The 57,098-nt window shown below is 62.6% G+C and carries 50 protein-coding genes and 1 pseudogene (2 of these 51 cut by a window edge); 22 read left to right on the top strand and 29 right to left on the bottom strand.

The genetic code is table 11. The annotated features are described in order from the left end of the window. The 5 genes from accC to BM110_RS28800 form a co-directional block, all read right to left on the bottom strand. Positions 1–655: the 5' end (the start) of an acetyl-CoA carboxylase biotin carboxylase subunit gene (gene accC, locus BM110_RS28780; protein WP_093514651.1), read on the bottom strand. 707 nt of this gene lie to the left of the window's left edge; the window shows 655 of its 1,362 coding nt (coding positions 1–655); its start codon is at positions 653–655; its stop codon lies beyond the left edge, outside the window. Between the two features lie 17 nt (positions 656–672). Then, positions 673–1,137, bottom strand: coding sequence for an acetyl-CoA carboxylase biotin carboxyl carrier protein (accB, locus tag BM110_RS28785; protein ID WP_010213489.1), 465 nt, complete (start codon positions 1,135–1,137; stop codon positions 673–675). A 24-nt stretch (positions 1,138–1,161) separates the two neighbouring features. Continuing rightward, positions 1,162–1,617, bottom strand: a complete 456-nt coding sequence (gene aroQ / locus BM110_RS28790; protein WP_010213488.1) for a type II 3-dehydroquinate dehydratase — start codon at positions 1,615–1,617, stop codon at positions 1,162–1,164. A 295-nt stretch (positions 1,618–1,912) separates the two neighbouring features. Next, positions 1,913–3,874, bottom strand: coding sequence for a methyl-accepting chemotaxis protein (locus BM110_RS28795; RefSeq protein ID WP_093514652.1), 1,962 nt, complete (start codon positions 3,872–3,874; stop codon positions 1,913–1,915). A gap of 53 nt (positions 3,875–3,927) precedes the next feature. After that, positions 3,928–5,598, bottom strand: coding sequence for a response regulator (locus BM110_RS28800; RefSeq protein ID WP_093514653.1), 1,671 nt, complete (start codon positions 5,596–5,598; stop codon positions 3,928–3,930). 388 nt (positions 5,599–5,986) lie between these two features. Here BM110_RS28800 and BM110_RS28805 point away from each other — a divergent pair, with 388 nt between their 5' ends. From BM110_RS28805 to speA, 4 genes are all read left to right on the top strand, one after another. After that, positions 5,987–6,964, top strand: a complete 978-nt coding sequence (locus tag BM110_RS28805; RefSeq protein WP_371322043.1) for a DUF2333 family protein — start codon at positions 5,987–5,989, stop codon at positions 6,962–6,964. A 2-nt stretch (positions 6,965–6,966) separates the two neighbouring features. Then, the gene (locus BM110_RS28810) at positions 6,967–7,503 is read left to right on the top strand and encodes an NUDIX hydrolase (protein WP_092249960.1); all 537 of its coding nucleotides are present in this window, start codon (positions 6,967–6,969) and stop codon (positions 7,501–7,503) included. Between the two features lie 173 nt (positions 7,504–7,676). Further along, positions 7,677–8,048 (top strand): translation initiation factor Sui1, encoded by a 372-nt coding sequence (locus BM110_RS28815; protein WP_017849660.1) that lies wholly within the window; start codon positions 7,677–7,679, stop codon positions 8,046–8,048. Positions 8,049–8,191: 143 nt separating this feature from the next. Beyond that, on the top strand, positions 8,192–10,105 hold the full coding sequence (gene speA / locus BM110_RS28820) for an arginine decarboxylase (protein ID WP_093514654.1): 1,914 nt from the start codon (positions 8,192–8,194) through the stop codon (positions 10,103–10,105). Positions 10,106–10,312: 207 nt separating this feature from the next. Here speA and BM110_RS28825 read toward each other — a convergent pair. Then, positions 10,313–11,681 (bottom strand): annotated as a pseudogene (locus BM110_RS28825) (MATE family efflux transporter). A 237-nt stretch (positions 11,682–11,918) separates the two neighbouring features. Here BM110_RS28825 and BM110_RS28830 point away from each other — a divergent pair. Beyond that, positions 11,919–16,817, top strand: coding sequence for an alpha-2-macroglobulin family protein (locus tag BM110_RS28830; protein WP_093514655.1), 4,899 nt, complete (start codon positions 11,919–11,921; stop codon positions 16,815–16,817). 129 nt (positions 16,818–16,946) lie between these two features. Here BM110_RS28830 and BM110_RS28835 read toward each other — a convergent pair whose 3' ends face one another. Further along, complete coding sequence (locus BM110_RS28835; RefSeq protein ID WP_071491590.1) at positions 16,947–17,240, bottom strand: hypothetical protein; 294 nt, start codon at positions 17,238–17,240, stop codon at positions 16,947–16,949. Between the two features lie 90 nt (positions 17,241–17,330). Here BM110_RS28835 and pbpC point away from each other — a divergent pair, with 90 nt between their 5' ends. From pbpC to BM110_RS28865, 6 genes are all read left to right on the top strand, one after another. Further along, positions 17,331–19,661 carry a peptidoglycan glycosyltransferase PbpC gene (gene pbpC / locus BM110_RS28840; protein WP_092249969.1) on the top strand — a complete coding sequence of 777 codons (2,331 nt, stop codon included), beginning with the start codon at positions 17,331–17,333 and terminating at the stop codon, positions 19,659–19,661. Between the two features lie 83 nt (positions 19,662–19,744). Continuing rightward, a complete protein-coding gene (locus BM110_RS28845; protein WP_093514656.1) occupies positions 19,745–20,053 on the top strand; it encodes a MazG-like family protein in 309 nt (102 codons plus the stop codon). Continuing rightward, positions 20,046–20,795 carry a methyltransferase gene (locus BM110_RS28850; RefSeq protein WP_071491589.1) on the top strand — a complete coding sequence of 250 codons (750 nt, stop codon included), beginning with the start codon at positions 20,046–20,048 and terminating at the stop codon, positions 20,793–20,795. Before BM110_RS28845 ends, BM110_RS28850 begins: the two co-directional genes overlap by 8 nt. Before the next feature lie 24 nt (positions 20,796–20,819). After that, the gene (locus tag BM110_RS28855; RefSeq protein WP_092249975.1) at positions 20,820–21,422 is read left to right on the top strand and encodes a DUF4136 domain-containing protein; all 603 of its coding nucleotides are present in this window, start codon (positions 20,820–20,822) and stop codon (positions 21,420–21,422) included. A 45-nt stretch (positions 21,423–21,467) separates the two neighbouring features. Then, positions 21,468–22,025, top strand: coding sequence for a DUF4136 domain-containing protein (locus BM110_RS28860; RefSeq protein WP_071491587.1), 558 nt, complete (start codon positions 21,468–21,470; stop codon positions 22,023–22,025). Between the two features lie 187 nt (positions 22,026–22,212). After that, positions 22,213–24,159 (top strand): pilus assembly protein TadG-related protein, encoded by a 1,947-nt coding sequence (locus tag BM110_RS28865; RefSeq protein ID WP_093514657.1) that lies wholly within the window; start codon positions 22,213–22,215, stop codon positions 24,157–24,159. Here the strand turns inward: BM110_RS28865 and BM110_RS28870 are convergent. Further along, positions 24,156–26,882: a PAS domain-containing protein gene (locus tag BM110_RS28870; RefSeq protein ID WP_092249981.1), complete on the bottom strand. Its 2,727-nt coding sequence runs from the start codon at positions 26,880–26,882 to the stop codon at positions 24,156–24,158. The genes BM110_RS28865 and BM110_RS28870 overlap by 4 nt on opposite strands. Beyond that, positions 26,879–27,328, bottom strand: coding sequence for a TadE/TadG family type IV pilus assembly protein (locus tag BM110_RS28875; RefSeq protein ID WP_092249984.1), 450 nt, complete (start codon positions 27,326–27,328; stop codon positions 26,879–26,881). The genes BM110_RS28870 and BM110_RS28875 overlap by 4 nt, the downstream gene beginning before the upstream one ends. A gap of 72 nt (positions 27,329–27,400) precedes the next feature. On the opposite strand from BM110_RS28875, the gene BM110_RS28880 reads away from it, so the two are divergent. Then, the gene (locus BM110_RS28880) at positions 27,401–27,850 is read left to right on the top strand and encodes a prepilin peptidase (protein WP_093514658.1); all 450 of its coding nucleotides are present in this window, start codon (positions 27,401–27,403) and stop codon (positions 27,848–27,850) included. A gap of 125 nt (positions 27,851–27,975) precedes the next feature. Beyond that, on the top strand, positions 27,976–28,764 hold the full coding sequence (locus BM110_RS28885) for a response regulator transcription factor (protein ID WP_093514659.1): 789 nt from the start codon (positions 27,976–27,978) through the stop codon (positions 28,762–28,764). Positions 28,765–28,767: 3 nt separating this feature from the next. Here BM110_RS28885 and BM110_RS28890 read toward each other — a convergent pair whose 3' ends face one another. From BM110_RS28890 to cpaB, 8 genes are read right to left on the bottom strand one after another with little or no spacing between them, the layout of a single operon-like run. Next, entirely contained in the window at positions 28,768–29,037 is a 270-nt protein-coding gene (locus BM110_RS28890; protein ID WP_092249993.1) for a DUF3613 domain-containing protein, read from the bottom strand. A 10-nt stretch (positions 29,038–29,047) separates the two neighbouring features. Then, positions 29,048–29,758, bottom strand: coding sequence for a tetratricopeptide repeat protein (locus tag BM110_RS28895; protein ID WP_092249996.1), 711 nt, complete (start codon positions 29,756–29,758; stop codon positions 29,048–29,050). A 10-nt stretch (positions 29,759–29,768) separates the two neighbouring features. Then, positions 29,769–30,656, bottom strand: a complete 888-nt coding sequence (locus tag BM110_RS28900; protein WP_093514660.1) for a type II secretion system F family protein — start codon at positions 30,654–30,656, stop codon at positions 29,769–29,771. A gap of 1 nt (position 30,657) precedes the next feature. Continuing rightward, entirely contained in the window at positions 30,658–31,539 is an 882-nt protein-coding gene (locus BM110_RS28905) for a type II secretion system F family protein (RefSeq protein ID WP_093514661.1), read from the bottom strand. Positions 31,540–31,549: 10 nt separating this feature from the next. Continuing rightward, positions 31,550–32,821: a TadA family conjugal transfer-associated ATPase gene (locus BM110_RS28910; RefSeq protein ID WP_092250005.1), complete on the bottom strand. Its 1,272-nt coding sequence runs from the start codon at positions 32,819–32,821 to the stop codon at positions 31,550–31,552. Next, complete coding sequence (locus BM110_RS28915; RefSeq protein WP_071491576.1) at positions 32,818–34,011, bottom strand: CpaE/TadZ family protein; 1,194 nt, start codon at positions 34,009–34,011, stop codon at positions 32,818–32,820. The genes BM110_RS28910 and BM110_RS28915 overlap by 4 nt, the downstream gene beginning before the upstream one ends. Next, on the bottom strand, positions 34,008–35,225 hold the full coding sequence (locus BM110_RS28920) for a type II and III secretion system protein family protein (protein ID WP_093514662.1): 1,218 nt from the start codon (positions 35,223–35,225) through the stop codon (positions 34,008–34,010). Before BM110_RS28920 ends, BM110_RS28915 begins: the two co-directional genes overlap by 4 nt. 19 nt (positions 35,226–35,244) lie before the next feature. Next, positions 35,245–36,186: a Flp pilus assembly protein CpaB gene (cpaB, locus tag BM110_RS28925; RefSeq protein WP_093514663.1), complete on the bottom strand. Its 942-nt coding sequence runs from the start codon at positions 36,184–36,186 to the stop codon at positions 35,245–35,247. A 331-nt stretch (positions 36,187–36,517) separates the two neighbouring features. Here cpaB and BM110_RS28930 point away from each other — a divergent pair, with 331 nt between their 5' ends. After that, a complete protein-coding gene (locus BM110_RS28930; protein ID WP_058423609.1) occupies positions 36,518–36,709 on the top strand; it encodes a Flp family type IVb pilin in 192 nt (63 codons plus the stop codon). Between the two features lie 58 nt (positions 36,710–36,767). Beyond that, the gene (locus BM110_RS28935) at positions 36,768–37,172 is read left to right on the top strand and encodes a response regulator (protein ID WP_071491573.1); all 405 of its coding nucleotides are present in this window, start codon (positions 36,768–36,770) and stop codon (positions 37,170–37,172) included. Between the two features lie 19 nt (positions 37,173–37,191). Here BM110_RS28935 and BM110_RS28940 read toward each other — a convergent pair whose 3' ends face one another. From BM110_RS28940 to BM110_RS28955, 4 genes are all read right to left on the bottom strand, one after another. Then, positions 37,192–38,874 (bottom strand): ShlB/FhaC/HecB family hemolysin secretion/activation protein, encoded by a 1,683-nt coding sequence (locus tag BM110_RS28940; protein ID WP_093514664.1) that lies wholly within the window; start codon positions 38,872–38,874, stop codon positions 37,192–37,194. 175 nt (positions 38,875–39,049) lie between these two features. Further along, on the bottom strand, positions 39,050–40,588 hold the full coding sequence (locus tag BM110_RS28945; RefSeq protein WP_175538875.1) for a collagen-like triple helix repeat-containing protein: 1,539 nt from the start codon (positions 40,586–40,588) through the stop codon (positions 39,050–39,052). Between the two features lie 301 nt (positions 40,589–40,889). Beyond that, the gene (locus tag BM110_RS28950) at positions 40,890–41,738 is read right to left on the bottom strand and encodes a MaoC family dehydratase (protein ID WP_092250016.1); all 849 of its coding nucleotides are present in this window, start codon (positions 41,736–41,738) and stop codon (positions 40,890–40,892) included. A gap of 2 nt (positions 41,739–41,740) precedes the next feature. Then, a complete protein-coding gene (locus tag BM110_RS28955; RefSeq protein ID WP_093514665.1) occupies positions 41,741–43,084 on the bottom strand; it encodes a 3-oxoacyl-ACP reductase in 1,344 nt (447 codons plus the stop codon). Between the two features lie 105 nt (positions 43,085–43,189). On the opposite strand from BM110_RS28955, the gene BM110_RS28960 reads away from it, so the two are divergent. Next, positions 43,190–44,467 (top strand): acetyl-CoA C-acetyltransferase, encoded by a 1,278-nt coding sequence (locus tag BM110_RS28960; protein WP_093514666.1) that lies wholly within the window; start codon positions 43,190–43,192, stop codon positions 44,465–44,467. Between the two features lie 124 nt (positions 44,468–44,591). Next, entirely contained in the window at positions 44,592–45,491 is a 900-nt protein-coding gene (locus tag BM110_RS28965; protein ID WP_014716761.1) for a PA4780 family RIO1-like protein kinase, read from the top strand. 133 nt (positions 45,492–45,624) lie between these two features. Here BM110_RS28965 and cueR read toward each other — a convergent pair whose 3' ends face one another. The 3 genes from cueR to BM110_RS28980 all read right to left on the bottom strand — a co-directional run bounded on the left by cueR (position 45,625) and on the right by BM110_RS28980 (position 48,671). Beyond that, a complete protein-coding gene (gene cueR / locus BM110_RS28970) occupies positions 45,625–46,026 on the bottom strand; it encodes a Cu(I)-responsive transcriptional regulator (protein ID WP_092250025.1) in 402 nt (133 codons plus the stop codon). Beyond that, the gene (locus BM110_RS28975) at positions 46,023–48,224 is read right to left on the bottom strand and encodes a heavy metal translocating P-type ATPase (protein WP_093514667.1); all 2,202 of its coding nucleotides are present in this window, start codon (positions 48,222–48,224) and stop codon (positions 46,023–46,025) included. The genes cueR and BM110_RS28975 overlap by 4 nt, the downstream gene beginning before the upstream one ends. A gap of 66 nt (positions 48,225–48,290) precedes the next feature. Beyond that, positions 48,291–48,671 carry a hypothetical protein gene (locus BM110_RS28980; protein WP_071491565.1) on the bottom strand — a complete coding sequence of 127 codons (381 nt, stop codon included), beginning with the start codon at positions 48,669–48,671 and terminating at the stop codon, positions 48,291–48,293. Between the two features lie 147 nt (positions 48,672–48,818). Here BM110_RS28980 and BM110_RS28985 point away from each other — a divergent pair, with 147 nt between their 5' ends. Together BM110_RS28985 and BM110_RS28990 are read left to right on the top strand one after the other, a co-directional pair. Beyond that, complete coding sequence (locus tag BM110_RS28985; RefSeq protein ID WP_092250031.1) at positions 48,819–49,016, top strand: heavy-metal-associated domain-containing protein; 198 nt, start codon at positions 48,819–48,821, stop codon at positions 49,014–49,016. A gap of 85 nt (positions 49,017–49,101) precedes the next feature. Further along, positions 49,102–50,295 carry a Bcr/CflA family multidrug efflux MFS transporter gene (locus tag BM110_RS28990; protein ID WP_058423620.1) on the top strand — a complete coding sequence of 398 codons (1,194 nt, stop codon included), beginning with the start codon at positions 49,102–49,104 and terminating at the stop codon, positions 50,293–50,295. An 8-nt stretch (positions 50,296–50,303) separates the two neighbouring features. On the opposite strand, the gene BM110_RS28995 is transcribed toward BM110_RS28990, so the two are convergent. The 3 genes from BM110_RS28995 to BM110_RS29005 all read right to left on the bottom strand — a co-directional run bounded on the left by BM110_RS28995 (position 50,304) and on the right by BM110_RS29005 (position 51,965). Further along, positions 50,304–50,486, bottom strand: coding sequence for a hypothetical protein (locus BM110_RS28995; RefSeq protein ID WP_071491563.1), 183 nt, complete (start codon positions 50,484–50,486; stop codon positions 50,304–50,306). Between the two features lie 146 nt (positions 50,487–50,632). Next, complete coding sequence (locus BM110_RS29000; protein WP_092250037.1) at positions 50,633–51,646, bottom strand: zinc-binding alcohol dehydrogenase family protein; 1,014 nt, start codon at positions 51,644–51,646, stop codon at positions 50,633–50,635. 25 nt (positions 51,647–51,671) lie between these two features. Further along, entirely contained in the window at positions 51,672–51,965 is a 294-nt protein-coding gene (locus BM110_RS29005) for a putative quinol monooxygenase (protein WP_092250040.1), read from the bottom strand. 118 nt (positions 51,966–52,083) lie between these two features. Between BM110_RS29005 and BM110_RS29010 the strand changes: the two genes are divergently transcribed. Together BM110_RS29010 and BM110_RS29015 are read left to right on the top strand one after the other, a co-directional pair. After that, positions 52,084–53,010, top strand: coding sequence for a LysR family transcriptional regulator (locus BM110_RS29010; RefSeq protein ID WP_071491560.1), 927 nt, complete (start codon positions 52,084–52,086; stop codon positions 53,008–53,010). A gap of 137 nt (positions 53,011–53,147) precedes the next feature. Further along, on the top strand, positions 53,148–53,837 hold the full coding sequence (locus BM110_RS29015; protein WP_092250044.1) for an ArsR/SmtB family transcription factor: 690 nt from the start codon (positions 53,148–53,150) through the stop codon (positions 53,835–53,837). A 50-nt stretch (positions 53,838–53,887) separates the two neighbouring features. Here BM110_RS29015 and BM110_RS29020 read toward each other — a convergent pair whose 3' ends face one another. Further along, the gene (locus tag BM110_RS29020) at positions 53,888–54,841 is read right to left on the bottom strand and encodes an adenosine deaminase (RefSeq protein WP_092250047.1); all 954 of its coding nucleotides are present in this window, start codon (positions 54,839–54,841) and stop codon (positions 53,888–53,890) included. 194 nt (positions 54,842–55,035) lie between these two features. On the opposite strand from BM110_RS29020, the gene BM110_RS29025 reads away from it, so the two are divergent. After that, the gene (locus BM110_RS29025; RefSeq protein WP_093514668.1) at positions 55,036–56,127 is read left to right on the top strand and encodes a calcium:cation antiporter; all 1,092 of its coding nucleotides are present in this window, start codon (positions 55,036–55,038) and stop codon (positions 56,125–56,127) included. Here the strand turns inward: BM110_RS29025 and BM110_RS29030 are convergent, their stop codons facing one another. Then, on the bottom strand, positions 56,128–57,098 hold the 3' portion of the coding sequence (locus BM110_RS29030; protein WP_093514669.1) for an 8-oxoguanine deaminase. Its footprint extends 385 nt past the window's final position; only the last 971 of its 1,356 coding nucleotides appear in the window; its start codon lies beyond the right edge, outside the window; its stop codon occupies positions 56,128–56,130.

A 57,098-nucleotide genomic window follows, 5' to 3' on the forward strand; every position in this document is an offset into this window, starting at 1 on the left:
GCACTTCCACGTGACGTGGGTTGGTCAGGTACTTCTCCAGGTAGACCATCGGGTTGCCGAACCAGGCGCCCGCTTCGGAGCGAGTCTGCTTGGCAGCTTCGATCAGGTCTTCTTCCTTATGCACCACGCGCATGCCGCGACCACCACCGCCACCGGCGGCCTTGATGATCACCGGGTAGCCGACTTCGCGACCAATGCGCAGCGCGGTTTCCTCGTCTTCCGGCAGCGGGCCGTCGGAGCCTGGAACGGTTGGCACGCCGGCCGCGATCATGGCGTCCTTGGCCGACACCTTGTCACCCATCAGGCGAATGGTTTCGGCTTTCGGGCCGATGAAGGCAAACCCGGACTTTTCCACCTGTTCGGCGAAATCGGCGTTTTCCGCGAGGAAGCCGTAGCCAGGGTGGATGCCATCAGCGCCGGTCACTTCCGCGGCCGCGATGATGTTCGAGACTTTCAAGTACGAGTTCGTGGCCAGTGGCGGGCCGATGCAGATGCTTTCGTCCGCCAGTTTCACGTGCATCAATTCGGTATCGGCCGTCGAGTAAACAGCGACGGTCTTGATGCCCTCTTCCTTACAGGCGCGCAGGATACGCAGCGCGATCTCGCCGCGGTTGGCGATCAGGACTTTTTGCAGTTTCTTCGCAGGTTTCAACATCGAAGGCGCTCCGCGGTTCAAACGATGGTGAACAGCGGCTGGTCGTACTCAACCGGCTGACCGTTTTCTACCAGGATGGATTCGATGACGCCGGCTTTTTCAGCGGTGATGTGGTTCATCATCTTCATCGCTTCAACGATGCAGATGGTGTCGCCCACTTTCACGGTAGCGCCGACTTCAACGAAGGCTGGCGAAGTCGGTGCCGGGGTGCGGTAGAACGTACCGACCATTGGCGACTTGACCACGAAGCCGTTCAGCGCCGGAGCGGCTGGGGCGGCAGGTGCAGCGGCGGCAGCAGGCGCGGCGGCCGGAGCAGCAGCGGCCGGAGCCGGCGCTTGCATCTGTGGTGCATAGAACTGCTGGGCCGGGGTCTTGCTGTGGCGGCTGATCCGTACGGACTCTTCGCCTTCCTTGATTTCCAGCTCGTCGATACCGGATTCTTCCAGCAGTTCGATCAGTTTCTTAACTTTACGGATATCCATGAATCATCAACTCCCAAGGGTCGGTCAGGGGCGCTTGGCCGGTTGTTCAAGTTGTTCCAGGGCGGCCTCCAGGGCCAGTCGGTAACCGCTGGCGCCAAGGCCGCAGATCACACCTACCGCTACATCGGAGAAGTAGGAGTGATGGCGGAAAGCTTCGCGTTTGTGCACGTTCGACAAATGCACTTCGATGAATGGGATGCTCACCGCCAGCAGCGCGTCACGTAATGCAACACTTGTATGCGTAAAAGCGGCGGGATTGATCAGGATGAAATCCACGCCTTCGCCGCGCGCGGCATGGATGCGATCAATCAATTCGTACTCGGCATTGCTTTGCAGGTAGAGCAGATGGTGGCCGGCTTCACGCGCCCTGCGTTCGAGATCAAGGTTGATCTGGTCCAGGGTGACTGCCCCGTAGACGCCCGGTTCACGGGTGCCGAGCAGGTTCAGGTTGGGTCCGTGAAGAACCAGTAAGGTCGCCATCGGCTGTTCCTTGTTATTGATGGGGGTACGGCAGAACCCGGCGACTATGCCGCAAAGCCTTTGTGACTGTCCAGTTCTATGCAGTAGGCGGCACGATTAGCGAGGATAGCGCGAAATTTGTGACTGTGGCCGGTGATCCGGTCATGGGTAATACGCTACTGAATGCCATGAAGGTCAAATGTGGGAGGGGGCTTGCCCCGATAGCGCTGGGTCAGTTACAGACACTGAGGCTGACACACTGCAATCGGGGGCAAGCCCCCTCCCACATTTGATCTCTATAAGGTTGAAGATCGTGTCAGACGCGGAAGGCTTGAACGGCAGTGTTGAGCTGCCCACCTAGCACCAGCAAGTGCTCACCCTGGCTGCGGCCCTGGCCGATTCGCAGCAAGTTGTCCTCACCCAACTGATGAATCCGCTCACTGTTGTCGCGAATCTCGCTGACGGCACCACTCTGCTGCGCGGTCACATCGGCGATGCGCACGGCGGTGTCGGAAATGGTCTGGATCGCCTCGACAATCTCATCCAGCGCACCGTCCGCCGCCTGGGCTTGCTGGGCGGTGGCTTCGGCGTGTTCGACCTGGGCCCGCATGCCTTGCACCGATTGGTGGGCGGCGCTCTGCAGCCCGGCGATCAAGGTCTGGATTTCTGCGGTGGCGCCAGCGGTGCGTTGGGCCAGCGAGCGCACCTCGTCGGCCACCACGGCAAAACCGCGTCCGGCCTCACCGGCACGGGCGGCCTCGATGGCAGCGTTGAGGGCCAGCAGGTTGGTCTGGTCGGCAATCGAGCGGATCACCGTGAGCACGCCGCCGATGGTGGCGGATTCCTCAGCCAGTTTTTCGATCATCTGCGCGTTTTGCTGCACTTCGCCCACCAGGGCACGCAGCCCGGTGAGGCTCAGGCCGATCACGCGCTGGCCTTGTTCCACGGCCTGGCCGGCACTGCGACTGGCACCGGCAGCCTGGCTGGCATCACCGGCGACTTGCTGGATCGTCGCCTCCAGTTCACCCAATGAATCTCGGATTTGCGCAGTATCCCCGGCCTGGCGTTCGGCGCCGTCGTGCAGGCCGCTGCTCAGTTCGGCGAGGGTACGGCTGCTGCTGGCAACTTCTTCGGCGTTGCCGCGAATGGTGCCGACCAAGTCCACCAGGTAGGTGCGCAGGCGGTTCAGAGACGCTTCGATATCGTGCAGTTCGCGATTGGTCTTGCCCAGGGCAATCGGCTGGCTGAAGTCACCCTCGGCCCAAGTCGACAGGGCCGGCGCCAGATTGGTCAGCACCCGCGCCAGCTTGCGTTGCAAGGTGTCGATCAGCAGCGCGATCAACAGGATCAGGCCAATCATCAGCCCTTGCATCAGGCGCACTTCACCCTGGATTTGGCCATGTTGCGCGCGCACCACCGGTTCCAGTGCGGCGATGGCTTGCTGAACGGAGTTGATTTTCTGGTGGGTCTTGGCGGCCAGTTCGGTGCGTTGCTGGATCTGGTCGCGGGTGCGCTTGAGTTCGGCGGGGTAGCGGGTGAGCAGGCTATTGAGTTCACGCTTGAGGTCGACGCCGGTGTCCTGGGCTTCGGTTTTTTCGCTGTTCTGCAGCCCCATCAGCGCGGAAAAGTCATCGGCGTTGGATTCGGCGCTGGCCTTGACACCGAGCAACGGCAGTTGCTCCAACAGGTCGGCCTGGCTGCGGATAGCGCCGACTTCGCGTTCCACATCGTCGGCCAGTTCCGCACGCCCGCTGCTCACCAGTTTGTCGCGGGCCAGGGATAACTTGCCCAGGTGCTGGGAGGCGGCCAGCAACGGCGGCAGATAGCGCGCGGCTTCGGGAGAGTTCACGCCGATGGCGTACTGGCTCAGTTGCTCCAGGTTCGCGCCCAATTCACGTTCGGCCTGTAGCAGCAAGGCTTGCGGGTCGCCTGCCAGCTTACCGGCCGCCAGCAATTCGGTCTTGCTGAACGCATCCAGGTCCACCAGGCTCGGGCGCAGGTTCTGCGCAAGGTCCGCAGGCAACTCGTCCAGATGCTGCAACAGGCTTTCCAGGCTCTGGCCCGCGCTGCTCAAGCGCAGGGCGTCGCCGCTGGCCAGGTAATCGTCGATATTGCGTGCGGCTTCATTCTGGAACGTCTGCGACAGGCCCAGGTAGCGCTCCATCAGCAAATAGGGTCGCTCCAGCGCCCGTTGCGACCACCACAACGTCGCCCCCAGCGCCAGGCACACGGCCACCAGAAGAAGGGTATTGAGATTGGTCAGCAGCTTCAGGCGCATGCGGGGTTTCAACCGACAGCAAAAGATAAGTGCCTGAAGTTATTGCGTTTCCATTACAGCGTTATGACGGATTCAGTGGATTCCGGTGAAAAGATGGCACTTTGCTTTGATGCGCGCGCGGGTTGTACGCGATTGCGTCCGGCGTCCTTGGCGCGGTACAGCGCCTCGTCGGCCTGGGCGGCCATCATCAGGCTGTCGGAGCCGTCGCACAGCTCCACCACCCCGGCGCTGAAGGTGCACCACAAATCCTGGGGTTGGGCCGGGTAATGGATTTCGGCAAAGCGCCCACGGATTTCATCCAGTACTTTGCAGGCGGCTTCCAAATCGGTGTCAGGCATCACAATGGCGAATTCTTCACCGCCGTAGCGCCCTATGTAGTCGGTCTTGCGCAGGCGCTGCTTGAGAAACAGCGCCAGACTCTTGATCACGCGGTCGCCCATGGGGTGGCCGTGGCTGTCGTTGACCCGCTTGAAGTGGTCGATGTCGAGCATGGCGAAGCTCAGCGGCTTGTTCTCGCGGCGTGCGCGGAAGCTGCAGTCTTCGAGCAGTTGCAGGATATGGGTGTGGTTGTACAGGCCGGTCAGGCTGTCGCGCACCATCCGCGCCTTGAGGTTGCGCGCCCGCGCCGCACGGTTGCGCACGGTGGTGATCAGGTGGCGCGGCTTGATCGGCTTGGTGAGGAAGTCATCGCCGCCTTCGCTCATGGCGTCCAGTTGCTTGTCCAGGTCGTCTTCGGCCGACAGGTAAATGATCGGCACGCTGACGTAACGGTCGTTATGGCGGATGACCTTGGCCAGTTCGGTGCCGGTACAGGCGGGCATATACATGTCGAGGATGATCAGGTCGGGCTGGAAGTCCGCCAGCTCGGCCATTGCCTGGATCGGCTCGATCAAGGTGCGGGTGACGATACCGGCGCTGTTGAGCAGCCGTTCGGTGTGCAGCGCCTGGGCCCGCGAGTCGTCGATGATCAGCACTTTATACGGCTCGTACTGGGCGACGCAGGTCAGCACTTCGATCTTTTCCAGCAAGCTGGAGGCTTCCAGCGTACCGGTCAGGAATTCCTGGCCTCCGGCGCGCACGGCGGCCAGGCGGGTCGGGGTGTCGGTTTCGTGCAGGCTGAAAAACAGCAGTGGCAGCTTCTGCTCCAGGCCTTCCTGGGCTTCGGCGGCGAGCTTGAGGCCAAGGCCGGCACCGCAGAAGTCCACGTCCATCACAATCGCCGACGGCAGGCGCTCGGCCATCGACGCGCGAAACGCCGCCATACTGTCCAACGACTGGGCGCTCATGCCAAAGAACTCCAACTGCTTGGCCAGGCGCTCGGCACGGTCGTGATCAGCCAGCATCACGTAGATCGGCTTGCGCATCGGCGGCAGGAAGGTTTGCTCAAGCTGGTCGCCCTGGCGCAGCCCGGTGCGGGACAGGCGTTGCATCAGGCGGTTGAGTTCGGTGATCAGTTGGCTGCTCAGGCGCCCGCGGTTTTCGTCCACGGCCTTGAGGGATTCGCCGATGTGCTGCGCCAACTGGCTGTGTTCCGGCTGTTCGAAGCGTTCGGCAAAGCGCAGCAGGCGCAGATTGGCCTCGCTGAGTTCGGAAAGGTCGGTGCCGGACCACTCGCTGCGTTGCAGGCGCTGCCAGATCTCAAGAATTTGACGTGCCTGATGAATTACCCGCTGGGCAAAATGCTGCTTGAGGCGCTCACGGCTGGGGTCTTCTGGCTCGGTCATATCCTGACTACTAGTGAGGGTGCATGCTGAGGTCGACTGATGGCTCTATGCTAGCACCTCTTTCCCGTCGGATGAGTGTCATACGTCAATAAACTGTGCGTGCGGAGTATTCAGTTGCTGACCCGCTGGTCGCGCGGCGGAAAAAGCGTGCATTCTTTATAGTCGAACAGCCTCTGTGCGCCAGTTTGGCGAAAAGCCCCGCACGGGCGGGCACGATGGGGTAGGGTTGTGGTCGGAGTGTTTGAACGCACGCCATCAATTCAAGTGCATGAACTCAAGTGATTGAAAGGATATCGCCATGCTGGACTGGAAAAACCGTGCAGGCAGCGCCAAAGGCCCCGCCCCTGAGCCCAAGTCGGCCAACCGCAGCTATTTTCGTACCCTGCTGATGAGCCGTGCCGTGCTCAGTGTGCTCGGCCTGTACCTGTTGGTCACAGGCGCCTTGGGCTGGTACTGGAGCGAAGAGCCGGCGCTGTTCCCGGTCCAGCAGAACGCGCAGATTGCCGCCGAAAAAGACGGCAAGCAGATGGTGGTGGGCTTTACCACCGTCGAAACCCTCAAGACGGTGGTTGGCACCTTGCTGAACAAGCCGGGTGGCTACATTTCCAACGACCGCTTCCCGCCAGGCCTGTGGATGGACAACATGCCGAGCTGGGAATACGGCGTGCTGGTGCAGGTGCGCGACTTGACCCGCGCCCTGCGTAAGGATTTCGCCCGCTCGCAGTCGCAGTCGGCCGAAGACGCCGACTTGGCCAAGGCCGAGCCGCGCTTCAACTTCGATAACAAGAGCTGGGTGCTGCCATCCAGCGAGTCCGAATACCAGGAAGGCATCAACTCCCTGAGCCGCTATGAAGCGCGCCTGTCCGACCCGAACCAGAAAGGCGCGTTGTTCTATGCGCGGGCCGACAACCTGAACAACTGGCTGGGCGATGTCGCCACCCGCCTGGGCTCGCTGTCGCAACGCCTGTCGGCCAGTGTGGGCCGCGTGAAGCTGAACACTGCGCTGAAAACCGAAGCGCTGGCGCCGGGTGAAGTGCCGCAGGTCGATGAAGAAGTGGTGGAAACTCCATGGATGCAGATCGACAACGTGTTCTACGAAGCCCGTGGCCAGGCCTGGGCCTTGTCCCACCTGTTGCGCGCCATCGAAGTGGACTTTGCCGACGTACTGGCCAAGAAAAACGCCACCGTCAGCGTGCGCCAGATCATTCGTGAGCTGGAAGCCTCGCAGGAACCGGTGTGGAGTCCTATGATTCTTAATGGCAGTGGCTTCGGCGTGCTGGCGAACCATTCGCTGGTGATGGCCAATTACATTTCCCGGGCAAACGCTGCAGTGATCGACTTGCGTCAGCTCCTCAACCAGGGTTGATGATGGACGCTACTCAAAAGGAGGCCGCCCACCGTGCGGCTTCCGACGCTGAACTGATCTGCTGGGTCGATGAGCATGACAACCTGCTCGGCGACCTTGTCAGGTCCGACCTGCGCCAGCGCGGCCTGATCGGCCGTTGCACCTTTATCTTTCTTTTCAATAGCGCCGGTGAGTTGTGTGTGCATCGGCGCACCTTGAGCAAAGCGCTGTATCCCGGTTACTGGGACACGGCGGCAGGCGGGATGGTGGCGGCGGGTGAGTCCTATGCCGTGTCGGCAGCCCGTGAGCTGGAAGAAGAGCTTGGGGTCAGTGGGGTGGCGTTGGTCGAACATGACCACTTCTACTTCGAAGATGGCGATAGCCGGCTCTGGTGCAAATCCTACTCAGCCGTGTGGGACGGGCCGCTGCGCCTGCAGCCGGAAGAGGTCATGGAAGCGCGCTTTTTACCTATCGACACCGTCCTGCAGGAGGCTGAGCAAAAGCCGTACTGCCCGGACGCCCAGGAAGGCTTGCGCCGCTATCTGGCCTCACGTCGCTAAAGTTGCATAAATTGGCGCCATTTGGCTCTTAGCAAGTCGGCTTTTTGTGGTTACACTGCGCGACTTTTCACCCGAACCGCCTTGGCGGTTCGGTAGCGCTGCCCCTGCCTGAGTGGGGCTTCGCGGTCGGTCAGTCTGATCGATCAGTCTTCATCCTCCCAAGAGGATTGCCGGTGGCCAAAAAAGCCGCATCCTTCGCCGCCCTTGGTGGCCTGGTATTTTCCACCGACGCAGGTCGACACTGCCCGGACTGTCGTCAGCCCGTGGACGCTTGCACCTGCAAACAGACCCTGATTCCCGAAGGCGACGGCATTGCCCGCGTGCGACGCGAGAGCAAAGGCCGTGGCGGCAAGACGGTGACCACCATCACCGGCGTGCCGCTGGCCGAAGACGCGCTGAAGGAGCTCGCCACCACGCTGAAAAAGCGCTGTGGCACCGGTGGCGCGTTGAAAGACGGCGTTATCGAGATCCAGGGCGATCACGTCGAGTTGCTGTTGGCCGAGCTGATCAAGCTCGGGTACAAGGCCAAGAAGTCCGGCGGCTGAAAGCCTCTTCCCGACCTGTGTCTAAACTCTGTCCTGCGCGCGGGGTCCTACCTTGCACGCAGGCAAATCGTCATTTTCATTCTTTAGACTGCGCCAGCCTCAACCAGAGGCGGCGCTTTCGCCTTCATTTATAGGGGACTTCGATGTCCGTACGACGCACACGCAAAGACGATGGCAGCCAATGGACAGTTGCGGACAGCCGCAGCGTTTACGGGATCCGCCATTGGGGGGCCGGGTATTTCGCGATCAATGAAGCCGGTCGCGTTGAAGTTCGTCCGAACGGCCCGAACAGCACGCCCGTCGACCTGTACGAGCAAGTCGACGAGCTGCGCAAGAGCGGCCTGTCGTTGCCGTTGCTGGTGCGCTTCCCCGACATCCTGCAAGACCGTGTACGCCAACTGACCGGCGCTTTCGATTCGAACATCGAACGCCTGGAATACCAGAGCAAGTACACCGCGCTGTACCCGATCAAGGTGAACCAGCAGGAAGCGGTGATCGAGAACATCATCGCCACCCAGAACGTGTCCATCGGCCTGGAAGCCGGCTCCAAGCCCGAGCTGCTGGCCGTGCTGGCCCTGGCGCCGAAGGGCGGCACCATCGTCTGCAACGGTTACAAGGACCGCGAATTCATCCGCCTCGCGCTGATGGGCCAGAAGCTCGGCCACAACGTGTTCATCGTGATCGAGAAAGAATCCGAAGTTGAGCTGGTGATCGAAGAAGCCGCCGGCCTCAAGGTCAAGCCACAGGTTGGCCTGCGTGTGCGTTTGTCTTCCCTGGCGTCGAGCAAGTGGGCGGACACCGGTGGCGAGAAATCCAAATTCGGTCTGTCGGCGGCGCAACTGCTGTCCGTGGTCGAGCGCTTCCGTGCGGCCGGCCTGGACCAGGGCATCCGCCTGTTGCACTTCCATATGGGCTCGCAGATCGCCAACCTGGCCGACTACCAGCACGGTTTCAAGGAAGCCATCCGTTACTACGGCGAGCTGCGCAACCTCGGCCTGCCGGTGGACCACATCGACGTGGGCGGCGGCCTGGGCGTGGACTACGACGGCACGCACTCGCGTAACGCCAGTTCGATCAACTACGACATGGATGACTACGCCGGCGTGGTCGTGGGCATGCTCAAGGAATTCTGCGACGCGCAGAGCCTGCCGCACCCGAATATTTTCTCCGAAAGCGGCCGTTCCCTGACCGCCCACCACGCCATGCTGGTGGTGCAGGTCACTGACGTCGAGAAACACAACGACGAAATCCCGACCATCGAAAACAAGGAAGCCCTGCCGGAAACCGTGCAATGGCTGGTGGACCTGCTCGGTCCGACCGACATCGAGATGGTCACCGAAACCTACTGGCGCGCCACCCACTACATGAGCGACGTGGCCACGCAGTACGCCGACGGCAAGCTGACCCTGGCCGAAAAAGCCCTGGCCGAGCAGTGCTACTTCGCCGTGTGCCGCCGCCTGCACAACTCGCTCAAGGCCCGCCAGCGCTCGCACCGCCAGGTGCTGGATGAGCTCAACGACAAATTGGCCGACAAGTACATCTGCAACTTCTCGGTGTTCCAGAGCCTGCCGGACACCTGGGCCATCGGCCAGGTATTGCCGATCCTGCCGCTGCACCGCCTTGACGAAGAGCCGCTGCGTCGCGCCGTACTGCAAGACCTGACCTGCGACTCCGACGGCAAGATCAAGCAGTACGTCGATGAGCAGAGCATCGAGACCAGCCTGCCGGTTCATGGCTTGAACGAAGGTGAGGACTACTTGCTGGGGATCTTCCTGGTAGGCGCTTACCAGGAAATTCTCGGCGACATGCACAACCTGTTCGGTGACACCGATTCGGTGAACATCTACCAGCGTGAAGACGGTTCGGTGTACAGCGCCGGTATCGAGACCCACGACACCATCGAAGACATGCTGCGCTATGTGCACTTGTCGCCGGAGGAGTTGATGACGCACTACCGTGACAAGTGTGCGAGCGCGAAGATCAGCGCCAGTGAGCGCACGCAGTTCCTGGATGCACTTCGGTTAGGGCTGACGCGGTCGTCGTATCTTTCGTCGTAAGCTATGAGAGGGTAGGAGCGAGCACATTCGCTCCTACCCTGCTGTGGGGCCTGAGCGCCGAGTACGGGTCTTCATTTGAGCTATGTCACCTCGCCGGATAGGGCAGGTCAATCTACCCTGACGCATTGAGCGTACACACAGTTGCCTGGGTTATATCCAGATCAATAGCTTGTCCCGGCGCCAGATTGCGTATCTGAGTTCCTTGCGTTACGGCCAATATGACCGCGGTGCCAAACGAGGGCCGAACCATCCATTCGCCCGATTGATTCGCCTGGCGATGACCCAAAGCAACAGACTGCGCGCCGACATGAACACCAGGAAGGTAATCCACAGCCCGTGGTTGCCCAGGCCCTGCAATGCCCAGGCAACCGGTAGCACTGAAACCACGGTCAACAGCATCCCATTGCGCATTTCCCGCGCCCGTGTCGCACCAATAAACAAGCCGTCGAGCAAATAGCTCCACACCGCAATCAAGGGCAATACGGCCAGGTAGGGCAGGTAGATATCTGCCGTTTCGCGCACGCTGGGGATATCGGTTTGCATGGCGATAAACAGGTGGCCGCAGACCGTGAACAGCAGGGCAAAGCCGACGCTGGCAATCAGCGACCAACCGCCAGCGACGACCAGTGAACGTCGCATGGCCTGGCGGTCGTGGGCGCCGATGGCGTGGCCGCACAAGGCTTCCACCGCATGGGCCAAGCCGTCCAGCGCATGGGCTGTCAACAACAGGCCGTTGAGCAGCAGTGCATTGGCCGCCACGGTGGAATCGCCCAGGCGTGCACCTTGCACCGTGATCATGAAAAACACCGATTGCAGCGCAAGGCTGCGGATGAAGATGTCGCGGTTCACCGCCAGCAGCGGGCGCCAGCTTTCCCACTGTTTCAGCGCCGCCCAGGCGATATGGCCGGGGTAGGCGCGCAGGGCTTTTTGCGTCATCGCCAGGCCCAGCAAGGCGCCGGTCCATTCGGCAATCACGGACGCCCGCGCCGAACCGACCACCCCCCAATCCAGGCCCAGCACAAACCACAGGTTCAGCGCGATGTTGACCAGGTTGGTGGTCAGCAGGATCGCCAAGGGCGCGCGTGCGTTCTGCGTGCCGAGGAACCAGCCGACCAGTGCGTAGCTGGCAAGGGCGGCAGGCAGGCCGAACAGGCGCGTGTGGAAAAAGTCCTGGGTCAGTTGATTGAGTTCGGGGGAGGGTTGCATCCATTCCAATGCCAGATGGCTGAACGGAATGCCCACGCTGCCCAGCAGCATGGCCAACCCCAACGCCAGTAGCAGGCCCTGCAGGAGGATTTGTCGCAGCGCGGCCCCATCATTGCGCCCGGAAGCCTGTGCGGCAAAACCGGTTGAGCCCATGCGCAGGAAACCCATGGCCCAGGCCAGAAAGGTATACAGACTGGCGCCGACCGCCACGGCCCCCAGTTGATGGGCGTGGGGCAGGTGGCCGATGACCATGCTGTCGACCAGGGCCACGAGAGGCACCGAGATATTCGACAGGATCATCGGCGCGGCCAGGGGCCCAGACGCGGCGGTGGGTAGGGCGGTGGCGCCAGTCGGTGAGTAGGGTGGGCATGGGGGCTCCTTGGGGGAGCGGCATTGTAACGGGCCCTTAATCTCACTGCAGAACCAATGTGGGAGGGGCTTGCCCCCTCCCACATTTGGATCTCCAGTGTTTGTAAGATTTGGCTCGGCATTACGTTTCCTCAAGAACCAAACCACCCTCCGTCGGTCAATGTGACCAGCACCACATCGGCCCCCTGCGGGCTGATATATAGTTCACCCCTCGGACCCCTCTCACAACGAGTGCCCCATGCTTAACAAAGGACTGTTCCTTGCTTGTGCGCTGGCCCTGCTGAGCGCCTGCGATTCCTCCGATAAACCGGCTGCCCCGACCGCTCCAGCAGCGGCGACGGTTGCACCCAAACCGGCCAAGGCGGCGGTGGACGTGGCGGCGCTGAAGCAGCGTTATGCCGGCCGTGAGTTGAGTGTGGTGGATGTGTCCGAAGTGCAGCTCGATGGGGCCAGCACCCTGTCCGTGAGCTTTTCCATTCCGCTGGATCCCGATCAGAAGTTCGCCGACAAACTCCACCTGGTGGACAGCAAGTCCGGCAAGGTCGATGGCGCCTGGGAAATCTCCGACAACCTCATGGAATTGCGCCTGCGTCACCTGGAGCCACAGCGCAAACTGGTGCTCACGGTGGATGCCGGGGTGAAGGCGGTCAACGGCAATACACTCGCCGCCGAGTACAGCGCCCGCCTGGAAACCCGCGACCTGCAAGCCACCGTCGGCTTCGCCAGCCGTGGCACCTTGCTGCCGACGCGTCTGGCTGAAGGGTTGCCGGTGATCGCGCTGAACGTCGACAAGATCGACGTCGAATTCTTCCGCATCAAGCCCGAATCCCTGCCGACTTTTCTCGCGCAGTGGGGGCGCAACACCAGCCTGCAGAGCTATGAGTCCCGCGAACTGCTGCCACTGGCCGACCTGGTCTACGGCGGCCGTTTCGACCTGAACCCGGCGCGCAACACCCGCGAAACCCTGTTGCTGCCGATCGCCGGCCTCAAGCAACTGCAGCAGCCGGGCGTGTACCTGGCGGTGATGCGCGCCTCCGGCACCTACAACTATTCCCAACCGGCCACGTTGTTTACCTTGAGCGATATCGGCCTGTCGGTGCACCGCTATGCCAATCGCCTGGATGTGTTCACCCAGGCGTTGGATGGCGGCAAGGCGCTGGACGGTGTAGACCTCGAGGTGCTCGACGCCGAGGGGCGTGTGGTCGGCCAGGGCAAGACCGAGAAGGGCGGCCACGCCGAGTTGCCGTTGCCGAAAAAGGCCCAGGTGTTGCTGGCCAAGCAGGGCGAGCAGACCAGCATGCTGCGCCTGGACAGTGCCGCATTGGACCTGGCCGAGTTCGATATCGGCGGGCAACCGTCCCACCCCTTGCAGTTTTTCGTCTTTGGCCCGCGTGACCTGTATCGCCCCGGCGAAACCGTGCTGCTCAACGCCCTGCTGCGCGACAAGGATGGCAATGCCGTCAAACCGCAACCGGTCAGCGTCGAAGTGCGTCGCCCGGATGAGCAGGTGAGCCGCAAATTCGTGTGGGATGCCGACGCCTCCGGTCTCTATCAATATCAACTGCAATTGGCTGGCGAAGCGCCAACCGGGCGCTGGCAGCTGGTGTTCGACCTGGGCGACGGCAAGCCGCAGCTGTATGAATTTCTCGTCGAAGACTTCCTGCCCGAGCGCCTGGCGCTGGAACTCAAGGGCAGCGATACCGCATTGAGCCCGGCGGATAACCCGGTGATTCAAGTCACCGGGCGCTATCTCTACGGTGCGCCGGCATCGGGCAACCGGGTCAGCGGGCAGGTTTATGTGCGGCCGTTGCGCGAAGCGGTCAAGTCGCTGCCGGGCTATCAGTTCGGCTCTGTCACCGAAGAAGAGCTGAGCCAGGATTTCGAACTGGACGAAAGCGTGCTCGATGCCAAGGGCCAGGAAGCGTTGACCCTGGAAAGCAAGTGGGCCGAGGCCAAGTCGCCGCTGCAACTGATCGTGCAAGCCAGCCTGCACGAGTCGGGCGGGCGGCCGATCACTCGGCGCCTGGTACAGCCGATCTGGCCGGCCGAGCAACTGCCGGGCCTGCGCGGCTTGTTTGACGGCAAGGAAACCAATGGCGATGGCCCGGCGGAATTCGAAGTGCTGCTGGCCAACCAGGACGGGCAGAAGCTCGCCGCGCAGAACCTCAAGGTGCGCCTGGTGCGCGAGCGCCGTGACTACTACTGGAACTACTCCGAGAACGACGGCTGGAGCTACCACTTCAACGAGAAATTCCTCAACCTCGACGAGCAGACCCTGAACATCAAGGCCGGCGATACGGCCAAGGTCAGCTTCCAGGTGGAGTGGGGCCCGTACCGCGTCGAAGTGGAAGACCCGCAGACCGGCCTGGTCAGCAGCTTGCGCTTCTGGGCCGGCTACCAGGCCCAGGACAACACCGAAGGCGGCGCCGTACGCCCCGACCAGGTCAAGCTGGCGCTGGACAAACCGGCCTATGGCGACGGCGATACCGCCAACGTCACCGTCACTCCGCCCGCTGCCGGCAAAGGCTACCTGCTGGTGGAGTCCGCCGAAGGGCCGCTGTGGTGGCAGGAAATCGATGTGCCGGCCGAGGGCAAAAGCTTTGCCGTGAAGCTTGACCCGAAGTGGTCGCGCCATGACCTGTACGTCAGTGCTCTGGTGATTCGCCCTGGCGAGCGCAAAGCCAACATCACGCCCAAACGTGCCGTGGGCCTGCTGCACCTGCCGTTGGATCGCACCCAGCGTAAACTCGGCGTGACCCTGGCCGCGCCGGAAAAAATGCGTCCCAAACAGCCGCTGACGGTGAAAGTCGCTGCAAAAAACGCCGATGGCAGCGTGCCGAAACAGGTGCACGTGCTGGTGGCAGCGGTGGACGTGGGCATCTTGAACATTACCGAATACCCGACGCCGGACCCTTACTCCAGCCTGTTCGGTCGCAAGGCTTATGGCGTGGACCAGTTCGACATCTACGGCCAGTTGATCGAAGCCGGGCAGGGGCGCTTGGCCAGCCTGGCATTCGGTGGTGACGCCGCGCTGGCCAAGGGCGGCAAGCGCCCGGACACCAGCGTGACCATCGTCGCGCTGCAAAGTGCGCCAGTGACCCTGAACGAGCAGGGTGAGGGCGAAGTCAGCGTCAATATCCCGGACTTCAACGGCGAACTGCGCCTGATGGCCCAGGCCTGGAGCGACGACCGCTACGGCATGGCCGAAGCCAAGACGGTGATCGCCGCGCCTTTGATTGCCGAGCTGTCGGCGCCGCGTTTCCTGGCCGGTGGTGACCAGACCACCTTGGCGCTGGACCTGTCCAACCTGTCGGGCAAGGCCCAGAAGCTGGATGTGCAACTGAGCGCCGAAGGGCAGTTGGAGTTGGTCAACGCTGGCGCGCAGACCGTCGAGTTGAAACAAGGCCAGCGCACCACCCTGCGCATCCCGGTGAAGGCCTGGGGTGGTTTGGGGCAGGGCAAGGTCAAGGTCACTGTGAACGGGCTGGACTTGCCGGGTGAAAACCTGCCACCGTTCACTCGCGAATGGACATTGGGCGTGCGCCCGGCGTACCCGGCACTGCTCAAGCATTACCGCGCGGTGCTCAAGGATCAGCCGTGGAGCCTGCCGGCGGGCACGCTCGATCAGTTCGATTCATCGGGGCGCCAGGCACTGTTGAGCCTGTCGAGCCGGCCGCCGCTGAACCTGGGTGCTCAGATCAGCGCACTCAAGGCCTACCCCTATGGTTGCCTGGAACAGACCGCGAGCGGCCTGTACCCGTCGCTGTATGCCGACGATGCGCTGCTCAAGCGCCTGTCGATCAAGGGTGAGTCGGACAGTGAGCGTAAACGCAAGATCGAGTTGGGCATCGAGCGCCTGCTGGGCATGCAGCGCTACAACGGCAGCTTCGGGTTGTGGGGCGCCGATGGCGAAGAAGAATACTGGCTGACGGCCTACGTCACCGACTTCCTGCTGCGTGCCCGCGACCAGGGTTTTGCCGTGCCGCCTGAAGCGTTGAAGAAAGCCAGCGAGCGCCTGTTGCGCTACGTGCAGGAACGCAATCTGATCGACGTCGACTACAGCGATAACGCCGACCATACGCGCTTTGCCGTACAGGCCTACGCTGGCATGGTGCTGGCGCGCAGTCAGCAGGCGCCGTTGGGGGCGCTGCGCAGTATCTTCGATCGACGCAGCGATGCGCGCTCCGGTTTGCCGCTGGTGCAGTTGGCTATCGCGCTGCAGAAGATGGGCGACCAGCCGCGTGCGGACCAGGCCTTGCTCGCTGGGCTGGCGGCGCAGCGTAACGCCAACGAGTGGCTGGCCGACTACGGCAGCCCATTGCGCGACCAGGCAATGATCCTGGCCCTGCTGGAAGAGAACGACCTGGCCAAGGGCAAGCGTGAGGAGCGTTTGTTTACGCTGTCGGATCAACTGGCGGCCAGCCCGTATCTGTCGACCCAGGAGCGCAACTCGCTGTTCCTGGCGGGGCGCCTCGGGTTTGCCAGGCCGGATGCGAACTGGCAGGTGTCGCTCACTGGCAGTGGCGGCGTGCAGGAGTTGAACAATCAGCAATCGACGCTGGAGCTGGAAGGCAAGCTGCTGTCCAGCGATCTGACCTTGAGCAATCAGGGCGAGACGCCGGTGTACCAGCAATTGACGATCTCGGGTTATCCACAGGTGCCCCCGGCTGCCGGCGGCGACAACCTGAGCATCCGCCGCGAATACCTGGGCATGAACGGCCAGCCGCTGAACCTGCGCAACCTCAACAGCGGTGAGCTGGTCCTGGTGCACCTGGCGGTCAGCGCCAAGCAGCGTGTGCCGGATGCCCTGGTGGTAGATTTGCTGCCGGCCGGCCTGGAACTGGAAAACCAGAACCTGGCGCAAAGCGCCGCCAGCCTGGAAAACGCCAGCAGCCAGGTGAAGGAATGGCGTGAGTCGATGCAGAACGCCTCGCTCAAGCATCAGGAGTTCCGTGACGACCGCTATGTGGCAGCGATCAACCTGGACGGTTCCGGTACCACGCACCTGCTGTACCTGGCGCGGGCGGTGACGCCGGGGACTTATCGTGTGCCGCCGCCGCAGGTGGAGTCGATGTACCGGCCGAACTGGCAGGCGGTGGGGGAGACGCCGACCGATCTGGTGATCAAGGGGCGTTAATGTAAAACGGGGCCTCAATGTGGGAGGGGGCTTGCCCCCGATGGCGGTGGATCAGTCAGCTTATCTGTAGCTGACCCACCGCTATCGGGGGCAAGCCCCCTCCCACAGGTGATTTGCGGTGTTTTGGGGTCAGTGGACGACCCAGCTCAGAAGCCACAGGCCCAGCAGCAACCAGATAATCCCCATGATGATCGACGCCCGCATGAAGGCGCGCACCGCCGAGTACAGCAGCATCAGGCCGATGATCAGGGTGAGGATGCTGATGATCGAGGTATCCATGCCCAAGGTGCGGGACAGGCCATCGATGAAGTTGCCACCGGCATGGGTCAGCGCACCAAACAGGCCGCTGAGCCCGTCGACGATAAAACGGATGACCGAACCGAGCGCCTGGCCCAACCATTCGAAAAAGCTTTCTACCTGCATGTGTGTGTCCTGATGAGAAGGTGGGCGTATCTGTGCCTTTGGTTGTTATTGCAACAGGCTAGTTCCCTACCAGCATAGAGGTTTGCCCGTTTGAGTTTGCGTTTAGTTGCCCGCTGGACCCTGGCCAGCCTTTTGTTGGTGATCGCCCTGCTCTGGCTGGCCGACCGCATCTGGCCGTTGCCCTTGCCCAAGGATGACCTGGCGCGGGTGGTGCTGGCCGAGGATGGCACGCCGTTGTGGCGGTTTGCCGATGCCAACGGTGTGTGGCGCTACCCCGTGCAGACCCGCGAGGTGTCGCCGTATTACCTGGATGCGCTGCTCACCTATGAGGACCGTTGGTTCTACCAGCACCCCGGCGTGAATCCGCTGGCGCTGGTGCGGGCGACCTGGCAGAACCTGACCGGCGCGCGGGTGGTGTCTGGCGGCAGCACCTTGTCGATGCAGGTGGCGCGCTTGCTGGATCCGCATTCGCGCACTTTCCACGGCAAATTGCGTCAGTTGTGGCGCACGGCACAGCTGGAATGGCACCTGTCCAAGGAAGAAATCCTCAACCTCTACCTGAATCGCGCCCCGTTTGGCGGTACGTTGCAGGGCGTGGCCGCCGCCAGTTGGGCGTACTTGGGCAAGTCGCCGTCACAGCTGACCCACGCCGAAGCCGCCTTGCTCGCCGTGCTGCCCCAGGCGCCCAGCCGCTTGCGTCCGGACCGCCACCCCCAACGCGCCCAGGACGCCCGCGACAAAGTGCTGCGCCGCCTCGCCGAATTCCAGGTGTGGCCGCAAGCCGCCGTCGATGAGGCCCTGGAAGAACCGCTGTTGCTCGCGCCGCGCCTGGAACCGAGCCTGGCGCCCTTGCTCGCACGGCGCCTGAACCGCCCCGACAGCCCGTCGCTGATCCGCACCACCCTGGACGCTACCCTGCAACGTCGCCTCGAAGATTTGCTGTTGGGCTGGCGCGCGCGTTTGCCGGAGCACACCTCCGCCGCGATCCTGGTGGTGGAGGAGGAAACCATGGCCGTGCGGGCCTACCTCGGTTCGGTGGATATCAACGACGCCAAGCGCTTCGGCCATGTGGACATGATCAGTGCCCTGCGTTCGCCGGGCTCCACGTTAAAGCCGTTTTTGTACGGCATGGCGTTGGACGATGGGCTGATCCACTCCGAATCCCTGCTGCAGGACGTGCCCCGACGGTATGGCGATTACCGGCCGGGCAACTTCTCCATGGGCTTCACCGGTGCAGTGCCGGCCAGTACGGCGCTGTCCAGCTCGCTCAACCTCCCGGCGGTACAGTTGCTGGAAGCCTATGGGCCGAAGCGGTTCGCCGCCGAAATGCGCATCGGCGGCGTGCCGCTGGCATTGCCGGCATTGGCCGAGCCGAACCTGGCGCTGATCCTGGGGGGGGCGGGCAGCCGCCTGGAAGACCTGGTGAGTGGTTACAGCGCCTTCGCCCGGGACGGCAAAAGCGCCACCCTTCGCTTGCAGCCGGACGATACGCTCAGGGAACGGCCATTATTGTCGCCAGGGGCCGCCTGGATTGTGCGGCGCATCCTCAGCGGCCAGGCGCGACCCGACCGCGACCCGCGTGCCGAGTTGGTGCAGCGCCCGGTGCTGGCCTGGAAGACCGGCACCAGCTACGGCTTTCGCGATGCCTGGGCGATCGGTGTGGGGCCGCGTTACCTGATCGGCGTGTGGATCGGCCGCCCGGATGGTACGCCGGTGCCGGGCCAGTTCGGCCTGGCTTCGGCCGCACCGCTGATGTTGCAGGTGCACGATGTGCTGACCAACCGCGACAGCCAGCGCGGTATCACTGCACCGGTCAAGCCGGTGCCGGCGAATGTCGGTGTGGCCGCGATCTGTTGGCCGCTGGGCCAGCCGATGAACCGCAGCGATCCCAACTGCCGCCGCCAGCGCTTTGCCTGGACCCTGGACAACACCACGCCACCCACTTTGCAGGCGTTGGACCAACCGTTGAGCGTGGGTTTGATGGAAAGTGTGTGGGTCAATGCCAAGGGCTTGCGGGTGGACGCCCGTTGCCCCGGTGCCGAGCCCAGGAGCATCGCCCTGTGGCCCGCGCCCCTGGAGCCTTGGCTGCCCAGGGCCGAACGCCGCGAAGCGCGCATTCCCGCGGCCGACCCCGATTGCCCGCCACCGGCGCTGGCCGCCTCTTCACCTTTATCCATCGTTGGCGTGCGTGAAGGTGACCAACTGCGCCTGCCCGCCGCCAGCCAACAGGCGCTGCGCCTCAAACTCTCTGCGTTGGGCGGCAGCGGCCGGCGTTGGTGGTTCCTTAACGGCGCGCCCCTGGGCGACAGTGCCAACCAGGACTTTATCAATGCCAGTTTTGAGCAACTGGGGCGCTATCAACTCAGTGTCCTCGACGAAGCCGGGCAGACCGCGCGCGTCGAGTTCAGCGTCGTTGATTAGATCGCTATCGAGGGCAAGCCCAAAGGTTCACTTGCCTTGAAGGCCATTCCCCCCGAAGCTATCCACCTTCAGGAGCCTGCCACATGAACCTCGAACACCTCACCGAACGCCTGCACCGCATCCGCGATACCAACGACTGGAAGCAGTTCCACAGCCCCAAAAACCTGGCCATGGCCGCCAGCGTGGAAATGGCCGAGCTGGTGGAGATCTTCCAATGGCTGACCGAAGACCAGTCGCGCCAGCTGCCGGCCGACAAACTCGCCCATGCCGGGCAGGAAGTCGGCGATATCGTGCTGTACCTGCTGTTGCTGTGCAGTGAGCTGGGCCTGGACATGAACGAAGTGGTGCACGCCAAACTGGCCGACAGCGAACGGCGGTTTGCCCATGAGTGACCGTCATTTCGACCAGTTGGCCACGCGCTTCGCCGAGAAAATCTACGGCGGTGCCAAAGGCGCGATCCGCCTGGCGGTGCTCCAGGCCGACCTCACCGAAGCCCTGCCAAGGCGCCCGCTGCGTGTGCTGGATATTGGCGCGGGCCTGGGCCATATGTCGTTGTGGCTGGCTGAGCAAGGGCATCAGGTGACCCTGGCCGAACCCGCCGAACCGATGCTCGAAGGCGCCCGCCAACGTTTCGCCGAGGCGGGGCAGACCGCGACGTTTATCCATGCGCCCTGGCAAGACCTGCTCGGCCAGCTCACCGAACCCTACGACCTGGTGCTGTGCCATGCCGTGCTGGAATGGCTGGCCGAACCCCATGCAATCCTGCCGGTACTGCACCAACTCGCGGCGCCGGGTGGGTGGCTATCCCTGGCGTTCTACAACCGTGATGCGCTGATCTATCGCAACCTGCTCAAAGGCCACTTCCGCAAAATGCGCAAGAATGACATGGCCGGCGAAAAGCAGAGCCTCACGCCGCAACAGCCGCTGGACCCACGAGAATTGGCGGCGCAACTCGAAGGCCTTTGGCAGGTCGAAAGCCAAAGTGGCGTGCGGGTGTTCCACGACTATATGCCGGTGGAATTCCAGGCCCGTGCGGATTTGCAGGACCTTGTAGAGATGGAACTCGCTCACCGTCGTCACCCAAGCTTTGCCGGACTTGGGCGTTATTTGCACTGGATCTGCCGTCCGGTTTAAGCGGCCCAGCCTGCGGAGGTCGAAATGCGTCGTCTCTGTTTGATCCTGTTGTCCCTGGGGTTGGGCGCCTGTTCAAGCCCCAATCCTTATGTTGCCGCGTCGGCGCCGATCCCACCGGCGCCGCCCCAGGCCGCCCACACCTTTGATGCCAGTGCCTACCCGGCGCCGGTGCGCGATTACGGTGCCTACCGCAATTGGGCCTGGCGCAACGGCCAGCTTCCGGCGGGCACGGCCTGGGCCGATTCGGCACAGATCGCCGAAGCGGTCAGCGGCGCCCTCGACCAGCGCGGCCTGCGCCCCTTGCATGACAACCGCCCGGCGGACCTTTTCGTCAGCGCCGACGTGCGCCTGGAGAAGCGTCTCAAGCAAGTCCAGGATGACTACGGCTACGGTTATGGCGGCTATAACCGCTACGGCAACGGTTATGGCATGTACAACTCGGTGCCGATCGTGCGCACCTATGAAGTCCAGGTCGTGGTGGTGCGCGTCAACCTGTTCGATGCCCGCACCGGTCAGCCGGTGTGGAGCGCCAGCGCAGAGACGGGCAGCCAGGGAAGCCTCAGTGAACGGGCGGATGCCTTGCGCCAGGCGGTGCAGAAGGCAATGACGGCGTATCCTCCCAGTTAACCGCTATTCTCATCTTTGGCGCGGGTCGCTCTTTGGAGAACAACCATGTTTCGTCGTATCGCTACGCTCGCTTTTGTTGTGCTGCTAGGCGGTTGCCAGACCAGCCAGGTCAACCACGACTTTGACGCCAGCCGGGACTTCGGTGCCTACCGAAGTTGGGCCTGGAAAGACCCGGCCCTGCAATACCGCCCGGATGACCCGCGCATCAAGAGCGACCTCACTGAACAACGCATCCGCCAGGCCGTGGGTGAACAACTCGACCAGCGCGGCCTGCGCCCTGCGGCGCCGGGCACCAGGGCTGACCTGAACGTGCAGGCCTACCTGATCGTCGAAGACCGCCAGCAGCAGGTCACCACCAACTACGGCGGCGCCTGGGGCGGCCCGTGGAATGGCTATTGGGGCGCGCCGATGTACAACGAAACGCGGAACATCACCTACAAAGTGGCGACCATCCAGATCGACCTGCTCGATGGCAAGGACGGCAAACTGGTCTGGCGCGGCAGCGACGAACAGATGATGGCCAGCTCGCCCAACCCTCAGGACCGTGACAAAGCCATCCGCACCACCGTCACCCGCGTCCTCTCCAGCTACCCCCCTCACTAACCTCGGCAGGCGCGGGCTCGCTGTGGCAGGCGGGCTTGTGGAGAGCAGGCTTGCCGTGGCGAGCAGGCTTGCCCTGCGTTGGGCTGCGAAGCGGCCCCTCAACCCCCCAAAACCGATTTATGGCAACGGGCCAGCCCTTGTCTACACTCAAAACCATCTACGGAGAGTAAGCGCTAAGGAGTGCCTGATGTCTCCCCGACTTGGTTACAGGCAGCGTGGTGCGATTGGCCTGATGGCGGCAGCTACCCTGGCCCTGGCCATGGTCTTCATGCTGCTGGCGGTAGACAGCGGCCGTCTCTATCTGGAAAAGCGCAAGCTGCAGTCCGTCGCCGACAGCGCCGCGCTGGAAGCCGCCAGCCGTGGCGGCCTGTGCACACCCGCCACCACCGCCAATGACTACGCCGTGCAGAACGCCACACGCAACGGTTTCAGCGTGGTCGCTGGCGACAGCAGCCGTGGCCTGGCCGTCACCTGCGGCACCTTGACCACCAATGCCGGCAATGTCCGTGTATTCACTGCCGACGCTACCAAGAACGATGCCGTGCGCGTGGTCGCCACGCGCAGCGTAATCACCAGCATCGCCAGTGGGCTGTGGGGCATGTTCAGTGGCGCGCCGGTCTCCACCCAGATGACGCTGAGTGCCACCGCCGTGGCCGCCTATGCACCGCCGGTGGCGCAACTGACGATTCGCAGCAGCCTGGCCTCAGTGAACTCCGGCAACTCCCCGCTATTGAACATGGTCATCGGCAATCTGCTGGGCGGCAGCCTGTCCCTGACCGCTGCGGGCTGGAATGGCTTGCTGACGACGAACGTGAACCTGCTCGGTTACCTGGACCAGTTGGCGGTTCAATTGAACGTCAAGGCGGGGGACTACGACGCGTTGCTGAGCACCGCCGTATCCGCCAGCCAGTTGCTCGACGCAGCGGTGAAGGTCCTGCAAAAAAACGGCGCGGTCGCCACGGCGGTGATCAACGATGTCATTTCAGTGAAAGCCATTGCCCCGAATACCCAGCTTTTGAAGGTGGGCGATCTGTTGAAGGTCGCTACCGGTACACCAGCGGCTGCCTTGAATACCAGTGTGCAGCTGTTTCAGTTGCTGGAGACCGTGGCGCAGCTATCCAGTAGCAAAAGTGCGGTCGGTGCGGCAGCGCAGGTGAATATTCCTCTGGTTGGCACCGTCTCGGTCCAGACCAAAGTCATCGAGCCGCCGCAACTGTCTGCGTTTGGCAATCCGGCCAAGGCCAAGGCTGGGCTTTTGAATAATCCGCCGACGGACCAGATTTTTGTACAAACTGCCCAGGTACGCACTTTGATCACCATCGATGCGCCGATCATCAAGGTGGTCTCGGGGGTTTCATCGATACTGACCGGGCTGGCGACGCCTGTGTCGAAGGTGGTCGGCGGTTTGCTGAACCTGAACCTGCTCGATGTGGTGGCCGGTGTCGTGTGCATAGTCGGGTGCAATGTGGCTGATGTGGATATCACCACGACTTTATCCATCTATATCGAGGCGGCCAGCGCGGAGAGCCACGTGACAGACTTCAGTTGCGCCACACCGGCCACCAAGTCGTTGACGGTGCAGGCCACCACGTCACTCGCCACCCTGGGCGTCGGCTATGTTGATCCGGTGTCGGCGTTTTCATCGTCTGCGCCTGTCAATGTGCAGCCGGTGCGGCTGATCGACTTTGGCCAACGCTTTTGCCTGCTGACCCTGGTGTGCGGGCCTCGCACGGCCGGCGTTGGCGGTGGCTTGAACCTGAGGGCGTTGTCCACCGTGGGGGCGCAAACCAATACGGTGTTGTTTTCGCCGGTGAATGACGTCAATGCGGCGACGATCTACAAAAGCCCACCCGGCACCGCCAATATCGTTAACAGCCTGGGCGCTACCTTGAACGGCCTGCAGGTCACCTATGTCCCACCTACGGGGAGCACGCCCGCTACGCCGAACAGTACAGTCACCGGTGCACTGGCGACCATCGTCAGCTCGGTGGTCAGCCTGGTCCAGAACGTCCTGGCGCCGATCCTCGACCCTATCGTCAATACGTTGCTCGCAGCGCTGGGCGTCAACCTCGGCAACGCCGAAGTCGGCGCCAACCTCAGTTGCCACATGGGCCGCGCCTATCTGGTGATCTAGCTGATCGGCAGCTCCACACAAAACTTCGCGCCGTGCTCGCCATTGGCGACGCTCAAGCGTCCGCCCATGTTTTCCACAATGCCGTAGCTCACCGACAACCCGAGCCCCGTGCCCACGCCGATCGGCTTGGTGGTAAAGAACGGCTCGAAAATCCGCTCCAGCAACCGTGGGTCAATCCCGCCGCCGTTGTCTTCCACCCAGATCCGCACATGGCGGCTGTCCTGTTCGCAATGCACTGCGATCCAGGGACGAAATTCGGGGTGTTTTCCCCGTTTGCTCAACAGCGCGTCACGGGCATTGACCATCAGGTTGATCAACACCTGTTCAAGCTGATCGACATAGCCTTTGACCTGGACCTGGACGTCCGCCGGGGTGATCCGCAGCTCAACGCCCTTGCCGCGCAGGCTCTCGCCGAGCAGTGACAGCGTGCCTTCCACGGCCTGTGACGGGTCGAAGGGTTGCTGTTCGATTTCCGAGCGGCGGCCGAACACCCGCATATGGTCCACCACCCGCGTGGCGCGCTGCACCTGGGTGTCGATGCGTTGGAGTTTTTCGGTGAGGTAGTCGATCTGCGCATCGCCGTTGCCCAGGCGCTTGAGCACATTGACGACGGCCATGCGCATCACGTTCAGCGGCTGGTTGATTTCATGGGCCAGACCGGTGGCCATTTCGCCCAGGGTGGCCATCTTGGCGCTTTGCGTCAGTTGCTGCTGGGAGCGGCGCACTTCGGTGTTGTCACGGCCCACCGCCTGCACCTCCACCAGCGTACCCTGTTCATCGAACACGCCACGGTCCGACCAGACCCACCAGGCGTGTTCGCGCCCCGGCAATTCCAGGCTGATTTCGGCGGTGCTGACCGGGAATTCCGCGCTCAATTGGCCGATACGCTGTACAAACGCCTGGCGCTGTTCCTGCGACATCCAGTGGCCCAGGTTCAGCCCTGGCAGCTCTGCGGGCGGGCATTCCAGGTAATTGGCCAGCGGTGTGTTGCCGAAGGTCAGGGTCAGGTCGGGGCGATAGCGGCAGATCATCGCCGGGGAGTCTTCGACCAGGATGCGATAGCGTTCTTCGCTCTGCTTGATCTGTTCGGCGGCCAGGGTCGCCTCGGTGACATCCAGCCACAGGCCGACAGCTTCCACCGGCAGGCCCAAGTCATCGCGCAGCAACTTGGCCTCGTCCAGCAGCCAGTGGTAGTGGCCCTGTTTGTCGCGCAGGCGGTAGCGACTGCGTACGCTGCCTTCGCGCAGCAACTGGCGGCTGCGCTCGAAGTACCGGTCGCGGTCTTCGGGGTGGATCAAGGACGCCAGGCTGTCGTGGTTGCACTCGGCCAAGGTCCAGCCCAGCAGCGGTAGCAGGCTGTCGCTGAAAAAAGCCGGATGCAGGGCGCCGTCGACATAGCGCTGCACATAGATCACGGCCGGTGAGCTGGCGATCAGGTTGTCCAGGCGTGCATGGGCGGCGGCGGCTTGCAGTTGCTGGTTCTTGATGTCGCTGATGTCGAGCATGAAACCGATCCAGCGGCGGCTGTCACCCACGCCAAGCACCTGGCCCTGCACGCGATACCAGAGCGGGTGGTGCTCGGCGTCGGTGCGTTGCAGGCGCACGCTGGTCAGCAAGGGTTTGCCCAGGGCCAGCAGGTCGTGCAGACGGCTGTCGAGGGCCTGGCGATCGGCGGGGTGAATCAATTCCAGCCATTGGCTCAAAGGTTGTAGGGTCGGACCGTCTTCCAGGCTGAGGCTGTGCAGCAACTGCGGGGCCAGCTGGATTTCGTGGGTGGCCGGCAGCAGCTCCCACCAGCCGGTGCCGAGCAGGCCCTGCAACGCCTCCATGCGGTCGAGCTGCTGGTGATAGCGCTGCTCGCGCAGCCGGCTCAGCAGGGGGGCGGCGAGGGCGGCGGTGAGATTCAGCCAGTCGCGGTCGTTGGTGTGCTGCTGGCCGTTGTATGGGCCACAGAGCAACCAGGCGGCGACGCCCTGACTGTCACGGTAAGGCACCAGAAAACCGTCGGCATCGCCGAAAATACTGTGCAGACGCGGGTTATCGCTGCGCTCCCGGGCCAGGCTCAACGGTACGTTGCCATTGACGCTGTCCAGGCTGATGCCCAGGTGTTGGCCGGCCTGCCACAAGGCGGGGGCGTCGTGGGCGGCGTACTGGCTGTAGATCCGCCAACCCCGGTCTTCGTCATCGAGCAGGGCCAGGGCAACGCAGGGGATGTGCCAGCGCTGGGCCAGGCTGCGCAGGTGCTCGTTGAACACCTCGGGCAGGCGGGTCAGGCTGCACACCCGCAACTGCTCGCTCATGTGGCAGGCGAGTTGATGGTTCTGTTCGCGGTGCTGGGCCAGTTGCCGGCCGGCCAGTAAATCACCCACGTCCTGCAGGCGCAGGCTCCATTCATCACCGTCGGGTTCGATCCAGCCGCGAGTGTGCAGCACCTGGCCGGTTGCGCCCTGGAAGTCCAGGTCCAGGTTCTGGTGTTGCCAGTCGGCAGGGCTGCCTTCGATATCCAGGGCACTGTCGGCGCACAGCAGCTCACGCAGTGGCGGCCGACGTTCGCCGATGGCGTGGGTCGCCAGCTGTGAGCGCAGGGTGCCGCGGATACCCAGCACGTGGCCTTGAGCATCCAATTGCACCTGCAGGCCTGGCATGGGCATGCCCGGCATATCGAGGGGCGGCGCGCTGACGCGGCCGAGCAGGCGGCCGAAGAGTTTGTCCCCCGACGTCAAAACTGCAGACTCGAACTGGCGGACAGGTTGGCCGGCAGGCTCGGGACGGTGCCGATCCCCGGCAGCACCAGCGCCGGGAACACGGAATAGAGGTTGGTAGTCGGGTAGTTGATTGCCACGGTCAGCGTGGTCGTGGCGCCGTTATAGGAGCTGCTGATGTAACTGGGGGAGAACTGGAAACTGCTCGGGATCCATTTCAACTGCTCTATCACAGTGGTTTTGGCACGGTCGGTCACCTGCGTGCCGTAAGCGGTGCCGGCGGCTATCGGGTCCACCGACAGGGCCTGGCGCACGGCCTCCGCCGCCGCCTGGTTGAACGACTGCATCAACAGCAACGGCAGGCTATAGCTGATCAACCCGTAGAACACGGCAAAAAAGATCGTGAAGACCAGGGCGAACTCAATCGCCGCCGCACCTTTTTGCTTTCCAGGCAGGCCTGTTTTCATGACTGCGTCTACCCTGACGGCTACTACTTGATATCAGCATAGAATCAATCAGCGAAAAGGGATGTTTTTTACGTGATCCACGGCGTGGTGATACTGCTCTGGCTGGGGCTCTGTGCGTGGCAGGATATCCGTCAGCGGCAGATCGCCAATGGCTTGACCCTGGGGGCAGCGCTGCTGGCGCTGATCTTCTTGCTGTGGACGGGCACGACCTGGCTAGGAGCGCCCGCCAGCGAGGGCGGTTGGGCGTTTGCCCTGGCCCTGTTGTTGACCTTGCCCGGGTATGCGCTGGGCCGCTTTGGTGCGGGGGATGTGAAGCTGCTGGCTGCCCTGGCCCTGGCCAGTACGCTGGACAGTTTGCTGTGGTCGTTGATCGGTGCGGCGCTCCTTCAGGCGTGCTGGGTGCTTGTGAGTCAAAGGCTTGGGGCGCGTCGGGGGAGGGCAGATGCGCAAGTGTCGACCAAACAGCCATTTGCCCCGTTTGTCTTGACAGGATTTGTGCTGTACTGGCTTTGGATCCATTAGTCGAACAACCGCTCTACCGCTATGTACATAGTCGAAAAGTACGTCTACGTTTATGAAGTATCCGTAAGTTGTTTTTTGTCCAAATGGATGGGTTGCCCATTTGCTTGCCAGGCATGGAGTAGCGCGTGAACAAGCTTACCTCGGCAGTAAAAGTGCTCGTGGTCGACGATCAGCCGTTGATCGTGGAAGAGCTCTGCGAATTTCTTGAAGGCAGCGGCTACCGCTGCGTCCCATGTGAGTCCAGTCGACACGCCTTGCAGCGTTTCAGTGAAGACCCCGAGATCGGCCTGGTGCTGTGCGACCTGCATATGCCGGACATGGATGGCATCGAGCTGGTGCAGGCCATGCAGAAGGTCGCGGGCAAGCAGCGCGCGTTCGAGGCCATCATGCTCACCGGGCGTGCCGACAAACAGGACGTGATCAAGGCCCTGCGCGCGGGGATCTCGGATTACTACCAGAAGCCGATCAACCTCGATGAGTTGCTCGAAGGCCTGCAACGCCAGGAAGCGGCGCTGGAGGAGCGGCAAAAGGAGCTGCACCTGGGGCACCTGAACCAGAAGCTGCAATACCTTTCCGAATCCATCAACGATTTGTATCAGGACCTCGACAAAGTGCGGCGCAGCCCTGGCGCCGGCTTGGCGGATGAGGGCGAGCCGGTCGTCGATGATGCCGGGCCGATCGAAATCCCGACCATCTTCAACCAGCTGTCGCCGCGCCAGCTCGATGTTGCGCGCCTGGTGGGCAAGGGCCAGACCAACTACCAGATCGCCTGTGAACTGGGGATCACCGAGAACACCGTCAAGCTGTACGTGTCCCAGGTGCTGCGCCTCACCCATATGCATAACCGTACCCAGCTGGCACTGGCCCTGTCGCCGACTATCTCGGCGCCGCGGCAACGGGTGACGGCGCACTGACGGTTACTGACTCTTCCCACCCTTGGAAGACCCGCCCGATTGCGACTCGAAGAACTCCGGAATCGGATGCTTGTTGCTGTCCAGCCAACGCTGCATGGCCTGTTCCCGTTCTGCGGGCGTGGTTCGTTGCGGCGTGGCGGAAGCTGCGCGCCCATCGACCTGCAAGGCCATCCAGTTTTCCGTCTCCGCCTGATAGGGGGACGACGGGCCCGGCTCGATGGCCAGTGCGCTCAGCGGTAGCAGCGCCAGTGCGATTAAGTAATGTGCTGTCATCTCGCTCTCCTTACTTCAGGGTCACCGGCAGCGCCTGGCTGACTGCCGCGACTTTGCGTGCCGCCACGCCGGTGGCCTTGAGTTTCTCCGCGCGGGCCTGGGCCTCGGTGAACTGCTCGCGGCTCAGGCCCAACTGGCTGACGACCTTGGCCGCTTGCCCCCAGTCGTTCTGGTAGATCAACAGTGTGACCAGGTTGACGGCGGCCAGCGGGTCGCCTTGCTTGAGTTCGATGGCGGTCATGAATTCAAAGCGGGCGTCTTCCACCCGTAATTGGTTGAGGTAGACCACGCCCAAGTCATTGCGGATCTTTTCGTCAGTGGGGGCCAGCTGCGCAGCCCGTTGCAAGTGGGTCATGGCCAGGCCGTTGTCGCCGCTGGCGGCCGCCAACTGCCCGAGGCCGTGCTCGCCTTCGGCCGTCATGCAGGTGCCGAGCAGGCTGCGGTATAGCGGCTCGGCTTCGCTGCGCCCGAGCAGGCGATAAGTGCGGGCCTTGCGCTGGCGCACCTGGGGCAGGGACTCGGGCAGGTTTTGCAGGTTGGCCAGGCTGGCGTGCAGCTTGCCTTCGTTGGCCAGGTCGTCGGACAGGTTCAGCGCCAGCTCCTGGTCCGCGCTCGGCTTGGTGCAACTGCCCGGTGAGGTCAGCGCCGCCCAGGGCGATTGGCCGTTGGTGGCGCAGCCGCCGAGCATCAACAGCGTCAGGCCGGCAATCAATGCTTTCATCAAGGTCTCCTCAAAAGTGGCTCAACGCGCGGGCGATGCCGATAAAGGCCGGGCCGCCGAGCACGATCAACAAAGCGGGGAACAGAAACACCATCATCACCACCGACATTTTTGCCGACATCTTCGAGATGTATTCCTGCAAACGGGTCAGGCGTCGGTCGTCGAGCAGTTGCTTGAGGGCCAGCAGGGACTTCATCGCGCCGCCGCCCTGCTGGATCAATTGCTGGAGGATGATGCAGGTGTCGGTGAACTCATCCACCTCCAGCAGGCGTGCGGTCTTGCCCAGTTCCTCGCCCAGCTCCAGCCCCGAATCGACCCGTGCCAGGATCAGGCGCAGTTCATGCGTCAACGCGGGGAGCAGGCGTTGGGCTTCGTTGCCCACCACCCGCAGCGACTGTTCAATCGCCATGCCGGATTCGAACAGGATGCGCAGCAGTGGAATGAAGGTTGAAATTTCCTTGGCGATGGTCTGCTGGCGATACTTGGCCGCAGCGGCGAGCACGCGTTTGGGCAGCAGGTAGCCGATGCCCACGGCAAACATCGGCGCAATCCATGCGGGGGCCGCGTGCGCAAACAATAGCTGCTGGCCGAGCAGGGTCAGGCCCAGCAGCACAATTGGCGTACCGATCTGGAAGGCGGCGAACAGCGAGCGCTGGCTGGCCTTGCGCCAACCGACCCGGTTGAGGAGAACCTGAGTCTCGTTGTCCAGGCTGACCGAGCGCTGGGCCAGGGCGCTTCCCCCCAGTTGACGCATGAAGCTACCGAGTTTGTGGTCGCTGGCCGTCCGCCCTTGCAAGCGCTCGGCGACCCGTCGATCGCGCCGGCGGTGTTCAAGCACCTGGCCTCCCACCAGTACCGCGGCGGATAGCAACAACAGGGCGCAGGCCAGCAGCACCATCTCAGACACTCCTCAACATGCGCCACATGACGAAGGTACCCGTCAGGTCCATCCCCAGCGCGGCGAACAGCATGATGCGCCCGGTGTCGTCGTTCCACATGGTCATCAAGTAGCCAGGGTTGGCGATCATGAAGTAGCCGACGATCAGGATGGGCAGTCCGCCCAGCACATAGGCGGTCATGCGCGTTTCACCGGTCATGGCCTTGAGCTGCCGGGCACCTTGTTCGCGCTCGCGAATCATCTTGATCAGGTTTTCCAGCAGTTCGCTGGCGTTGCCGCCGTAGCGGTGGTTGACCTTCAGGCCGAGGGCGAACAGGCGGAATTCGTCCTGCTCGTAGAACTCGGCAAAGTCGCTTACCGAGTCCGGCAGGCTGACCCCCATGCGCACATTGCGTTGCACGCGGGCCATGGCGTCCTTGAGTGGGTCTTCAACGCCTTCGACGCCTCCAAGTACCGCATCTGCCAGGGTTCTGCCGGACTTGAGGCTGCGTACACTGTGGTCGAGCAACTGCGGCAGTTGCTCGACCATGCGCTGCACGCGCCGTTGATAACGCCAGCTGATGTACAAGCGCAGTACCAGGGGCGGCGCCACGACCATCGCGATCAGCCCCAGACCGCCGGCCAGCAGCCAGCCGAACAGCGCGCCGATCACCCAGGCGCTCAGCCAAAGGCCCAGGCGGTCAGTGGGTTTGCCCAGCCCGGCGCGCTGGAACATGCGCTCAAGAGCGGTCCACTTGGTGTTCGTTTCCTGTGCCTGCGGCTGGCCGTCACCCAGGCGCTCCAGCACGCGGTCCGTCTGGGCTTTGCGCAGGCCATGCTGAAACTGCCAGAACGACAGGCCGATCAACAGCAGGCAGACAAGCAACAACACCGGTCCTGTCATCACGCGCTCCCTAGGACTGCAACGCCGATTCGCGGCGCAGTTTGTCGCCGGCCGGGTTGAGGGCTTCGCGCAGGAAGCCAAAGCCGGTACGCCGGTCCAGGCGGAACAGGGTATTGGTGACGTACACGTCATCACGCACACCGACCACTTCCACCACTTCGCTCACGCAGCGACGCCCATCGGGCATGCGCGTCAGTTGGATGATCACGTCCAGTGCGGCGCAGATCATCTGGCGCAGGGTTTTTTCGGCGATTACCCGCCCGGTCAGGCCCACCAGGGTTTCCAGGCGCAGCAATGCATCCTGGGCGTTGTTGGCGTGCACGGTGCTCATGGAGCCGTCGTGACCGGTGTTCATCGCCGTCATCACGTCGAGCACTTCGACACCACGGATCTCGCCAAGGATGATGCGGTCCGGGCGCATCCGCAGGGCGTTGCGAATCAGGTCGCTGGACTTGACTTCGCCGTGGCCCTCGGCGTTGGGTGGACGGGTTTCCAGGCGTACCACGTGGGGGTGGCCCAATTGCAATTCGGCGACGTCCTCGATGGTCACCAGGCGTTCGTGGGGGTTGATCAACTGGCTGAGGATATTCAGCAGCGTGGTCTTGCCGGTGCCGGTGCCGCCGCTGATCAGGATATTGCAGCGCTTGCCCACGGCCTCCTGGAAGAACTCGAAAATGCTCTGGTCGATGGTCTGCATGGCGACCAGGTCGCTGCTCTTGAGCATGTCCTTGCGGAATTTTCGAATCGACAGGCACGGTCCGTCCAGGGCGATCGGCGGGATGATCGCATTGACCCGGCTGCCATCGGGCAGGCGCGCATCCACCATGGGCGAAGACTCATCCAGGCGCCGGCCCAGCGGTGCGAGGATGCGTTGCATCACGCGCTCCACGTGGTGGTCGTCGATGAAGCGCAGGTCGCTCTGGTGCAGCAAACCATCACGTTCGATAAATACTCGATGTGGCCCGTTGACCAGGATTTCGGTCACCGATGGATCGCGCAGCAACACCTCCAGCGGGCCGAAACCAGTGAGTTCGTCAACGATCTCTTCGGCCAGGCGCTCCGTCTCGTAGCGCGAAATCGCCAGGCGCATGCGCGTGATGTACTCGGAGACTTTGTCGGTGACGAATTGCGCCAGGGACTGGCGCGTGCCTTCGAGCAGGTTCTTGCCCGACTCCTCGATGGCGTCGATGATGTAGCGATGCAGCACCAGTTTCAGGCCATCGTGATCGGTGTTGCCACCGGCAGCGCGGGCCGGGCCGCCAAACAGCTTTTCTCCGTTCATCGTCCTGACCCCAGGATGCGTTCAAACCAGCGCATCGAAGGTTTTGCCAAACCCTCGGAGCGTTTTGCCAGGCGCTCGCCCAAGGCGCGCACGGCCTGGGTCAAGGGTTCGCGTGGCGCCAGGGCGAACAGCGTCTGGCCCTGGTTTTTCACATTCAGGCGCAGTTCGGCACTCAGGGGCAGCACGGCGACGCATTCGAGGCCGAAGCTCTTTTCCAGGGCTTCGGTGTCTGGGGCGCAGGCCTTGATGTAGCGGTCCACTACCAGTTTGGCATGCTCAAGCTTCATGCCTTTTTCACGCCAGCGATTGATCACCGCCAGGTTGCGACGGCAGTCCAGCACGTTCTGGTCGGTGCACCACAGCAGTTTGTCGCAGTGGCTGACAAAGGTGCGCAGGGCTTCGCTGTCCGGCTGTCCGGTAATGTTCACGACGATGTGCTGGAAGTGTTGGCGCAAGGCGCTGAGCAACATGTACAGCTCGGCGGCGCTGGTGAGTTTGAGCGGTTCGTCACCGGTGGCGTACGCCAGGATGCGCAGGCCATCCAGGGCGGTGGTGAAGGCGCTGTTGATCAAGGTGGTGTCGAGGCGGCGCAAATGCCGCAGCGCATCGCCGAAATTGAACGTGCTCTCCAGGCCCAGCAACGCCAGGCTGTCGCTGCGTGGCAGGCCGAGGTCGAGCAGTAGGGTCTGCTGCCCGCTCTTTTGCACCACCAGCGCCAGGTGGGTGGCCAGCATCGCGCCGTCGGCGTTGCTCTGGGTGCCGAACAGCACGGTCAGGCCGCCCAGTTGTGCGTTGGGGGTCACGGTCGGCAGGCGCTTGCTCAGGCGCCGCACCAGGCCGGCCACTTCGCTGGAGCGTGAGCCGTAGGCCACGAAATCGCGGGCGCCGGCACGCATGGCATTCAGCACAAGCTGGTTGTCCATGCCATCGCCGAGGGCAACCACGGCGAGCATGGGCTTGGCCTCCAGCGCCCCTTCGATCAGTGCGCTCTGGGCCACCAGGTTTTCGCGGTCAAGGCCGATGAACACCAGGTTGGCGAAGGTCACATCGACCAGCGCCAACAGTTCGTCGAGGCTGCCGGTGCCGGCACTCACCACTTGGCCAAGCGGTGCGAGGGCCCCCTGCAGCCACTCAAGGTCAGTGGTGTTGCGGGTGATGGCGAGGAAGGTCTGGCTCAGGCTATCGCTCATTGGGAAAGTCCACTGCGACGGTCGAAGTTGCCGTTTTCCAGGAAGAACAGCCGGTACCAGTTCGGGTCGTAGTTGCGCAGTTTTTCGCCGGGCAAGGAGGGCAGTTGGGCGTTGGCGGCCAACGGTTGCACCAGGTGCGGCGTGACGATCATCAGCAGCTCTTTTTCTTCGCGGCTGATCGTGGAATCGCGGAAAAATGCGCCAAGGATGGGGATATCGCCCAGCCCTGGAAATTTATCGATGGTCGAGCGGTTGTTGGTGCTGATCAGGCCGCTGATCACGAAGCTTTCGCCATCGGCCAGGGACACGCTGGTGTCGGTACGGCGTACAGTCAGGGCCGGCACCTGGATGCCTTGAATCTGCACGGCGTTGCTGTAGTCCAGTTCGCTGACTTCCGGTGCCACCTTGAGAGTGATGCGGTTGCGGTCGATCACGGTGGGGGTCAGGGTCAGGCGAATACCGAACTCTTTGTATTCGATGGAGATGGTATCGCTACCGGAGCTGGGCACCGGGACGGGCACTTCACCGCCGGCGAGGAAGGATGCGCTCTGCCCGCTCATGGCCACCAGGCTTGGGCGGGCCAGGGTGTAGGCAAAGCCGCTGCGCTCCAGGGCGTTGATCATGGCCTTGACCCGGCCGCCGCCAAATCCGACGTTGAAACTGTCAGCGCTCACTGGCAGCTTGAATACCCCCTCAGAGGGCGAAAGAAGGCTGGGGCTACCGAGGAAAAAGTTGGTGCCCACGCCGAGAAACTTTGTACTGGCTTCCTTGAGCTTGGTGCGGCTGACTTCCACAAAGCGGATGTCGGTCTGCACCTGGCTGGGCAGCAACGGGTCTTGCGAGGGCGACAGCGACACGCTGGTCAGCGCCGAGGTGGCCTTGCCCTTGACGAACACCATGCTCTGGCGCGGCGCGCTGGCGCAGGCGGTCCACACCAGCAGGCTGGTGGCGCCGCTGCTGACACCGGTGAGCAGGAAGTTACGGTCACCGTTGACCCGCACGTCGGCGATTTTCGGATCGCCGATGGCCAGGCGCGTAATTGCCACGGGCGATTGCAGTTCCTGTTGCAGGCCTTCTCCCACCTCGACCACGGCGGGCAGCTGGCCCAGGGCACTGCAGTTGCCCGGCGCTGCCAGGGCCATGTCGATCGGCAGGCTCGTCAGCATCAGGGCGCAGGCCAGTTGCGTGAACAGGGGTGCGTAGCGATGGCTCATTCAAGGCATCCTTGCTCGATCACGGGGTTTGTGGTGCCGCCTGGGCACCGCGAATCACTTCAATGCCACGCCGTACGCCAGGCCCACCGCGAGCCGGCACGACGCGTTTGGGCGGGCCGGTCAACGCCAGTTGAGTGAACTGGTAAAGGTCGCGGTTAGCGCTTTCCAGCTTCTGCGCGGTGTCGTCTTCACCGGCCCAATAGCGGCTGAGCAGTTGTTCCTCGGCACTGCGCACGGCCAGGCGCAAGGTCCCGGCTTGTGCCGCGAGCATCATGCGGCTTAATAAAGGCTCCGGCACGGCCAGCACCACGGTGCGTGCGGTGAGTCGACGTTGTAGGGCCTGGGCGCGTTCTTCGGCGGTAGCCGGGGGTGGCACTGCCGGTTGGCCATCGTTGGCCAGGCCCAATTGATCACCGACGCTGAGCAGGCGCATCGCCGGTAGGACGATCTGGGCCGACTGTTCGGCGTTGCCGGCATCCTGGCGCAGGAACAGCAACACATCCACGTAATCGCCGGGGCTCAATTGGCCTGCGGCGCCGACCACCTCGTCCACGGCCACGGCCAGCGCGCGCTCGTTGGGGCGGATCATGCGCGAGAGGGGGCCGCCGGCGTTGAAACTGTCCTCGTTGAGCCAGGTACCGGCGCCGAGGGTTCTCAGAGGTATGCGCCCGATGGCCTGGTCGAGTTGGGTCAGGCTGCCGGCGGGCGCGGTGCGCAGTTTCTCGACGGACAGGTCCGCGGCGGTCAGTGGCGTAAAGGCAGGCACTTCATGCCGCAGGACGACCACCGGCTGGCGGGTTTGGTCTTCAGCGGCGGCGAGGGTTTTTTCAACGGAAACGACAGGTGCGGCAGGCGCTGCGACGGGCTCAGGTGCGCGACTCAACACCAGCCCCCAGTACCCGGCAATCAATGCCCCGATCAGCAACAAGCCGGCCAGGACCATGCTGATGCGACTGTTCATGACGGCTCTCCCTTTCCCGTTGCACTGCACACCCTGTTAATCCAAACGGGTTAATCCGCAACCTGGCTGTGATGAACATCTAACGATTTGGCTATTTGAAGGTAGCTCAGCTAGGACGAAATGCCATTACCGCGGGGAAAAATTATCTGAAGCAGAAAGTTGGCCTTTTAAACTGCGGTGTTGTGGCGTCAACGTTGCGACTAATACTTTGTGATTAATCCGTTCTTACAGTTGTGAGGCCAGGGTTTGTTGACAATGCTCTAATGGCACGCCGCGATCATCTGGTGGTAGAGCCTTTCCGGCTTTCAGTGGCGTTTTAGGGAGAAGTCCAATGTTCCTTGACATGATGTTGAAGCTGTATGTCCAAACCCAACTTTTTTTTCAACGCAAAGACGGTGCGTCCGGGATTGAGTACGCGATCATTGTGGCCATGGTTGCATTGGTGATCGTCGGTGCCGGTTCTGGGCTGGGAACTAAGATCAAATCGATCTTCGACAGCGTCGCCACTAAGATGACCACTTGATAGCGTCTTTTTCCATGTGGAAACGCCTTATCAACGTTCTTCCTGTCCAGGTACAGCCATGAGCGCCTCTTCGACTTCCCGCCAACAAATTCTTTTGGTGGATGACGAAGAGGACGCCCTGATCGAACTCGCCGAATCCCTCGAAAACGAAGGGTTTGTGTGCTTCACCGCCAATTCCGTCACCTTCGCCCTGCAAGAATTGACACTTCACCCCGACATCGCCCTGGTCATCACCGACCTGCGCATGCCTGAGGAAAGTGGCATTTCCTTGATCAAGCGCCTGCGCGAACACACCTCGCGCTCGCACTTGCCGGTGATTGTGATGTCGGGTCATGCCGAAATGGATGATGTGAGCGACATGCTGCGCCTGCAGGTGCTGGACCTGTTTCGCAAGCCGATCTACCTGGTGCGGTTGATCGATACGTTGAACAACCTCTTCCCCCTGCCCAAAGCGAAACCTTAGAGCCTGGCCTCTATGGGGATTACAGTTGGTAGCTGAAGCTCAGTGAGTAGCGCGGCCTGCGGTTGAAGCTGTCCAGCGCAATATCTGACATGGGTTTGGCGGCTTCCAATGCAATGTTGTAGTACTTGTTGTCACCAAAGCGCAGGCCCATCGCCGCAGATGACATATCGCTGGCCCTGACCGGCAGGTTGTTGAACCAGGACTTGGCGCGGTCGAACACGATATAGGGCTGCAGGATCCGCACCCACTCACCGGCGCGGTTGTAGCTGTAGTTGACCTCATACGCCAACCCCCAGCCCTTGTCGCCGGAACCTTGGTCATCGGGGTAGCCACGCCCGAAGTTCTGCCCGCCGAAGGTGGCACGCTCGCTGTCGGGCAGGGTGTCATCACTCCAGTAAAACGCTCCCGACAGCACGCCCTGCCAGTTATCGAAGAACTTGTCGCTCTGGACGCCGGACAGGCGCAGGCGGAAGAAATCCAGGTCTGGCTTGAGTCCTTCGAAATCACTACGGGTCTTGGCACCCATGCCGTCTATCCCCTGGTACAGGCCGGCACTGAGAATGCGTAACTGGCGCGTGTCGGCCTTGCGCCAGTCACCTTCAAAGGCCAGGGCGCGCAGGTCGGTTTCGATGTCGAAGCGCTGGGGGTAGCCCACCAGTTGGTAGCGCGTGGTCTGGTCGACCGCGTACAGGCGCGTGCCCAGGGTCAGCGACTCGTTGGGTGAGGCAATCAACGGATGGCTGAGGCCGACGGAATAGCGATCGATGGCCTGGTGCGGCTTGAGCGCGAAGCCGCTGCCCAGTTGCAGGCTGGTGTTGGGATCGGCGCGATAGCGCTCAGCGCCGAGCGCCAGTTGCGTCCCCTCGGCATTCACGAACTGGCTGTAGCCCACGCGGTAGTAATGCTCTTTATCCTTGCCAGGTGGGAGCAGACCGCTGATGTTGAGCTGCTCGCCCATGCTGGTCTGGGCGTTGCTGGTACCGGTAAGCAGGGCCTGCAGGCCACCACGGCTGTCGTCGGTCATGCTCATGCTGCTGGTGAAGGGTTTGCGGCTTGCGGTGATGTGCATGCTCGTGCCACCGTCAGTGGTACCGGGTGGTGGCACTTGGGCTTGCAACGTGACGCCCGGGATGCGGCCCATGAGCGTGGTGTAGCGCTCGAAGGTCTTGCGGGTCAGGGGGCGTTCGACCAGAAGCTTGTCGGCCAACTTGTCGACGTAGGTCGAGACCGAGCCGATGTCGCCACTTTGCTGGTAATCCTTGATATAGCCCTCCACCAGCACCACGCGCACCAGGCCGTTTTCAAAGTTCTGCTGGGGCAGGAACGCATAGGACAGCAGATAGCCGTCCTGTTGGTACCGACGTGTGATACCGCGGGTAGCTTCGATCAACTGCGCCAGGTTGGTCTCATGGCCGATCAACGGTTCGTAGGCTTTGGCGCTCTCGGCGAGAGGGTAGACCGTGCCACCCTCGATCTGCAGTTTGCGAATCGTCACCTTGGTGTCCATCATCAGCGGCTGGCCCTGGGTAGGCGGTGCTTCAGGCACCTGGGTTTGCGGCGTGACCGGTCGATAAGCATCGGCAGGGAGGTTGGGCACTGGCAAGTTGCGGATGGTGTCGTTGCTGTTGAGGAAGCTGGGAAGGGTCTCGGCCTGGGCGTAGGCGCTGAGAGAAAGCAATAACAACGGCGTCAACACGCGCATAGGACACTCCATGGTCAACTGCAGCAGCGTTTCGGGCCCACCGGGTTCTGGGACTCGGTTCGGGAGGAACATGGTGCCAAGCCGCATAAAAAAGACGAGAGACTTATTGGGGGTCTCTCGTCTCAACCAAGCGTAGGCGCTGTAGGTGAGGCCGTCTAATCGGCCAGGTGCATTTCTATTGACCGGTGAGGCCTGTGAGCAAACCGCCTACACCGGTGTTGGTGGTAGCGCCTGCACTGCCATTGGCGGAGGCGCCGACGCTCAAGCCACCGAGCAGGCCGCCACTGCTGCCGGTACCGCCAGTGACCAGGCCCCCGACCGAGCCTACCGTGCCGCCTACGGCACTGACGGTATTGCCCAGCGCGTTAGTGATCGGGTTGGCATTTGCACCGGTCAGCGTGGTCCCGACGTTGGTGACTGCGGCGCCCACGTTGGTCACCAGGCCGTTGACCGGAGCACCGACGCCTGTGGTTGTGCCGATGTTTTGCGTGAGGCTGGCCACGCCTGAGGTCACCGGATTGAGGGCTGCGCCGACATTGGTTGCCAGGCCTGCGACGGGTGCCGTTGCCCCCGTGTTGGCCACGCCGGTACCACCGATGACCGTGCCGAGGGAGGCGACGGTGCCGCCCAGCGCGCCACCGGTGACACCTGCTGCGCTGACCGCGCCGTTGGTGTTGCCAGCATTCAGCCCGTTACCGACATTTGCCACCAGGCCACCTACCAACTCAGGCAAGCCAGGTGCGGAAGCTCCACCCGCTGGAGCGACATAACCCCCTGATTTGTCGAGCACGCCACCGACGCCGGTCAATGCGCCACCCACGATGTCAGTGACGGGGTTACCGGTACCGCCTGCGCTGGCCACCTGGCCACCCAGGCCGGTGACTGCGGCACCGACCTTATCCACCAGGCCGTTTACCGGGTTTCCCAGACCGGTTGCGTTGCCGAGGTTGCCGGTGGTGTTTTCCACCAACGACACCACGGGTACCAGCACTCTTGCGCCGACAGTGCCGGTGATCGAGCCCAGCGGGCCGGTGGTGCTGGCGGTACTCAAGGTATCGCCGAGCATGGTGACGGCCTGGCCAACCTGGTCGACCAGGCCTCCTGCTGCGCCCCCTATACCGCCGGTCAGTCCGCCGACGACTGGAACACCGCCCAGCGTAGTGGACAACGATCTGCCAGTGGTCGAAAGGCCGTCGCCCAAGTCGGCGACGCCATTACCTACACCCGCCACGGTGATGCCTAAGGAATTGCTGTTTGTGCCCAGGGAGCCCAGGCCTGCAGTGACGCCGGTTCCAATACTGGTGACCGCATTGCCGGTTGCGGTGACCAGGCCTCCTGCGGTGGTGCCGACGATGGGGACGCTGGTCAAAGTGTCGCCCAGATCGCCGACGGCAGCGCCTACGTTACCCACGGTGCCACCCAGGGTACCGGCAATCTGGCCGGTGACCAGAGGTGTGCTGGTCGAGCCTGTGCCGCCACCCGTACCACCGCCTGTGCCGCCACCCGTGCCACCGCCTGTGCCACCACCTGTGCCGCCTGTGCCACTGCCATCACCGCCACCCGTGCCACCCCCGGTTCCTGCACCTGCATCCGGGGAGGATGCTGCAACGCTGGATTTGTGCCCACCACCACCGCTGCTGCAGCCGCCGAGTGCCAGTGCTACTGCCAGGGCCAGCGCGGTACTTGCTTTCCAAAACACGACTTGAGTTTTCATGATTGAGTTCCTTGCACCTGTACAACCTTGGTTGTCTTCAAGCGCTCGCTACTTCTGGGGATAGCGATGCGTTTGTCCGTGCGGCTATAACAGCCCCGGCGGTGTGTTCTCTCAATGCTCTACTTGGTATTAACGATTTATATACAGCAGCGATGTACCGGTTAAGCAACTAATGCCAAGGGTGTAGAGGAAGGGTGTATCAAGATGTATATATGTTATAAATCAATTGGTTAAATAAAAAAGCGGACTTCATAAAGTCCGCTATTACTTAGGGTGTATATATACAATTAATCTGTTTTTTTCAGGCGATCGGCCGCCACTTACCTACCATATGTTCAATATCGCCCGCGCCTTTCAACCGCAACTCTCCGCTGGAACCGGCGGCGCTGGACAATAACGTCACTTCACCGGGCAGGCGCACAGGTTTCCTGAACTCGACGTCGATCTCGATATTGGCGGCGGGCAAGTGTTCGCCGAGCGCGGCAACGGTGTGCGCCTTGTTCCACAACCCATGGGCGATGGCCTGGGGGAAGCCGAACAGCTTGGCGGTCAGGGCGCTGAGGTGGATCGGGTTGTAATCACCGGAGACTCGCGCATAACGACGGCCGATATCGGCGGGGGCTTTCCAGCGGGTCAGCTCGCTGACCTGGTCGGGGGGCGATTGGGCGATATCTTCTGCCGCGCCTTCCAGCTTCACGCCCCGGCACAACATGCGGCTTTCAGCTTCCCACAGCAGGCCGAGGGAGTCTTCAACGGTGGTGATCAGGTCGAAGGTTGCGCCCTTGGCGTGGGGCTTGAGGTTCTGCGCGTGTACAGCCACAGACAGGTCGCTCACACCCCCCAGGGGGCGATGAATGCGGATGCGGTTACTCAGGTGAATCAGCCCCAGCAGCGGGAACGGAAAACTCTTATCGGTGAGCAACTGCATCTGCAAACCGAACGCAAGGATATGCGGATACGTCGCCGGCAGGATCGGACTGTCGGCAAAGCCGCAGACCTTGCGATAGGCCGCTACCCGCTTGGGGTCGATGCTGACCCGGCAGCGCAACCCGTGCTCGGGCAGCGTGCGGCCGGTGATCTTGCGCTTGAGGGCCGCACGCCAATACAGCGGCGGCAGAGACGGTGCACTGTCTAACGTCTTCCATTGCATGGTTACGCCCCCAGCAGACTTTGCCCACACACCCGCAGCGCTTGCCCGCTGACCGCACCGGAACCCGGTTGGCCCAGCCAGGCCACCGCTTCGGCGACGTCCTGCGGCAGGCCGCCCTGGCCCAGCGAACTCATACGTCGCCCGGCCTCACGCAAGGCGAACGGGATATGCGCGGTCATCTGGGTTTCGATAAACCCCGGCGCCACGGCGTTGATACTGATGCCACGCTCCTTGAGCAGCGGCGCCCAGGCCTGTGCGAGGCCGATCAAGCCGGCCTTGCTCGCCGCATAGTTGGTTTGCCCACGGTTGCCGGCGATGCCGCTGATCGAAGCCAGCAGCACTACACGGGCGTTGTCGTGCAGGGTGCCGCTGTCGAGCAGCGCCTGGGTCAGTACCTGCGGTGCATTGAGGTTGACCGCCAGCACCGCGTCCCAGTATTCCGGGGTCATGTTTGCCAGGGTTTTGTCACGGGTGATACCCGCGTTATGCACCAGGATGTCGAGGCCTTCGGGCAAGTGTTCGATCAATTGGTTGCCGGCGTCTTCGGCGCAGATATCCAGCGCTACGGTGCCTGCACCCAGGCGTGCGGCCAGGGCGTCGAGGTCGGCCTTGGCCTGGGGCACGTCGAGCAGGATCACCTCGGCACCATCGCGGGCCAGGGTCTCGGCGATGGATGCCCCGATGCCCCGGGCGGCGCCGGTGACCAGCGCCTTGCGCCCGGCCAGGGGCCGTGTCCAATCTTCGACCAGTGTAGTGCAAGCCTCCAGGCGGATCACCTGGCCGGAGATATAGGCGCTTTTCGGCGAGAGGAAGAAGCGCAGGGCACCTTCCAACTGGTCTTCGGCACCGTCGCCGACATACAGCAATTGCAGCACGCCGCCGTTGCGCAACTCCTTGGCCAGCGAGCGGCTGAAACCTTCCAGGGCGCGTTGGGCACTGGCGGCGAACGGATCGCCGAGGCTTTCCGGCGCACGGCCGAGGATCACCAGGTGTGCGCTGTTATCCAGGTTTTTCAGCAGCGGCTGGAAGAACTCGCGCAGTTGCTTGAGCTGGTCGGTGTGTTGCAAGTCGCTGGCGTCGAACACGACGGCCTTGAGCTTGGGGCCGTGGCCGGGGATCCACGTCGACGTCTCAGCGCCGTAGGTGTAGATCGCGTCGGTGAGCTTGTTGGCGAACGCCTGCACCTTGCTGACCAGTGCACCGCCGCCCAGCAGCAATGCGCCTTCCACCGGGCGCAGGCGCCCGGCCTGCCAGCGTTCCAGGCGTACCGGCGACGGCAGGCCAATGGCGGCGACCAGACGATGGCCGAGGCTAGAGTTGGCGAAGTCGATATAACGGTCAGACATGGAACGCTCTCCGAAGGCTGGGGTTCAAAGGGTTGACCATCCCAGGGTAGCAGTCGTTCGACTAGGCTCAGTAATCCAGCCCATAACAGACAGAGGGAGCTTTCCATGACTCAATTGCGCCGTGTAGCGATCATTGGCGGTAACCGCATTCCCTTCGCCCGTTCCAATGGCCCCTATGCCACGGCGAGCAACCAGGCAATGCTGACCGCGGCCCTCGAAGGCCTGATCGAACGCTACAACCTGCACGGCCTGCGCCTGGGTGAAGTGGCTGCCGGCGCGGTGCTCAAGCACTCGAGGGATTTCAACCTGACCCGCGAATGTGTGCTCGGCTCGCGCCTGTCCCCGCAAACCCCGGCCTATGACATTCAACAGGCCTGCGGCACCGGCCTGGAAGCGGCGTTGCTGGTGGCCAACAAGATCGCCCTGGGCCAGATCGAATGCGGGATTGCCGGTGGGGTCGACACCACCTCCGACGCACCGATCGGGGTGAACGAAGGGCTGCGCAGGCTTTTGCTGCAAGCCAACCGCAGTAAGTCCATGGCGGATAAATTAAAAGTCCTGTTACAACTTCGTCCCCATCACCTCAAGCCGGAACTGCCGCGCAACGGCGAACCGCGTACCGGTTTGTCCATGGGCCAGCACTGCGAATTGATGGCGCAGACCTGGCAGATCCCCCGCGCCGAGCAGGACCAGTTGGCCCTGGAAAGCCACCAGAAAATGGCCGCCGCCTATGCCGAGGGCTGGCACAACGATCTGCTCACGCCGTTCCTGGGCCTGACCCGCGACAACAACCTGCGTCCCGACCTGACCCTGGAAAAACTCGCCGCCCTTAAACCCGCCTTCGAACGCAGCGCAAAGGGCACGCTCACTGCCGGCAACTCCACGCCGCTCACCGATGGCGCATCGCTGGTGCTCTTGGGCAGTGAAGCGTGGGCCAGGGAGCGCGGCCTGCCGATCCTCGCGTACCTGCGCGATGGCGAAGCGGCGGCGGTGGACTTCGTCAACGGTGCCGAAGGCCTGCTGATGGCGCCGGTGTATGCGGTACCACGCTTGCTGGCGAGGAACGGTCTGACGCTGCAGGACTTCGATTACTACGAGATCCACGAAGCCTTCGCTGCCCAAGTGTTGTGCACGCTCAAGGCTTGGGAGGATGCGGACTACTGCAAGACGCGCCTGGGACTTGACGCCCCCTTGGGTTCCATCGACCGTAGCCGCTTGAACGTTAAAGGCAGTTCCCTGGCCTCCGGCCATCCGTTTGCCGCCACCGGTGGGCGTATCGTTGCCAATCTGGCCAAGTTGCTGGACGCGGCGGGCAAGGGGCGTGGGCTGATTTCGATCTGCGCTGCGGGCGGTCAGGGTGTTACGGCGATCATCGAGCGCTGAAACTGGCATATTGGATGCATTCTTAAGTGATCAACGGTCGCTAGCCTCTCCCACCGGCGAGCTGATTGCCGTATAACGAGTGCCATACGCGTGTTTGGTAATACAGGACCCACAATAAAAGCTGATGAAGACTCCTAAACGCATTGAACCCCTGATCGAAGACGGTCTGGTCGACGAAGTGCTGCGCCCACTCATGAGTGGTAAAGAAGCAGCTGTTTATGTGGTGCGCTGCGGCAACGAATTGCGTTGCGCCAAGGTTTACAAGGAGGCGAACAAACGAAGTTTTCGTCAAGCGTCCGAATACCAGGAAGGCCGTAAGGTCCGTAACAGCCGGCAGGCCCGGGCCATGGCCAAGGGCTCCAAGTTCGGCAAGAAAGAAACCGAGGATGCCTGGCAGAACGCCGAAGTGGCTGCATTGTTCCGCCTGGCCGGTGCGGGCGTCCGCGTGCCCCAGCCGTTCGACTTCCTTGAAGGCGTGCTGCTGATGGAACTGGTGGCCGACGAGTACGGCGATGCGGCGCCGCGTCTGAACGACGTGGTGCTGGAACCGGACCAGGCGCGCGAATACCACGCCTTCCTGATTTCCCAGATCGTGCTGATGCTGTGTACCGGCCTGGTGCACGGTGACCTGTCCGAGTTCAACGTACTGCTCACGCCCACCGGCCCTGTGATCATCGACCTGCCCCAGGCGGTGGATGCGGCGGGCAACAACCACGCGTTCAGCATGCTGGAGCGGGACGTGGGCAACATGGCTTCCTATTTCGGGCGCTTTGCCCCGGAGTTGAAGAAGACCAAGTACGCCAAGGAAATGTGGGCGCTGTACGAAGCCGGCACGTTGCACCCTGCCAGCGTGTTGACCGGTGAGTTCGACGAGCCGGAAGAACTGGCAGACGTCGGCGGTGTGATCCGCGAGATCGAAGCGGCGCGGTTGGATGAAGAGCGCCGCCAGGCGATTCGCGCGGCGGACGATGCGCCGCCGAGCAAGGTGCCGGACGAACCGCCGCCGCCGCCGTGGATGCAGTGATTTCCAGATAACTGGAAATCACAATGTGGGAGGGGGCTTGCCCCCGATAGCGGTGGATCAGCCGGCTTATCTGTAGCTGACCCACTGCAATCGGGGGCAAGCCCCCTCCCACATTGGATTTGTGCACATTCGGTCAGGCGCAGCAGCTTCCGGACGCCAACTCCTTGAGAATCGGACAATCCGGCCGATGATCGCCCTGGCAGTGCTCCACCAGGTCCTGCAAGGTATCGCGCAGTTGCCCCAGCTCAAGAATCTTCTGGTTCAATGCCTCGATATGCTGGCGCGCCAAGGCTTTTACATCGGCGCTGGCCCGTTGCCGGTCCTGCCACAGGGTCAGTAGCCTGCCGACTTCCTCCAGAGAAAATCCCAGGTCGCGCGAGCGTTTGATAAACGCCAGGGTGTGCAGGTCATCCGCGCCGTACACGCGATAGCCACTGTCGGTGCGGTGGGCTGGCTTCAGCAGGCCGATGGATTCGTAGTAGCGAATCATCTTGGCGCTGAGCCCGGTCTGGCGTGCGGCTTGGCCGATGTTCATGGGCGTCGATCCTCCAGGTCCTTGGGTTTCCAGGTCTTCAACAGTAAGGCATTGCTGACCACGCTGACACTCGACAAGGCCATTGCCGCGCCGGCCAATACCGGGTTGAGCAGGCCGAATGCGGCCAATGGAATGCCGATCAGGTTATACACAAAGGCCCAGAACAGGTTCTGACGGATCTTGGCGTAGGTCTTGCGGCTGATCTCCAGGGCTGCTGGCACCAGGCGCGGGTCGCCGCGCATCAGGGTGATACCGGCCGCGTGCATGGCCACGTCGGTGCCACCGCCCATGGCAATGCCGATATCGGCGGCGGCCAGGGCCGGGGCGTCGTTGATGCCGTCGCCGACCATGGCCACCACGCCGGTTGTCTTCAGCTCAGTGACAGTTGCGGCTTTATCGGCGGGCAGCACTTCGGCGTGTACATCGTCGATACCCAAAGCCTCGGCGACCACGCGCGCGCTGCCGTGATTATCACCGGTGAGCAAATGGCTGCTGATGTGCCGGGCCTTGAGTTGCCGTACCGCTTGCAGCGCGCCGGGCTTGAGCGTATCGCCAAAAGCGAACAGCCCCAGCACTCGCGGTTGGGCGCCTTGCTCGATCAGCCAGGACAACGTGCGGCCTTCGGCTTCCCAGGCCTTGGCCGAGTCCGCCAGGCCCCCCGCGTTCAAGCCGTTTTCTTCGAGCAGGCGGCGATTGCCCAGGGCCAGCGACTGGCCGTCCAGGGTTCCGGCGATGCCGCGTCCGGTCAGGGATTGGCTGGCCGTCACATCGGCAACTGCCAACCCTTGTTCCTTGCACGCATCCAATACGGCTTTGGCCAAAGGGTGTTCACTGCCGCGTTGCAGTGCGCCGGCGTGTTGCAGCAGCCGCGCTTCGTTGCCATCCACGGCGACCAAGTGGGCGATTTTCGGGGCGCCTGAGGTGAGGGTGCCGGTCTTGTCGAAGACCACGGCGCTCACTTCATGGGCGCGCTCCAGGGCCTCGGCGTCCTTGATCAGGATGCCGTGGCGGGCGGCAACGCCGGTGCCGGCCATGATTGCGGTGGGTGTGGCCAGGCCCAAGGCACAGGGGCAGGCGATCACCAGCACAGCCACGGCATTGATGATCGCGGTCTCCAGGGAAGCACCGTACAGCCACCAGCCCACCAGGGTGATCAACGCCAGCACCAGCACGGCCGGGACAAACACTTGGCTGACTTTATCCACCAGCTTCTGGATCGGTGCCTTGGCGGCCTGGGCGTCTTCCACCAGACGGATGATCCGCGCCAGCACGCTTTCGGCGCCGAGGGCCAGGGTGCGTACCAGCAGGCGGCCTTCGCCGTTGATGGCGCCACCGGTGACTTTGTCGCCAGGTTGCTTTGGCACCGGCAGGCTTTCGCCGCTGATCAACGCTTCGTCGGCGTGGCTCTGACCCTCGACCACTTCACCGTCCACCGGGAAGCGTTCGCCGGGTTTCACCAGCACCAGGTCATTGAGCTTGAGGACGCTGATGGCGACGTCTTCTTCGCGGCCATCCAGTACCCGAATCGCTCGCTCCGGGCGCAGGGCTTCCAGGGCGCGGATGGCGCTGGCGGTCTGGCGTTTGGCGCGGCTCTCCAGGTATTTACCCAGTAGCACCAGGGCGATCACCACGGCCGACGCTTCGAAGTACAGGTGCGGCGTCATGCCTGGGTGAGCGGTGAGCCACTCGTAGATACTCAGGCCGTAACCGGCGCTGGTGCCGATGGCGACCAGCAGGTCCATATTGCCGGCACCGGCCCGCACGGCTTTCCAGGCAGCAATATAAAAGCGTGCGCCGAAGATGAATTGGACCGGCGTGGCCAGGGCGAACTGCGCCCAGGCCGGCAGCATCCAGTGCAGGCCGAAGGGCTCCACCAGCATCGGCAATACCAACGGCAGTGCCAGCAGGATCGCCAGCAGCAACGACCAACGCTCGCGGTGCAGGCGCCGGGCCTGATCGGCATCGGTGGTGGTTTCGCTTTGGGGCAGGCTGGCGGTGTAGCCGGCTTTGTCGACGGCGGCAATCAGCACGCCGGGGTCCATCACACCGAGCACTTCGACATGGGCGCGTTCATTGGCCAGGTTGACGCTGACGCTTTGCACCCCCGGCACCTTGCTCAGCGCGCGCTCGACCCGGCCGGCACAGCTGGCGCAGGTCATGCCGCCGATGGGCAGGTCAAAGGTGGTGGATCCATTCATGGGGCAGTCCTCCAGGAGAAGTTGCCCCTAGCATCAACCTTGACCTGTGGGGAAGGTCAAGCGCCTTCAGTATTCCAATGCGGCGGGCTTGAGGTACATGCCGTCCGGGCCCTGGGCAATGCGCAACTTGCGCACATCACCGACCTTGAGCGTGATGTTCTGCGCAGGCGGTGCCAGCAGGCCCGGCAGGCAACCCGGGGATTGGCCCGGCAGTAACTTCAGGCGCAGTGACAGGTTGCCCGCCGGCAGGTTGAACGAGGTGGCCTGCTCCTGGAACAGCCGGCCCGCCAACTGGTCATTCAGGTACAGACCGATTTCGCAGTTGGTCGGCACCTCCAGGCGTTCCCGGGAAATGATCAGCACCGCATAGTCTTCTGCGGCGAATGCTTGGGGCGCGGCGGCCGACAGGCTCATCAGGCCGGCAAGGGCAAAAAACGACCAGCGCATGGCGAATGCTCCGTGGTGTGAATCGAAGATGAGTGAAGCTTGGCCTTTGAAGCGGCCAAATACCAGCCCGGCAGAAACTTCCGGAACTTGACCTTGCCATCGTGGCAAGGTCGAGACTGGGTCCAACCTCATCAAAGGAGTCATGTCATGCAAGTATTCAGCGTTGAAGGAATGACCTGCGGCCATTGCGTTCGAGCGGTGACCCAGGCGGTGCAGAACCAGGACCCGGCGGCCAGCGTGAAGGTCGACCTGGCTGCAAAAGAGGTGGGCGTCGAGAGCCGCTTGTCTGCCGAGCAAGTGATCGAGGCAATCAAAGACGAGGGCTATAGCGCCAAGCTCGCCTGACGCGGACCAATAGTTAGCGAGCTATCGTGTTCAACGCACCCAAGCGCGGCTAGACTATCGGGCTGTCGACTCACTTGGGTGCCCGATGAACCTCCGCATAATTCTGATCCTGGGTGCCTTGAGCGCCTTCGCGCCGCTGGCGATCGATTTTTACCTGCCGGGCTTCCCGGCCATGGCCAAGGCCTTTGCCACCGATGAAAAACACATCCAGCTGACCCTGGCGGTGTATTTCGGCGGCCTGGCCATCGGCCAGTTGATCTACGGTCCATTGGCTGACCGCTTTGGTCGGCGCGGTCCGCTGCTCAGCGGCGTCACCTTGTTCACCTTGGCCTCCTTCGCCTGCGCCTTTGCGCCTTCACTGGAATGGTTGATTGGCGCGCGTTTCGTGCAGGCCCTGGGCGGCTGCGCGGGCATGGTGATTTCCCGTGCCGTGGTCAGCGACAAATGCGACGCGGTGGGGTCGGCCAAAGTCTTTTCCCAACTGATGCTGGTCACTGGCCTGGCGCCGATCCTCGCGCCGCTGGCCGGTGGGTTGATGGTGGGGCTGTGGGGCTGGCAGTCGATTTTCCTGGCGCTGTCGATATTCAGCGTAATGGCGGCCATCGCGGTCGCCGTCGGGTTGCCGGAAACCTTTCCGGCCCATCAGCCGCGCCAGCCGTTGTCCGGCTCGTTGCGTCGCTATGCGGCCTTGTTGTCGGACCGCGTCTACCTCGGGTATGCCCTCACCGGTGGCATTTCGATTGCCGGGATGTTTGCCTACATCGCCGGTTCACCGTTCGTGTTTATCCAACTCTATGGCGTGCCGGCCGAGCATTACGGCTGGCTGTTCGGCTCCAACGCGGCGGGTTTTATCCTCGTGGCGCAGGTCAATGCGCGGCTGCTGTCCAAGCGCGGCCCGGCGTTCCTGCTGTCGCGCAGTGTGTGGGTCTACCTGTTGGCGGCGTTGACGTTGCTGGGTATCGCGGCATTGCGCACCGATGCATTGTGGCCATTGCTGGTGCCGCTGTTTATCTGCATTGCCAGCCTGGGCTGCATTCTGCCTAACACTTCGGCCTGCGCCATGAGCGGGCAGGGTGCACGGGCCGGTAGCGCTTCGGCGTTGCTCGGCTGCATTCAGTTTGGCGTGGCCGCCGGCGCTGCTTCGTTGGTCGGCGTGTTGCACGACGGCACGGCGATGCCGATGGCCATGGTCATCAGCTTGTGCGGTGTACTGGCGGTGACGATTGCGATGTCGACCCAGCGCCTGCAACGCAAACGGGCCTTGCAGGCGCAGGTCTGAAGAGCGGGTCAGCCAGCGGCAGAACGTTGCTGGCTGATGGGGAAACGGTGGGGGGCCTGGATACGGGCTTGCAGGGTGTCGGCAAAGGCGCGGGCCTCGGCCTCGGTGCGGAAGGTGAAGGCGTCCTGGTCGAGACGCACCTGCCATTTATTGCCTGCGGATTTTGCTAACGCTTTTATCAGGATCTTCATTGCTGACTTCCTCACGTAAAAGAATCGTGGCAAAGGCGGCCAATATAAACCCGAATACGCTCACAAATATGACAAGGATCAACTCTCTGACTAGCGGTGTCGTCCATTACTCACATGAATAATGGACGACGCTGACAGCCGTTTTTTCAGAACCCTTCCAGCACGATCTTGCCCTTGGCCTTGCCGCTTTCCAGCAGCGCATGGGCACGGCGCAGGTTGGCCGCATTGATCACGCCGAAGTGTTCGCCCACCGTGGTTTTCAGGGTGCCGGCGTCGATCAGTTCGGCCACGCGGTTGAGCAGGTTGTGCTGCTCGATCATGTCCGGCGTCTCGAACATCGAGCGGGTGTACATGAACTCCCAATGCAACGACAGGCTTTTGCGCTTGAGCTTGCTGACGTCCAGCGCCTTGGGATCGTCGATCAGCGCCAGCTTGCCCTGGGGTTGCAGAGCCTCGACCAGCTGGTCCAGATGATGATCGGTCTGGGTCAGGCTGGCGACGTGGGTCACGTGCGGGTGGCCGGCACTTTTCAGCGCTTCGCTCAAGGGTTGGCTGTGGTCGATCACCAGCTCGGCGCCGAGGTCCCTGGCCCACGCCTGGGTTTCCGGGCGCGAAGCGGTGCCGATCACTTTCAAGGCGGTGAGCTGGCTGGCCAATTGAGTCAGGATCGAGCCCACACCACCGGCGGCACCGACGATCAGCAGGCTCTGGCCTTCATCCTGTTTACCCTCACGCACTTGCAGGCGTTCGAACAGCAGCTCCCAGGCGGTGATCGCCGTCAGTGGCAGCGCGGCGGCTTCGGCAAAGCCCAGGCTTTTCGGCATATGGCCGACGATGCGCTCGTCCACGGTGTGCAGTTCGCTGTTGCCGCCTGGGCGCACCAGGGAACCGGCGTAGAACACCTTGTCACCGGTCTTGAACAGCGTCACGTCGCTGCCGACGGCCTTGACCACACCGGCGACGTCCCAGCCCAGGACCTTGGCGGCGCCGTTTTCCGGGGCGACGTTCTGGCGCACCTTGGTGTCCACCGGGTTGACCGAGATGGCTTTGACTTCCACCAGCAGGTCACGCGGGCCGGCGACGGGCGCTGGCAGCTCGATGTCTTGCAAGGCGTTTGGATCGTTGATCGGCAGTGAGGCGTAGTAGGCAATGGCTTTCATGATGGCTCCAGAAAAAGGGCGATGATCAGGCGAGAAATTTCAGGCGCTTGAGTTCGAAGTGTTCGATTACATCAGCGGCCTGGGTGCGAAAGCTCTGGATATGCGCGCTCTGGTCGTGGTCGGCGAGCGCCGCTTCGTCGCTCCAGCGTTCGAGCATGTAGAAGGTCTCGGGGTGTTGCAGGTCTTGGTGCAGGTCGTATTGTTCGCAACCGGCCTCCAGGCGCGTGGGTTCCAGCAGGCCGCGCAGCAAGGGTTCCAGGGTGGCTTGTTGGCCGGGTTTGGCGATCAGCGTGGCAATGACGTTAAAGGCGGTGGACATAGTCAACTCCAGACACGTGATGAACGGGATGCACAGATGATTGGCTATTTCCCGCGCAGATAAAAGCGGCTAAAACAGCAGTCTGTTTCAATGAAATTTTGATAATGGGCGGGAACACATGCTGCGCTTTGATGATTTGCAGTTGTTTGTACGGGCGGCGGACCTCGGCAGCCTGTCCGCAGCGGCACGGGTGATGGACCTGTCGCCCGCCGTAGCCAGCGCCGCGCTCAAGCGTATCGAACAGCAACTGGACGCGCGCTTGCTGGCGCGTTCCACCCGCAGCTTGCGCCTGACGGCCGAAGGCGAGGGCTTCCTGGAGTATGCCCGTGCTGCGTTGAGTTCACTGGACGAGGGGCGCCGTTTATTGGCCAGCGGCCAGGACCATGTCAGCGGCGTGCTGCAGCTGTCCGCCCCGTCGGATTTCGGGCGTAACCAGTTGCTGCCGTGGCTGGATGAATTTCAGCGTGAGTATCCGCAACTTACCGTGCGTCTGCTGTTGGGTGATCGGATTGCCGACCTGTTTCGCCAGCCGGTGGATATTGCCCTGCGCTATGGTGAGCCCGAGGATTCGAGCCTTATCGCGCTGCCGGTTGCGCCGGAGAATGTTCGCGTGCTGTGTGCCTCCCCCAGCTACCTCGCCCGTTATGGTCAGCCTCGGCACCTGGAGCAATTGGCCCAGCACAATTGCCTGCTCTATATGCTCGGAAGCCGGGTTCATGACCACTGGACGTTCCACGACGGCAAACGTGAAGTGAGCTTGACCGTCACGGGGGACCGCTTCAGTGACGATGCCGACGTGGTCCGTCGTTGGGCGGTGGCGGGTGTGGGGATTGCCTACAAATCCTGGCTGGATGTCAGCACCGATGTGCTCGCGGGCCGCTTGCGCCTGATCCTGCCGGAGCTGCGTGGTGAGCGCACGCCGCTCAATCTGCTGTGTGCCCATCGTGCGCAACTGAGCAAGCCCATCAACCTGTTGCGGGAAATGCTCGTATCTCGCTGTGCGACGTTGACCGCTCAATGGCCGGAGCGATTGAGCGCGACGTAGCGCCTTCCATCAGAGCAGGAAATTTCACTCAGGTCCTGTCCCTATCCGCGCTGTCAGACGCCGTGGAACCGGTGGTTTGCGCCCCTATACTCTGGCTCCCACATCAGTAGAAAAATAAGCCAACAGGGAGTGAAAAGATGGAAGCAGCACCTTGCATCAGTCAGATCGCCAGCTTGCTCGCCGAGCCCAAGCGCACCGCCATGCTGTGGGCCTTGATGGACGGTTCAGCCAAGTCACCGATAGAGTTGGCGACGTTCGCCGGTTTGTCCACGACCTCCGCCCATGCGCACCTGGCGCGACTGACCGCAGGCGGTTTGCTGCGTGTGGAAGCCAGGCGTGGCAAGCGCCTGTTTCGCGTGGCGGCGCCGGATGTCAGTGCAGCCATCGATGCCCTGGCCAGGACCACCATGGCCTGCGCTGCGCGCAGCGCGCCGGATGCTTTGCCGCCGACCCTGATTGCTCCGCCGTCGTTACGTCATGCCCGTTTGTGCCATGGGCACCTTGGTGGCGAGTTGGGGGCGCAGTTGTATCAACATCTGCTGGACGCAGGCTGGATCGAGCGCTACGAACAGCGTCCCGATGTCACGGTGAAGGGCGCCCAGCACTTGGCAAAACTGGGGATTTTTACCCAGGCATTGGCGTCGCCGCTAGTGTGTAACTGCTTTGACTGGAGCCAGCAGCAGCCGCACCTGGGCGGTGCGTTGGGGGCGGGGTTGTTGCAATTGTTTTTGCAGTCGAACTGGATCTGCGTGAGCAATGAGTCCCAGGCCTTGCAGGTCAGTGCCATCGGGCGCAGGGCGATCAGCCGGTTGGCCGTGCCTGAGTGATGGTCCAGGCATTGACTGTGCAGGAGCCGGCAAGCCGGCTCCCACGGGTATTACGGTTTGACCAGTCGCGCATCCAGGCTGTTTTGCGCCAGGCGTCTGGCCTGGTCCTGGGTCATGCCCAGTGAACTGTACAACGCGTGGAAGTTCTCGGTGACATAACCGCCGAAGTACGCCGGGTCATCCGAGTTCACGGTCACCTTCACGCCACGCTCGAGCATGTCGAGGATGTTGTGCTGGGCCATGTCGTCGAACACGCACAGCTTGGTGTTGGACAGCGGGCACACGGTCAGTGGGATCTGCTCGTCGATGATGCGCTGCATCAGGCGCTCGTCTTCGATGGCGCGTACGCCATGGTCGATACGCTGGATTTTCAGCAGGTCGATGGCTTCCCAGATGTACTCCGGCGGGCCTTCTTCACCGGCGTGGGCGACGGTGAGGAAGCCTTCGTGGCGGGCACGGTCGAACACACGCTGGAATTTGCTTGGCGGGTGACCCATTTCAGAGCTGTCCAGGCCCACGGCCACGAACGCGTCGCGGAACGGCAGGGCCTGGTCGAGGGTTTTTTCGGCTTCGGCTTCGCTCAGGTGGCGCAGGAAGCTGAGGATCAAGCCGCTGGTGATCCCCAGTTGCTGCTCGCCATCTTTCAGCGCCGCAGCGATGCCGTTGAGTACCACTTCGAACGGTATGCCACGGTCGGTGTGGGTTTGCGGGTCGAAGAAGGGTTCAGTGTGGATCACGTTCTGCGCTTTGCAGCGCAGCAGATAGGCCCAGGTCAGGTCGTAGAAATCCTGGGAAGTGCGCAGCACGTCGGCGCCCTTGTAATACAGGTCGAGGAATTCCTGCAGGTTGTTGAAGGCGTAGGCCTTGCGCAGGGTTTCGACGTCGTTCCACGGCAGCGCAATCTTGTTGCGCTCGGCCAGGGCGAACAGCAACTCCGGCTCCAGCGAGCCTTCCAGATGCAGGTGCAGTTCAGCCTTGGGCAGGGCGTTGAGCCAATCGTACATTTTCTAAATTCTCATCAGGTGCAATGAAGGCATTCTACAGGCCATGGCTGAAATAATCGGCAAAACCTGACCAGCAGGATTGCTTTCGTTGCATTCACGCAAGGGCGTTGTGAACTAAGGTGTAACGAAACGTTAGCGGCTTGGCGCAGTCTGTACCCCATCAATGACTGATTTGCTGTACTAAAAGGCCCGGAATGCTCACATCCCTCAAGCAAGAAAAATTCATGCTGCTGGCGCTGATTGCCGCCATCGCTGCCTATCCGCTGGAGCACTGGATGCTCCATAGTGGCCAAATCACGGCGCTGCTGGCCGGTGTGGTGCTGATCGGCTTTATCGTGGTGGCGTCGATGCGCGTGGCCCATCACGCCGAGCAGCTCGCGGAAAAAGTCGGCGATCCCTACGGCACCATGATCCTCACCCTCGCCGCCGTGCTGGTGGAAGTGGTGATCCTGGCGATCATGATGAGCAATGAGCCATCGCCCACCCTGGTGCGCGACACCATCTATTCGGCGGTGATGCTCGACATCAACGGGATCCTCGGCCTGGCCGCGCTGATGGGCGGCATCAAGCATGGTGAACAGTCCTACAACGATGACTCGGCACGCACCTACAGCGTGATGATCCTCACCGCCATGGGTGTGTCGATGGTGGTGCCGGAATTTATCCCCGAAGCCGACTGGAAAATCTATTCGGCCTTCACCATTGGCGCGATGGTGGTGTTGTACACCCTGTTCCTGCGTATGCAGGTTGGGCCGCACAGTTACTTCTTCAGCTACAGCTACCCGGAAAAGCGCCGCAAGAAACTGCCGGAAGAACAGGAAGCGCCGGCGGTCAACCTGGCGTTTTCCATTGGCACGCTGGTGTTTGGGGTGATAGTGATCGGTGCACTGGCCGAGGTGATGTCCAAGACCTTGGACCTGGGCCTGGAAGGCACAGGCGCGCCGCCGGTGATCACGGCGATCGTGGTCGCGGCCATTTCGGCGGCACCGGAGATTCTGACCGCGTTGCGGGCGGCGTTGGCGAACCGCATGCAGTCGGTGGTGAATATCGCGCTGGGTGCTTCGCTGTCGACGGTGATCCTGACGGTGCCGGTGATGGAGGCGATGGCGCTCTACACCGGGCAGCCGTTCCAGATGGCGATGACGCCGGTGCAGACCGTGATGGTGTTTATCACGCTGATCGTCAGCGCGATCAACCTCAACGATGGCGAAACCAACGCCATCGAAGGGATGACCCATTTCGTGCTGTTTGCGACCTTTATCATGCTGTCGCTGTTGGGGTTGTAATCAGCCAGCGATCAACTGACGCGCAGCCTGGGTGTGATCGGCGATCAGGCCCTTGAGGTCCAGGCCTTCGACCTTGCCGTCGATCACGCGCCATTTGCCGCCGATCATTACCCGGTCCGCACGGTCGGCGCCGCACAACAGCAACGCCGAAATCGGATCATGGCTACCGGAGAAGCGCAGCTCGTCGAGCTTGAAAAGCGCCAGGTCGGCCTGCTTGCCTACAGCCAACTCACCGATATCCGTACGCCCCAGCAACTGCGCCGAACCTTTGGTCGCCCAACCCAGCACACCTTCCGGGGTGATCTTTTCCGCGCCGTAACGCAGGCGCTGGATGTACAACGCCTGGCGCGCTTCAAGGATCATATTCGACGCGTCGTTGGACGCGGAACCGTCCACGCCCAGGCCGATAGGTGCGCCGGCCGCGAGCAGGTCCAGGGTCGGGCAGATGCCGGACGCCAGGCGCATGTTCGAGCTTGGGCAATGGCAGATGCCGGTGCCGGCAGCGCCCAGGCGCGCGATTTCATCCGGGTTGAAGTGAATGCCATGGGCCAGCCACGTGCGCGGACCGAGCCAGCCGACGCTGTCCAGGTAATCCACGGTACGCAGGCCGAAACGTTGCAGGCAGAAATCCTCCTCGTCGAGGGTTTCCGCCAGGTGGGTGTGCAGGCGCACATCCAGGCGATTGGCCAGTTCAGCGCTGGCTTCCATGATTTCCGGGGTGACGGAAAACGGCGAGCAGGGCGCCAGTGCAATCTGGATCTGCGCGCCGTCGCCACGCTGGTGGTATTCACGGATCAGGCGCTGGCTGTCTTCGAGGATGACCTGGCCCTGTTGCACCGTCTGTTGCGGCGGCAGGCCACCGTCGGCCTCGCCCAGGCTCATGGAACCGCGGGTGAGCATGGCGCGCATGCCCAATTCGCGCACGCTTTGCACTTGCACGTCGATAGCGTTTTCCAGGCCCTCGGGGAACA

The sequence above is a fragment of the Pseudomonas sp. NFPP28 genome (assembly GCF_900115535.1).
Lineage (GTDB): Bacteria > Pseudomonadota > Gammaproteobacteria > Pseudomonadales > Pseudomonadaceae > Aquipseudomonas > Aquipseudomonas extremorientalis.

What these genes read in the sequence shown, in the direction of transcription:
- BM110_RS28845 (WP_093514656.1), top strand. Translation starts at nt 19,745, where the DNA reads ATGAACCTCGAACACCTCACCGAACGCCTGCACCGCATCCGCGATACC.
- BM110_RS28865 (WP_093514657.1), top strand. Translation starts at nt 22,213, where the DNA reads ATGTCTCCCCGACTTGGTTACAGGCAGCGTGGTGCGATTGGCCTGATG.
- cpaB (WP_093514663.1), bottom strand. Translation starts at nt 36,186, where the DNA reads ATGAACAGTCGCATCAGCATGGTCCTGGCCGGCTTGTTGCTGATCGGG.
- BM110_RS28830 (WP_093514655.1), top strand. Translation starts at nt 11,919, where the DNA reads ATGCTTAACAAAGGACTGTTCCTTGCTTGTGCGCTGGCCCTGCTGAGC.
- BM110_RS29015 (WP_092250044.1), top strand. Translation starts at nt 53,148, where the DNA reads ATGGAAGCAGCACCTTGCATCAGTCAGATCGCCAGCTTGCTCGCCGAG.
- BM110_RS28980 (WP_071491565.1), bottom strand. Translation starts at nt 48,671, where the DNA reads ATGCGCTGGTCGTTTTTTGCCCTTGCCGGCCTGATGAGCCTGTCGGCC.
- BM110_RS29000 (WP_092250037.1), bottom strand. Translation starts at nt 51,646, where the DNA reads ATGAAAGCCATTGCCTACTACGCCTCACTGCCGATCAACGATCCAAAC.
- BM110_RS28985 (WP_092250031.1), top strand. Translation starts at nt 48,819, where the DNA reads ATGCAAGTATTCAGCGTTGAAGGAATGACCTGCGGCCATTGCGTTCGA.
- BM110_RS29010 (WP_071491560.1), top strand. Translation starts at nt 52,084, where the DNA reads ATGCTGCGCTTTGATGATTTGCAGTTGTTTGTACGGGCGGCGGACCTC.
- BM110_RS28800 (WP_093514653.1), bottom strand. Translation starts at nt 5,598, where the DNA reads ATGACCGAGCCAGAAGACCCCAGCCGTGAGCGCCTCAAGCAGCATTTT.
- BM110_RS28895 (WP_092249996.1), bottom strand. Translation starts at nt 29,758, where the DNA reads ATGAAAGCATTGATTGCCGGCCTGACGCTGTTGATGCTCGGCGGCTGC.
- BM110_RS28860 (WP_071491587.1), top strand. Translation starts at nt 21,468, where the DNA reads ATGTTTCGTCGTATCGCTACGCTCGCTTTTGTTGTGCTGCTAGGCGGT.
- BM110_RS28950 (WP_092250016.1), bottom strand. Translation starts at nt 41,738, where the DNA reads ATGCAATGGAAGACGTTAGACAGTGCACCGTCTCTGCCGCCGCTGTAT.
- BM110_RS28920 (WP_093514662.1), bottom strand. Translation starts at nt 35,225, where the DNA reads ATGAGCCATCGCTACGCACCCCTGTTCACGCAACTGGCCTGCGCCCTG.
- cueR (WP_092250025.1), bottom strand. Translation starts at nt 46,026, where the DNA reads ATGAACATCGGCCAAGCCGCACGCCAGACCGGGCTCAGCGCCAAGATG.
- aroQ (WP_010213488.1), bottom strand. Translation starts at nt 1,617, where the DNA reads ATGGCGACCTTACTGGTTCTTCACGGACCCAACCTGAACCTGCTCGGC.
- BM110_RS28795 (WP_093514652.1), bottom strand. Translation starts at nt 3,874, where the DNA reads ATGCGCCTGAAGCTGCTGACCAATCTCAATACCCTTCTTCTGGTGGCC.
- BM110_RS29005 (WP_092250040.1), bottom strand. Translation starts at nt 51,965, where the DNA reads ATGTCCACCGCCTTTAACGTCATTGCCACGCTGATCGCCAAACCCGGC.
- BM110_RS28990 (WP_058423620.1), top strand. Translation starts at nt 49,102, where the DNA reads ATGAACCTCCGCATAATTCTGATCCTGGGTGCCTTGAGCGCCTTCGCG.
- BM110_RS28995 (WP_071491563.1), bottom strand. Translation starts at nt 50,486, where the DNA reads ATGAAGATCCTGATAAAAGCGTTAGCAAAATCCGCAGGCAATAAATGG.
- BM110_RS28930 (WP_058423609.1), top strand. Translation starts at nt 36,518, where the DNA reads ATGTTCCTTGACATGATGTTGAAGCTGTATGTCCAAACCCAACTTTTT.
- BM110_RS28915 (WP_071491576.1), bottom strand. Translation starts at nt 34,011, where the DNA reads ATGAGCGATAGCCTGAGCCAGACCTTCCTCGCCATCACCCGCAACACC.
- BM110_RS28905 (WP_093514661.1), bottom strand. Translation starts at nt 31,539, where the DNA reads ATGACAGGACCGGTGTTGTTGCTTGTCTGCCTGCTGTTGATCGGCCTG.
- BM110_RS28960 (WP_093514666.1), top strand. Translation starts at nt 43,190, where the DNA reads ATGACTCAATTGCGCCGTGTAGCGATCATTGGCGGTAACCGCATTCCC.
- BM110_RS28935 (WP_071491573.1), top strand. Translation starts at nt 36,768, where the DNA reads ATGAGCGCCTCTTCGACTTCCCGCCAACAAATTCTTTTGGTGGATGAC.
- BM110_RS28810 (WP_092249960.1), top strand. Translation starts at nt 6,967, where the DNA reads ATGGACGCTACTCAAAAGGAGGCCGCCCACCGTGCGGCTTCCGACGCT.
- BM110_RS28965 (WP_014716761.1), top strand. Translation starts at nt 44,592, where the DNA reads ATGAAGACTCCTAAACGCATTGAACCCCTGATCGAAGACGGTCTGGTC.
- BM110_RS28835 (WP_071491590.1), bottom strand. Translation starts at nt 17,240, where the DNA reads ATGCAGGTAGAAAGCTTTTTCGAATGGTTGGGCCAGGCGCTCGGTTCG.
- BM110_RS28875 (WP_092249984.1), bottom strand. Translation starts at nt 27,328, where the DNA reads ATGAAAACAGGCCTGCCTGGAAAGCAAAAAGGTGCGGCGGCGATTGAG.
- BM110_RS29025 (WP_093514668.1), top strand. Translation starts at nt 55,036, where the DNA reads ATGCTCACATCCCTCAAGCAAGAAAAATTCATGCTGCTGGCGCTGATT.
- BM110_RS28900 (WP_093514660.1), bottom strand. Translation starts at nt 30,656, where the DNA reads ATGGTGCTGCTGGCCTGCGCCCTGTTGTTGCTATCCGCCGCGGTACTG.
- BM110_RS28975 (WP_093514667.1), bottom strand. Translation starts at nt 48,224, where the DNA reads ATGAATGGATCCACCACCTTTGACCTGCCCATCGGCGGCATGACCTGC.
- BM110_RS28855 (WP_092249975.1), top strand. Translation starts at nt 20,820, where the DNA reads ATGCGTCGTCTCTGTTTGATCCTGTTGTCCCTGGGGTTGGGCGCCTGT.
- BM110_RS28805 (WP_371322043.1), top strand. Translation starts at nt 5,987, where the DNA reads ATGAGCCGTGCCGTGCTCAGTGTGCTCGGCCTGTACCTGTTGGTCACA.
- BM110_RS28850 (WP_071491589.1), top strand. Translation starts at nt 20,046, where the DNA reads ATGAGTGACCGTCATTTCGACCAGTTGGCCACGCGCTTCGCCGAGAAA.
- BM110_RS28955 (WP_093514665.1), bottom strand. Translation starts at nt 43,084, where the DNA reads ATGTCTGACCGTTATATCGACTTCGCCAACTCTAGCCTCGGCCATCGT.
- BM110_RS28890 (WP_092249993.1), bottom strand. Translation starts at nt 29,037, where the DNA reads ATGACAGCACATTACTTAATCGCACTGGCGCTGCTACCGCTGAGCGCA.
- BM110_RS28910 (WP_092250005.1), bottom strand. Translation starts at nt 32,821, where the DNA reads ATGAACGGAGAAAAGCTGTTTGGCGGCCCGGCCCGCGCTGCCGGTGGC.
- speA (WP_093514654.1), top strand. Translation starts at nt 8,192, where the DNA reads ATGTCCGTACGACGCACACGCAAAGACGATGGCAGCCAATGGACAGTT.
- accB (WP_010213489.1), bottom strand. Translation starts at nt 1,137, where the DNA reads ATGGATATCCGTAAAGTTAAGAAACTGATCGAACTGCTGGAAGAATCC.
- BM110_RS28945 (WP_175538875.1), bottom strand. Translation starts at nt 40,588, where the DNA reads ATGAAAACTCAAGTCGTGTTTTGGAAAGCAAGTACCGCGCTGGCCCTG.
- BM110_RS29020 (WP_092250047.1), bottom strand. Translation starts at nt 54,841, where the DNA reads ATGTACGATTGGCTCAACGCCCTGCCCAAGGCTGAACTGCACCTGCAT.
- BM110_RS28940 (WP_093514664.1), bottom strand. Translation starts at nt 38,874, where the DNA reads ATGCGCGTGTTGACGCCGTTGTTATTGCTTTCTCTCAGCGCCTACGCC.